Source organism: Microbacterium sp. No. 7 (assembly GCF_001314225.1).
GTDB lineage: Bacteria > Actinomycetota > Actinomycetes > Actinomycetales > Microbacteriaceae > Microbacterium.
Genome location: NZ_CP012697.1, coordinates 849131 through 905534, shown reverse-complemented (window position 1 = coordinate 905534; position 56404 = coordinate 849131). Strand labels below are relative to the sequence as shown.

The window sequence follows — 56404 nt, the reverse complement described above, 5'->3', positions numbered from 1 at the left end:
GAGCGCGCCACCGGGTGGCGTGGCCTGCACTGGGGAGCCGCCGAGTCGAAGAACGCCGCGACGTTCCTGGCATCCCTCACCTCGCAAGGCTGGCCCGCTCACGCCCGCGTCGTCCGCGCCTGACCCGCTCCGCATCGGCCGCCGAGGGTGCCGGTTGTCTCCGCGAGGGTGCCAATTATCCCACCGAGGGTGCTCTCAAAAGCACCCTCGCGAGAACAACCAGCACCCTCGCGAGAACAACCAGCACCCTCGCGAGAACAACCAGCACCCTCGCGAGAACAACTGGCACCCTCGCGAGGGGTTCGCCGCCCCTACTTCTTGTAGTTGGGGGCCTCGACGATGATCTGCACGTCGTGGGGGTGCGACTCCTTGAGGCCGGCGGGGGTGATGCGCACGAACTTGCCGTTGGCCTTGAGCTCCTCGACCGTGCGGGCGCCGACGTAGAACATCGACTGGCGCAGGCCGCCGACGAGCTGGTAGGCGACGGCCGAGACGGGGCCGCGGTAGGCGACCTGGCCCTCGATGCCCTCGGCGATGAGCTTGTCGTCGCTGGGGACGTCGGCCTGGAAGTAGCGGTCCTTCGAGTACGAGGTCTTCTTGCCACGCGTCTGCAGCGCGCCGAGCGAGCCCATGCCGCGGTAGAGCTTGAACTGCTTGCCGCCCTGGAACACGACCTCGCCGGGCGACTCGTCGGTGCCCGCGAGCAGCGAGCCCAGCATGACCGTGTCGGCGCCCGCGACGAGCGCCTTGGCGATGTCGCCCGAGTACTGCAGACCGCCGTCGGCGATGACCGGCACGCCCGCCTCGCGCGCGGCGAGCGACGCCTCGTAGATCGCCGTGACCTGCGGCACGCCCACGCCCGCGACGACGCGCGTCGTGCAGATCGAGCCCGGCCCGACGCCGACCTTGACGGCGTCCACGCCCGCGTCGATGAGCGCCTGCGCGCCCGCGCGCGTGGCGATGTTGCCGCCGACGACGTCGATGTGCGCGAACGACGGGTCGGCCTTCAGCCGGCGCACGATGTCGATGACGCCGGCCGACTGGCCGTTGGCGGTGTCGACGACGAGCACGTCGACGCCCGCGTCGCGGAGCGCCTCGGCGCGCTCCCACGCGTCGCCGAAGAAGCCGATCGCCGCGCCCACGCGCAGGCGCCCCTGCTCGTCCTTGGTCGCGAGCGGGTACTTCTCGCTCTTGTCGAAGTCCTTGATGGTGATGAGACCGGCGAGACGCCCCTCGTCGTCGATGAGCGGCAGCTTCTCGACGCGGTGCTTCGCGAACAGCGCGAGCACGTCGGCGGCGCCGATGCCCACGTGACCCGTGACGAGCCCCTCCGACGTCATCGCGTCGCGCACCTTCGTCGTGTGGCGCTCCATGCCCGTCACGAACCGCATGTCGCGGTTGGTGATGATGCCGACGAGCCGGCCATCGTCGTCGACGACGGGCAGGCCCGAGATGCGGTACTGGCCGCAGAGCGCGTCGACCTCCTCGATCGTCGCGTCGGGCGTCGTCGTGATCGGGTCGGTGATCATGCCCGACTCGCTGCGCTTGACCTGGTCGACCATCGCGGCCTGCTCGGCGATCGCGAGGTTGCGGTGGATGACGCCGAGCCCGCCCTCGCGCGCGATCGCGATCGCCATGCGACCCTCGGTGACGGTGTCCATCGCCGAGGAGACGAGGGGGGTCGCAACGCTGATGCGGCGGGTGAGACGTGACGACGTGTCGACTTCCGACGGGATGACGTCGGTGTGCCCCGGAAGGAGCAGAACGTCGTCATAGGTGAGCCCGGTGAATCCGAACGGGTCGTTGTACTCCATGCTGCTCCTCGCCTCGAACCGTGCCGCACTCCCCTCGATTCTACGTTCCCCGCGGGCACCCCGGGGTGAGGGGACGGCAGCACTCGACGGCACGGACGCCGAGACTGTCATGCCCTACAGCGTTATGTATGTGAGATACAACGACCATAGGCGAAATACTGCGGACACATTACGCTCGTACCGTCGTCTTCACCGTGGAAGCGATCGCTGCCGAACCCGAGGTCGCTCACGACGTGACCGCTTCGACATCGCAGGTGCACCGGACTGGAGGGCCCGTGAAACCCACGACCGTGATAGCGAGACGCCCGTTGAGATGGGTTCTGCTCATACTGGGCACGATCCTCGCGGCCGCGATCCTGCTGGCCGGCAGCCCGCTGACGGCGCACGCCGCCGAGGCCCCCGACACCCCGGGCGGCGACCAGGAGAAGACGAGCTTCTACTTCGCCGGCGTCATCAAGTTCGGCAACGAGCCCGTCCCCGGCGTGAACATGTCGATCGAGGGCAACGGGTTCGACGCGACGACCGTGACGGATGCCGAGGGCCGCTGGCGGCTGTACGTTCCGGAGAAGGAGACGTACACGCTCACCGTCGACGAGGAGACGCTGCCCGAGGGCGTGATCGTGGATGCCGCGCAGCTGCCCGAGGGCACGCAGCCGATCGACGGCACGACGGCGTCGTTCGAGGTCTCGTTCGGCCTCACGGGCTCGAAGGTGATGAACCTGTTCCTCGGCGAGGGCGAACGGATCACGACCTCGTTCGTCGACCAGTTCACGGAGCGCATCGTCAACGGCCTCAACTTCGGTCTGCTGCTCGCGCTCGCCGCGGTCGGCGTCTCGCTCATCTTCGGCACCACGGGCCTCACCAACTTCGCGCACGCCGAGATGCTCACCTTCGGCGCGGTCATCGCGCTCGCGCTCGGCACGGGAGCCCTCTCGCTGCCGATGTGGCTCGTGCTGCCGCTCGTCGCGGTCGCCGGAGCGGCGCTCGGCTGGGGCCTCGACGCGGGACTGTGGCAGCCGCTGCGGCGCAAGGGCCTCGGCCTCGTGCAGCTCATGATCGTGAGCATCGGCCTCTCGCTCGCGGTGCGCTATCTGTTCAACATGATCATCGGCGGCGGCACGTATCAGCTGCCCGGCGCGGGCTCGCCGAAGCTGCCGATCCTCGGCCCCATCCGGCTGTCGGTGATCGACATGGCCTCGATGGGCGTGAGCGTCGTGCTGCTCGTCGCGGTCGCGTTCTGGCTGCTCCGCACCCGCATCGGCAAGGCGACGCGGGCGATCTCCGACAATCCCGGCCTCGCCGCGGCGTCGGGCATCAACGTCGACCGCGTCATCCGTATCGTCTGGATGCTGTCGGCCTCGCTCGCGGGCATCGCCGGCGTGCTGTGGGCCTACTTCCGCCCCGGCGTGAAGTGGGACATGGGCATGCACGTGCTGCTGCTCATCTTCGCCGCCGTCACCCTCGGCGGCCTCGGCACGGCGTTCGGCGCCCTCATCGGCGCGATCATCGTCGGCATCATGGTCGAGGTCTCGACGCTGTGGCTGCCGCCCGACCTCAAGTACGTCGGCGCGCTGGGCATCCTGATCGTCATTCTGCTGGTGAGGCCACAGGGCATCCTGGGGCGCAAGGAAAGGCTCGGATAGCCATGGACTTCGGGCAGATCATCAACCTCAGCCTGGGCTATCTCTTCAGCCCCGTCACGATCGCGTACGCGCTGGCGGCCGTCGGCCTCGCGGTGCACTTCGGATACGCCGGCCTGCTGAACTTCGGCGTCGCCGGGTTCATGGCCATCGGCGCCTACGGCTACGCGATCTCGATCCTCAGCTTCGGCCTGCCGTGGTGGGTCGGCATCCTCGTGGGCATGGCCGGCGCGGCCGTGTTCGCGGTGATCCTCGGCATCCCGACCCTGCGCCTGCGCGCCGACTACCTCGCGATCGTGACGATCGCGGCGGCCGAGATCGTGCGCCTGCTGTTCACGACGCAGGTCTTCGACGAGTGGACGAACTCGGCCGACGGCCTCGGCGGCTATCACGCGGGCTTCCGCTCGGCGAACCCGTTCCCGCCGGGCACCTACGGGTTCGGCCCGTGGGTCTACACCGCCGACCAGCTGTGGGTGCGCGTGTTCGGCCTGATCCTGCTGGCGATCGCGGTCTACCTCGTGTGGGCGCTCATGCGCAGCCCGTGGGGCCGCGTGCTCAAGGGCATCCGCGAGGACGAGGACGCCGTGCGCTCGCTCGGCAAGAACGTCTTCGCCTACAAGATGCAGGCGCTCGTCATCGGCGGCGTCTTCGGCGCACTGGGCGGCGTCGTGCTCTCGCTGCCCTCTGCGGTCGTCCCGTCGGTGTACCAGACGTCGCTGACGTTCTTCATCTGGACGATCCTGCTGCTCGGCGGCGCGGCCACGGTGTTCGGCCCCGTCGTGGGCGCCGTCATCTTCTGGGTGCTCATGGCCTTCCTCGACGCGGTGCTTCCCGCCCTCGCGTCGCAGGGCGTGCTGCCGATCTCGTCCATCCAGGCGGCGAACCTGCGCTACGTGCTCGTGGGGCTCGCGCTGCTGCTGATCGTGATCTTCCGCCCGCAGGGCATCTTCGGCAACAAGAGGGAGCTGACCTTTGTCAAATAACGACGCAAGCACCAGCGTTCCTGAGGATGCCGGCGCCGTGCCGGCGACGACCGGCAGCGTACGGCGGCCGAAGACGACGGGCCTCGCGAAGGGCGACCCGGCCCCCGGCGTGGCCAAGGTCGACCCCATCGTCGTGATCGACGACGTGACGCGCCGCTTCGGCGGTCTCACGGCCGTCGACGTCGACCACCTGGAGATCCCGCGGCACGCCATCACCGCGCTCATCGGACCCAACGGCGCCGGCAAGACGACGCTGTTCAACCTGCTGTGCGGGTTCGACAAGCCGAACAGCGGCACGTGGTCGTTCGACGGCACGCAGCTCTCCGGCATCCCCTCGTTCAAGGTCGCCCGCATGGGCCAGGTGCGCACCTTCCAGCTCACCAAGGCGCTCTCGCTGCTCACGGTGCTGGAGAACATGAAGCTCGGCGCGACGAAGCAGAAGGGCGAGAGCCTGCTGCGCAGCATCTTCCCGTTCATCTGGCGCGCGCAGGACGACGAGATCGAGGAGAAGGCGAAGGAGCTGCTCGTGCGCTTCAAGCTCGACGCGAAGGCCGACGACTACGCCGCCTCCCTGTCGGGCGGTCAGCGCAAGCTGCTGGAGATGGCCCGCGCCCTCATGAGCGACCCGACGCTCGTCATGCTCGACGAGCCGATGGCGGGCGTGAACCCGGCGCTCACGCAGTCGCTGCTCGACCACATCCTCGATCTGAAGGATCTCGGCATGACCGTGCTGTTCGTCGAGCACGACATGCACATGGTGCGCCACATCGCCGACTGGGTCGTCGTGATGGCGGAGGGCCGCGTCGTCGCCGAGGGGCCGCCCGACACGGTCATGAACGAGCAGGCCGTCATCGACGCCTACCTCGGCGCCCACCAGGACGTCGACCTGGGCGTCGTGACGGGCCGCGTGCGGGGCGAGCTCGACACCGCCGCCCTGACTCTGCTCGACGACATCAAGGCCGACGAGGCCGAGGCCATCGCGGCCGCCGAGGAGGAGAACCAGTGAGCACCGCGGCAACGGACGACGTCGTCGTCAACATCACCGACCTGCACGCCGGCTACCTTCCGGGCATCAACATCATCAACGGCGCGAACCTCGTGGCGCGCAAGGGCGAGCTGATCGGCATCATCGGGCCCAACGGCGCCGGCAAGTCGACGCTGCTGAAGTCGATCTTCGGCATGGTCAAGGTGCGCGACGGCGAGATCACGGTGAACGGCGAGAGCGTCGTCGGGCTGAAGAGCGACCAGCTCGTGCGCCGCGGCGTGGGCTTCGTGCCGCAGACCAACAACGTGTTCCCGTCGCTGACGATCGAAGAGAACCTGCAGATGGGGGTCTACCAGAACCCGCAGGGCTACGCCGAGCGGCTGGAGTTCGTGACGGGCATCTTCGCCGAGCTGGGCAAGCGCCTCAAGCAGCGCGCGGGCTCGCTCTCCGGCGGTGAGCGGCAGATGGTCGCGATGAGCCGCGCGCTCATGATGGACCCGTCGGTGCTGCTGCTCGACGAGCCGAGCGCCGGCCTGTCGCCCGTGCGGCAGGACGACGCGTTCATCCGCGTCTCCGACATCAACAAGGCGGGCGTGACGACGATCATGGTCGAGCAGAACGCGCGGCGCTGCCTGCAGATCTGCGACCGCGGCTACGTGCTCGACCAGGGCCGCGACGCGTACACGGGCACGGGCCGGGAGCTGCTGAACGACCCCAAGGTGATCGGCCTCTACCTCGGCACGCTCGGCACCGACTGACGGGCCGCGCGGGCCGCGCGCCGGCCGCGCACGAGAGAGGGGCGGATGCCGTGGCATCCGCCCCTCTCTCGTGCGTCAGGCCTCAGCCGAGGTCGATGCGGGTGAAGGTGTTGTCGGCTCCGTACTCGAAGACGCCGACCACGGCCTCGGTCGGGTCGCCGACCTCGTCGAACGTGATGGGCCCGGAGAAGCCGTCGTAGTCGGCCACGCCGCCGCCGAGGATGATCTCGGCGCACTCCTCGTACGACGTGCACTTCTCGCCGCTGCCCTCGCCGCCCGAGACCTCACGCAGCTTCGTGATGATGTCGGCCGGGTCGGTCGAGTTCGCCGCGAGGGATGCCAGGGCGAGCAGCACGACCGCGTCGTACGACTCGTTGAGGTACGAGTACTCGGTCAGGCCGGTGCCGTTGCCGCCGTTGGCGGCCCACCAGTCGCTGGCCTCCTTCTGGAACGCCTCGTCAGCCGCGGGACCGGCGGGCGTGGTGCCCTTGGCGCCCTCGAGGCTGAGGCCGGCGGGCCAGCTCGCGTCCTCGCCGAACTGCTTCAGGTTGCCGTCGACGAAGTAGAAGTCGCCGCCGTCGAAGCCGGCGTTGATGAGCGCAGGCGCGATCGTGAAGACCTCGTCGAACGTGATGAGCACGATCGCGTCGGGGTTCGAGGCCATGACGGCCGAGATCTGCGCGTCGAACGTCGTGTCACCGGCGTTGTACGACTGCGACGCGACGACCTTGCCGCCCGTCGACTCGAACACCTCGGTGAAGACCTTGTTGAGGCCCGTGCCGTACGAGTCGTTGAGGTAGATGGTCGCGACGTTGGAGTGACCGTCCTCGGCGACGACGTTGCCGAGCACCTCGCCCTGCAGCAGGTCGTTCGGCGCGGTGCGCCAGTAGAGGTCCTTGTCGTCCCACTCGATGAAGTCGACCGACGTGTTGGCCGGCGAGAAGGTGATGATGCCGGCGGCGACCATGTCGTCGAGGAACAGCTTCGTCACACCCGACGACGCGGCGCCGATGACCGCCGAGACGCCCTCCGAGATGAGGCGGGGGGCCGTGGTCTGCCACGCGTTGTTCGCCGGGTCGCCCGAGTCGCCCCAGACCACGTCGGGGATCGTGAGGCCCGTGGTCTCGCTGACGGCGTTGATGTGCTCGACCGCGAGGCCGACGCCCGCCTCCTCGGGCGGTCCGAGGAACGAGAGAGCACCCGACTGCGGCAGGATCGTGCCGATCTTGAGGGTGAGGTCCCGCGCCTCCACCGGTGCCGATGCGCTCTCGCTGGTCTCGCCGCCTCCGGTGGGCTCGCCCCCGGTGCCGCCGCCGCAGCCGGCGAGGACGAGAGTGCCTGCTCCGACGAGCGCAAGGCCCGCGAGGGTCTTGCGCGAACGTGTCATGACGCTCATGTTGCTCCTTGCTCTGAGTGAACGCGGGATGTCCCACTCGGGTGTGCATCTCCCCCGTGCGTTCAAGCTCATCACAGGTGCGCGTACGGCTGTGTTGCGATGTGTTAACGGTCTGTGACGTGACCAGACCGTTACCTCGGGCGTCCGCGCTCAGGTCACCGGCGCGATGTCGACCGCGGCGCGGCGCGTGCGGCGCGCGTGCACGATCGAGTCGGTCATGAGCACGATCAGCGCGACCCACACGAGGCCGAAGCCGACCCACCGCTCGACGGGCATGGGCTCGTGCAGCAGGAACACGCCCGTGAGGAACTGCATGATCGGGCCCACGAACTGCAGCATCCCGATCGTGACGAGCGAGGCGCGTCGTGCGGCCGCGGCGAACAGCAGCAGCGGGGTCGCGGTGACGATGCCGGCGAGCAGCAGCAGGATCGTGTGCGTCGTGCCTGCCTGCCCCAGGGTGATGCCGGTCGTCGCGGCCACCGCGATGAGCTGCACGATGGCGAGGGGCATGAGCCACAGCGACTCGAGCGTGAGCCCGCTCACGGCGTCCACGCTCGGGCCGATCTGCTTCTTGACGAGACCGTAGAGGCCGAACGAGACGGCGAGCGTCAGCGCGATCCAGGGGAACGAGCCGTAGCCGACGATGATGACGACGATCGCGAGCGCGCTGATGCCGATCGCGACCCACTGCGTCGGGCGCATCTTCTCGTGCAGCACGAGCACGCCCAGCAGCACGGTGAGGATCGGGTTGATGAAGTAGCCCAGGCTGCCCTCGACGACGTGGCCCGTGAGCGAGCCGATGAGGAAGACCTGCCAGTTGACGTAGACGAGCAGGCCCGCCACGATCGTCCACACGACGAGGCGCCTGTTGCGCAGGATCGCCAGGAGCTTGGGCCACGTGCGCGTGACGGTGAGCAGCAGGGCGCACACGACGAGCGAGAACACGACGCGCCACGCGACGACCTCCCACGGGCCGCTGGGCACGAGCGAGATGAAGTAGAGGGGGATGAACCCCCAGAGGAAGTAGGCCCCGAAGGCGTAGACGGCGCCCAGCGTGCGCTCGCGCGCGCTCTCCTCTGGTGTCATGGGTCCAAGCCTAGGACGGTCGTGACGCCGAGGGGCGCGGGCCGGCACGCGGATCGTGCCGTTCTGCGTCGGAAGACTGCCATTGCGGGCACGGGGCGATGACGAAGGGCTGGATGCCGCAGCATCCAGCCCTTCGTCATTGTTCGCTGATCGAGTGCCGCCGCGCAGCGGCGGTGTATCGAGATCAGCCGCACGGTGGCAGCCGACCGGGATCAGGTCAGCGGACCACGACCGCCAGCACGTCGCGCGCCGACAGCACGAGGTACTCGTCGGCGCCGAACTTCACCTCGGTGCCGCCGTACTTGCTGTAGATGACACGGTCGCCCACGGCGACGTCGAGCGGAACGCGGTTGCCGTTGTCGTCGATGCGACCCGGACCGACCGCGACGACCTCGCCCTCCTGGGGCTTCTCCTTCGCGGTGTCAGGGATGACCAGGCCACTGGCCGTGGTCTGCTCGGCCTCGACCTGCTGGATGACGATGCGGTCCTCGAGCGGCTTGATGGAAACCGACACGGTCTACCTCTTTCTTGCTTGGGGGTCTTTCCTGAAGACGCGTCTTGCTAGAAGACTGATTAGCACCCGCACACTGCGAGTGCTAATGCCAGTGTAGGGCGCAGGCTGGCACTCACGCAACGCGAGTGCCAATGCCCGTACGCTGGCACGGTGGACACCGACGAGATCACCGTGCTGCTCAGCCCCGAGGCGCTGCGCCTGATCGACGGGCTCGGCGAGATCGACGGCACGGATGCCGCGGCGCGCGCCGTCTCGCGCCTGCGGGCCGCGGGGCACGGCTCCGACCTCGTGGCGGCCGTCGTGGGGCAGGCACGGCTGCGGCACCGCGCGCGGGCGAAGTTCGGCGATCTCGCCGGGCGCATGCTGTTCACGCGCGCGGGACTGGAGCAGGCGACGCGGCTGGAGATCGCGGCACGGCACGCCGCCCGGTTCCGCGACGCGGGCCTGCGCCGCGTCGCCGACCTGGGCTGCGGCATCGGCGGCGACGCCCTCGGCTTCGCCGGGCTGGGCCTGCAGGTGCTCGCGGTCGACGCCGACGAGGCCACGGCCGCCGTCGCGGCGTTCAACCTCGCGCCGCTGCGGGAGACGGCATCCGTGCGCTGCGCGCTCGCGCAGGACGTCGACCTGTCGAACGTGGACGCCGTGTGGCTCGATCCCGCCCGGCGCGCGGGCGACGAGCGGCTGCGCGCCGACGAGTGGTCGCCGCCGCTGAAGTGGGTGTTCGGCCTGATGGAGCGCCTGCCCGCGGGCGTCAAGCTCGGGCCCGGATTCGACCGCGACCGCATTCCCGCGGGCGTCGAAGCGCAGTGGATCTCGGTGGACGGCTCGACGATCGAGCTCGTGCTGTGGAGCGGCGCGCTCGCCCGCGAGGGCGTCGCCCGCGCGGCGCTCGTCGTGCGCGGCGGCCGCGCGGCCGAGCTGACCGCGGCGGGCGACGCCGACGACGCCGAGGTGCGCGAGCCGGGCACCTACGTGCACGAGCCCGAGGGCGCCGTGATCCGCGCACGCCTGATCGGCGAGGTCGCGCGGCGACTGGATGCCGGCATGCTGGCATCCGGCATCGCCTACCTCACGTCGGACGAGCCCACGGACAGCCCGTTCGTGCAGAGCTTCCGGGTGCGCGAGCAGCTGCCGTTCGACGTCAAGGCCCTCGCCCGCGCGCTGCGCGAGCGGGGCATCGGCACGCTGGAGATCAAGAAGCGCGGCGTCGATGTCGACCCCGCGCAGCTGCGCCGCCGCCTCAAGCTGCAGGGCGCCGGCGCCGCGACGCTCATCCTCACACGGTGCGGCGCCCGCCGGACCGCCCTGCTCTGCGACCGCGTATAGCCCGCGCCCTCTTCCCCTCGCGCCCGCCATCTCTCCCCCTCGCCGAGCCAGTCCCCCCTCGCCCGCGCCCTCTTCCCCCCTCGCGAGTCAATACCCCTCGCCCGCGCCCTCTTCCCCCCTCGCGAGTCAATACCCCTCGCCCGCGCCCTCTCCCCTCTCGCGAGTCAATACCCCGTCGCCGAGTCAATCCCCGATTCGCGCCGGGAAGGGATTGACTCGGCGACGGGGGATTGACTCGGCAGGGTAAGCAGGGGCGGGGCGGGCGGGGGTAAGCAGGGAGCAGGGCTCAGCCGCCGAAGAGGGGGCCCTGGGTGGAGGCCCACCAGAGCCAGCCGGCCGAGTAGACGAGCGACAGGATGCCGAGGCAGAGGGCCCAGATCGCGATGCCGCGGCGCTCCCACGGACGGCGCAGCGCCGCGATCGCCAGGCCGACCGCGAGCATGCCGATGAGGAAGCCCCAGCCGACCAGCAGCGACACGAGCAGCGCGAGCACCGCGAACATGAGCGACCACCCGGCCGACCGCGGCGGCGGGGGCGCGGGCGGCGGCGCCCAGCGCACGTCGGGGACGTCCGACGGATCGACGTGCACCGGCACGACGATGTCCACCGGCCCCGTCAGCTCGCGACGGTAGCCGCCGCGGTGGGCGCCCGGCAGCACGGCATCCTGCGCCTGCGACACGACGTCGGGCGAGGGCGGCTCGATGCGCGGATCGCTCATGGCACGGCGACCTGGATCTCGGTGACCGGCAGGGTCGAGTCGGCGCCGAACTCGAGCGTCGACGGCGGGCGGCCGCTCATGACGAGCTCCGCGGCGAGCGCCGCGATCATCGCCCCGTTGTCGGTGCACAGCGACAGCGGCGGGATGCGCACCGCCACGCCCGCGGCCTCCGCCCGGGCGAGCGCGACCTCGCGCAGCCGGCGATTCGCGATGACGCCGCCGCCGAGCAGCAGCCGCGGCACGCCGTGGCGCGCACACGCGTCGAGCGCCTTGGTCACCAGCACGTCGACGACGGCCTCGCGGAAGGATGCCGCGACGTCGGCGACCGGCACGTCGTCGCTCTGCTCCACCCAGCGCGCGACGGCGGTCTTCAGCCCCGAGAAGGAGAAGTCGTAGCGGTGCTCGGCCATGTCGGAGGCGCGCGACAGCCCGCGTGGGAAGCGGATCGCGTGCGGGTCGCCCGCCGCGGCGGCGCGGTCGATCTCGGGACCGCCCGGATAGGGCAGGCCCAGGATGCGGGCGATCTTGTCGAACGCCTCCCCGGCCGCGTCGTCCATCGTCTCGCCGAGCAGCTCGACGTCGCTCACGATGTCGCGCACGAGCAGCAGCGACGTGTGCCCCCCGCTCACCAGCAGTGCGACGGTCGGATACTCCAGCGCACCCCGCTGATCGAGCGCCCGCGCCACAGGCGTGCCCTCACCGCCACGCTGATCGAGCGCCCGCGCCGCCGGCGCGCGCTCACCACCGCGCTGATCTAGCACCCGCGCCGCAGGCGCGGGCGTATCGAGATCCAGCAGGTCCGCGGCGATGTGCCCGACGAGGTGGTTCACGGCGTACAGCGGCGTGCCGAGGCTCACCGCGAGCGCCTTCGCGGCGCCGATGCCGACCATCAGCGCCCCGGCGAGCCCGGGTCCGCTCGTGACGGCCACGGCATCCAGCTCGTCGAGGCGCACGCCGGCCTCGGCGAGCGCCCGCTCGATCGCGGGCTGCAGGGCCTCGAGGTGCGCACGCGCGGCGACCTCGGGCACGACGCCGCCGTAGCGGGCGTGCTCGTCCATCGAGCTGGCGATCGAGTTGCTCAGCAGCTGGCGGCCGCGCACGATGCCGATGCCGGTCTCGTCGCAGCTGGTCTCGATGCCCAGCACGAGCGGTGCGTCGCGGTTCATCGCGCACGCTCCTGCACGGCGGGGGCCGCGATGGCGGCGTCTGCGGCATCCCCAGGCCCACGAAGCTCGGAGAACGTCGCGAAGCTCGAAGGATCCTCACCAGACGCTCCGAGGTTCGTCGGATCCTCCGAGGTCGGCGCGGGGAATGCGGTGGAGGCGGGGGCGGATGCGGCGGCCCAGGCCGCGAGGTCGAGGCGCATGACCACGGCATCCACGTCATCGGGCTGGTAGTAACGGGGGCGGCGGCCGATCTCGGTGAAGCCCACCGAGGCGTACAGCGCCTCGGCGACCGGGTTGTCGGCGCGCACCTCGAGGAACATGTCCCGCGCGCCGCGCTCCCGCGCCGCGGCGAGCAGCGCGGTGAGGAGGGCGCGCCCCCTCCCCCGGCCGCGCGCGGCGGCGGCGATCGCGATGGTCTGGATGTCGGCATCCGCCGCGCCGCGCACGGCGCGCACGCCCCCGTAGCCGACGAGGCCGTGTAGCCCGACGTCGACGAGGTACGTGCCGTGCGGCGACGCGAGCTCCTCGGCCATCATCGCCTCGCTCCACGCGTCGGTCGGAAAGCTCGCGCGCTCCAGCGCCATGATGTCGGCGAGGTCGTCGGGCGTCGCAGTGCGCAGGCTCATGCGCCCACCTTCTTCGGTGCGCCCGGCAGGGTGACGTCGGGGGTGCGCAGATAGAGCGGCTCAGTGCCGGTCAGCTCGCGGCCCGCGGCGACCGCGCGGGCGGCCGCGAGGGCGATCATCGTCGCGGGGATCGTCGTGACGTCGTGCCGGCGGGCGCCGTCGAGGGCGGCGTCGACGTCGTCGCGCGGGGTGAGCGCGGGGCCCGCGACGCGCACGGGCAGGCCGTCGTCGTCGAGCCCGTCGTAGACGCTGTAGGCGAACTCGCGGCGACGCGCGTCGGTGACGACGGCGAAGCGCTCGGGCTCGGCGAACGGGTCGGCAAGCAGTGCCGAGAGCAGGATGCCGAGGGCCGCGGCATCGTGGCTGGGCACGGCGACCACGGGCAGGGAGCGGCCGAGCGCGAACGCGCGCGCCGCCGCGATGCCCACGCGCAGGCCCGTGAACGGCCCGGGACCCATGCCCACGGCGACGTGTGTGAGGACGACGGGCGGCCCGGGGGTCTGCGCGGCCTCGTCGAGCGCCGTCCGCAGCAGTCCGCCGATCGCCTCGGCGTGCCCGAGCGGGTTCGCGCTCGCGGCCTCGGCCCGCACCACGCCGTCGGCCTCGACCACGGCGACGGCCGTGCCGAGCGAGGTGTCGATGCCCAGAATCACGCTCACCAGGGTATCCCGCTCCCCCGCGCCCATCCCATCCGCCCCACGCCCACCCCGCGCCTTCCTCGCCGAGATGGTGGGATTCTCGCCGAGATGGTGGGCACCATGTCGACGAGAATCCCACCCTCTCGGCAGAGAATGCGCCATCTCGGCGCGGAAGGCACCATTTCGGCACGGGGCGCGGGCGAGGCGCCCGGCATGCGGGCGGCGCGGGGCGCGCGGCGCGGGTCAGGACGGGCGGCGGGTGACCGTGACCTCGCGCGGGGCGAGGTCCTCCATCTCGCGGGCGGCGGGGCCGCTCGTGCCGCAGGCGCTGTCGACGCCCGTGCCGCTCCACCCGCGGGCGATCTCGATCTCCCACCAGCTGTCGGCCACGGCATCCACCATCCCGCGTCCCCATTCGACGATCACGACCGACCCGGCGAAGTCGATGTCGAGGTCGTCCAGTTCGGCGGGCGAGCCGAGGCGGTACGCGTCGACGTGCACGAGAGCGGGGCCCCCGACGAGCGACGGATGCGTGCGCGCGATCACGAACGTCGGGCTCTGGATCGGTCCGCGCACGCCGAGACCCGCCGCGATCCCGCGCGTCAGCGTCGTCTTGCCCGCGCCGAGCGGCCCCGTCAGCACGAGCAGGTCGCCCGCGCCTAGCACCTCCCCGACGGAGCGGCCGAACGCCTCCATCTCGGCGACGGAGCCGATCTCGCGCTCGCCCTCGAAAGCCGCCATCCCGCTCATCCACGCCACCCGCATCGCCACCCGCATCCAAACTCCTTCGATCCGGTGCCTCGTTGGCCCATTTCGGCCCGATCCGGCGCGCTCGCCCACAGATCGGAGGAGTTCGGGCAACCACGCCGCCGGAACTCGCCCTCGAAGGCCGCCATCCCGCTCACCGCTCCGCCTCCCGTCGCGGCACGCGGGGTCCGATGCGGGTCACGATCTCGTAGTTGATGGTGTCCGCGGCGCGCGCCCACGCCTCGACCGGCGGCACGCCCAGCAGCGGGTCGCCGAACAGCACGGCCTCGTCGCCGACCGCCACCGGCAGGTCGCCGACGTCGACGACGAACTGGTCCATCGCGATGCGTCCCGCCACGGGAAACGCCTGCCCGCCGATGCGCACCGCGGCGCCGCTCGACGCGTTGCGCGGCACGCCGTCGGCATAGCCGAGCGGGATCAGCGCCAGCGTCGTCTCGGCGCCCGTGCGGTGCAGGTATCCGTATGACACGCCGTGGCCCGCGGGCACGCGCCGTACGGCGGCGACCGCGGCGCGCAGCGTCATCGCGGGCCGCAGTCCCAGCTCGGCGGACGTGCGGTCGTCGAACGGCGACAGCCCGTACATCGCGATGCCGATGCGCACGCAGTCGAACCGCGCCTCGGGCAGGGCGATCGCGGCGTGGGATGCCGCGAGGTGCCGCAGTCGCGGCCGCACGCCCAGCGCCTGCGCCGCCGCGACCCCCTCCTCGAAGACCGCGAGAGCCGCGCGGTCGTCCGCCTCGCTCGTGTTCGACAAGTGGCTGAAGACACCGACGACGCGCAGCTTGCCGATGCGCTCGAGCCGCGCGGCCTCGGCGAACACGACGCCGTAGTCCTCGGGCGGGATGCCGTTGCGCCCCAGCCCCGTCTCGAGTTTGAGGTGCACGCGCACCGGCTGTGAGGCGGATGCCGCGGCCTCGGCCTGTCGCAGCTGCGCGACCGACGAGATGCCCAGCTCGATGCCCAGCGACGCCGCCTCGGCGAACGACGTGCCCGGCGCGTGCAGCCATGCGACGACCGGCGCGTCGATGCCCGCGCGCCGCAGCGCGACGGCCTCGCCGATGTCCGCGACGCCGAGCCGGTCGGCGCCGCCCGCGAGCGCGGCGCGCGCCGTGCGCACGGCGCCGTGCCCGTAACCGTCGGCCTTCACGACCGAGAGCACCTCGGTGCCCGTGACCCGCTTGAGGTGCCGGACGTTGGCCGTGATCGCGTCGGTGTCGATGAGCGCTTCGCGCATCTGCCCCGTCCCCAGCCGACCGACCTCACTCATGATCCCTCTCCCACCCCTCGCCGAGTCAACCTTCATCCGCCGAATCAAGCGACGAAATGCGACGGTCGGCCATTGACTCGGCGAGCGAGGATTGACTCGGCGGAAGGGATGAGGCCGCCTCGGCGATGACGTACGCGGTCGCGAGGCCGGCGTCGTGCGAGAGGGAGAGGTGCAGCGCGGCGATGCCGCGACCGGAGACCGTGGATGCCGTGCCGCCCGACAGCACGAAGACGGGACGTCCCTCGGGCTCCGCGCCGACCTCGATGTCTGTCCAGTGCACGCCGTCGGAACCGCCGAGCGCCTTGATCAGCGCCTCCTTCGCGGCATAGCGGGCCGCGAGCGAGTGCGGCTTGAGCACCTGCTCGGCGGGCGTGAACAGCCGGTCGAGCAGCTTCGGCGTACGCTCCAGGGCGCGCTCGAAGCGCGAGATGTCGACGAGGTCGACGCCGATGCCCACGATCACGCGGTCCTCCTGTACTGGCTGTGCTGCGCGACGTGCCGCGCGCCACGGCATCCGCCAGCCTACCGCCGCCACCCTCGCACCCTGCTCCGGCCGTTGCCTCCCACCCTCACGGCCCTTCCCGGGCCAAGCTCATCTCCGCACGCCGAGATGGTGCCCTTTTCGCCGAGATGGTGGGGTCTGCGCCCACATGGTGCCCACTGTCTCGACGAGAAACCCACCATCTCGGCGAAGGACCCACCGTTTCGGCGAAGGACCCACCACTTCGACGAGAAACCCACCACGTCGACGTGGAGACGTGGAAGGGGTCCGCGCTCACTCCACGGTGACGGACTTGGCGAGGTTGCGGGGCTGGTCGACGTCGAGGCCCTTCGCTGTGGCGAGGCCCATCGCGAAGATGTGCAGCGGCACGACGGCGAGCAGCGGCTCGAAGAACGGCCCCGCGAGGGGAATGCGCAGCACCTCGTCGGCGAACGGCAGCACCGCGACGTCGCCCTCCTCGGCGACGGCGATCACGCGGGCGCCGCGGGCGCGGATCTCCTGGATGTTGGAGACCACCTTCCGGTGCAGCTCCGCCGACGCGCGCGGCGACGGGACGATCACGAACACCGGCTGCCCCGGCTCGATCAGCGCGATCGGGCCGTGCTTGAGCTCGCCCGCGGCGAAGCCCTCGGCGTGGATGTACGAGATCTCCTTGAGCTTGAGGGCACCTTCCAACGCGATCGGATACCCCACGTGCCGCCCGAGGAACAGCACCGACCGCGTGTCGGCCATCCACGAGGCGAACTGCTCGATGTGCGCCTGCTCCGTCTCGAGCACGCGCGCGATGCCCGCGGGCACGGCCTCGAGCTCGGCGACGTGCGCCGTGATCTCCGCGTCGGTGAGCGACCCGCGCACGCGCGCGATGTGCAGCGCCGCGAGGTAGAGCGCGGTGATCTGCGCCACGAACGCCTTGGTGGATGCCACGGCGACCTCCGGGCCCGCGTGCGTGTAGACGATGGCATCCGACTCGCGCGGGATCGTCGCTCCCTGCGTGTTGCAGATCGAGAGCGTCTTGGCGCCGCGCTCGCGCGCGTACTTGACGGCCATGAGGGTGTCCATCGTCTCGCCCGACTGCGAGATCGAGATGACGAGCGTGTCGGGCCCGATGACCGGGTCGCGGTAGCGGAACTCGTGCGCGAGCTCGACGGTGACGGGCACGCGCGTCCACTGCTCGAACGCGTACGCCCCGGTCATGCCCGCGTAGGCGGCCGTGCCGCACGCGATGATGATGACGCGGGAGACCTCGCCGAGCACCTCGTCGAGCCCCTCCAGCTCGGGCACCGCGACGATGCCGTCGCGCACGCGGCCGCGCACCGTGTTGGCGACGGCCTCGGGCTCCTCGGAGACCTCCTTGGCCATGAACGACGGCCAGCCGCCCTTCTCGGCCGCCGACGCGTCCCAGACGACCTCGAACGGCTCGACCTCGACGGCGCTGCCCGCGAAGTCGGTGACCTCGACGGCGTCGGGGCGGATCGCGACGATCTCGTCCTGGCCGATCGCGAGCGCGCTGCGGGTGTGCTCGACGAACGCCGCGACGTCGGAACCGAGGAAGTTCTCGCCCTCGCCCAGGCCGATCACGAGCGGGGAGTTGCGGCGCGCGCCGACGACGAGGCCCGGGTGGTCCTGGTGCATCGCGAGCAGCGTGAACGCGCCCTCGAGGCGCGCGACGACGCTGCGGAACGCTGCGACGAGATCGCCGGATGCCGCGTACTCGCGGCCGAGCAGCACGGCCGCGACCTCGGTGTCGGTCTCGCTGCGGAACGCGTAGCCGTCGGCGAGGAGGTCGGCTTTGAGCGCCGCGAAGTTCTCGATGATGCCGTTGTGGATGACGGCGAGCTTGTCGTCGTCGGCGAGGTGCGGGTGCGCGTTGGCATCCGTCGGTCCGCCGTGCGTCGCCCAGCGGGTGTGGCCGATGCCGGTCGTGCCGTCGGCGAGGGGGTGGGCGGCCAGGTCGTCGCGCAGCACCTGCAGCTTGCCCGCGCGCTTGCGCGACGAGAGCACGCCGTCGCCCGCGATCACCGCGATGCCGGCGGAGTCGTAGCCGCGGTACTCCAGTCGGGCGAGGCCCGAGATGAGGATGTCCGTGCTCGGACGGGGGCCGACGTATCCGACGATTCCACACATGGGCTCCATCGTAAGCGGCGCACCCTGCGCAGCCTGTCAATGCGCCGTGGGCCACGCCGGGCGCGCGAGGCCGGAGCCGTAACTCCTCCGATCCGAGGCGAAAGGCGGCCGAGACGCCGGGAATCCGCCGTTCGCCGGCCGGCGTGGAGGAGTTCGGACGCACACGCCCCGCACCCGCACGCCCGCGGACGCCCGCGCACTCGCGCGGCGGGTCAGAGCTTGCGCAGCAGCACGTTCTCGACGGTGTGGTCGGCGGCCTTGCGCAGGATGAGCGTGGCGCGGTGCCGCGTGGGCGCGACGTTCTCGCGCAGGTTGGGCAGGTTGATGTCGTGCCAGTACCCGAGCGCGAGCGGCCGCGCCTCCTCGTCGGAGATGTCGGCGAACCGCCGGAAGTACGATGAGGGGTTCGTGAACGCGCGCTGCCGCAGCGCGAGGAACCGGTCGACGTACCACTGCTCGATGTGCTCCTCCTCGGCATCCACGTAGATGGAGAAGTCGAACAGGTCGGCGACGGCGATGTCGTTGGGCGTCGGCGGCGGCGAGAGCACGTTGAGGCCCTCGACGATGAGCACGTCGGGGCGCCGCGCCGTGACGTGCGCGTCGGGCACGATGTCGTAGCGCATGTGCGAGTAGAACGGGGCGCGCACCTCGGGCTCGCCCGACTTCACGTCGACGAGGAACTGCACGAGCGAGCGCCGGTCGTACGACTCGGGGAAGCCCTTGCGGTCCATGATGCCGCGGCGCTCGAGCTCCGCGTTCGGGTAGAGGAAGCCGTCGGTGGTCACGAGCTCGACGCGGGGCGTGCCCGGCCAGCGGCTCATCAGCTCGCGCAGCAGACGGGCGACGGTCGACTTGCCGACCGCGACCGACCCGGCCACGCCCAGCACGAACGGCGTCGTGCTGTCGCTCTCGCCCAGGAAGTCCGCGGTCTCGGCGCCGAGCCGCTGGGTGTTCTCGGCATACGTGCTCAGCAGGCGGCTGAGCGGGAGATAGACCTCGCGCACCTCGGTGATGTCGAGTCTGTCGCCGAGGCCGCGCAGCTGCACGATCTCGGTCTCGCTGAGCGGATTCGTGATGCCGGGGGCCAGACGGGCCCACTCCGACCGCGGCACGTCGCGGTACAACGAATCGACGGGAGCGGATGTCTCGTCGTTGACCATATGCGCAACTCTAGCGGTCCGTCCGACGAACGATTGACGCGCCCGGTCACGGCGCCGGGGCGCAGATCACGTGTCCCACGGTCGTCGTCACGAGGGTGGTGGATGCCGGGCACTCCTCCCCCGCGACGAGGCGCAGGAGCCCCTCGATGTTCTCGGGCGGGGCGTCGGCGAGCGCGCCGTGCGCCCCCGACAGCACGACGGGGCTGACGCTGCGGCCCCAGTCGGTGGCGATGCGCTCCTGGTCGAGCGCGGCGATGTCGGCGGCGACGGCGCGCACCGCGTCGAGGTCGGCCGGCGACACCGATGCCGCGGCGACGACCGCGACGACGGCCTGCGCCCCGATCACGCCGGCGACGACGGCCCCGCCGACCGCGGCAACCGCGCGCGCGCGCGCCGCGAGCACGCGCAGGGCCGCCACGACGTACGCCGCCAGCACGGGCGTGAACGCGAGCAGGCCCGGTGCGGGATGCCGCACCCACAGCGGCGTGTGCGACGCCTGCGCCCACCACACGACGTACAGCGCGACGCCGAGCGCGGCGACCGCGAGCGGCGCGAACGCCGCCCGGCCGTCGTCGCCCGTCGCGTTGCGCCGCAGCCGCGGGTCGCGGGCGAGGAGCACGCCCGCCGCGATCAGGGCGGCGGCGCCGACGAGCACGACGGCCACGACGAGCGGCACCGGCAGGCGCCACGACTCGGCGAGCACCGCGAGCTTCTCGCCGAACGTCGAGTGGTAGCCCTGCTGGCCGCCGGTCTCGACGAAGTCCCGGGTCGCGAACCACAGCCCCGTGAGGCCGCCGGGCGGCGACGCGAGCTTGACCCACAGGGCGTACAGCACGCTCGGCAGGAGGACACCGCCGACCGCCGTGACCGCCTCGACGATGCGTCGGCGCCACGGCTTTCCGCCCCACGTCAGCAGCAGCCCGACCGCGAACGCGGGGGCCGCGAGCAGCGCGATGTACTTGGACTGCACGGCGAGGCCGACGAGCAGTCCCGCAAGCCACGGATGCCGCTGCAGCGCGACGAGCGCCCATGCGAGCAGCGCCGCGGCGGCGACCTCGCCGAGCACGTCGGCCGGGCCCTGGATGGGCGATGGCAGCCGCGTCGCGTCGAACGCGAGCGGCACGGCCAGGGCGACCAGCGCCGCCCAGCGGCCGCCGATGCGGCGTCCCAGCATCCACACGGCGACGAGCAGCGCGACGGAGAAGGCGGCGGGCACGAGCCGGCCGCCGACGACGGGGTCGACGCCGGTGGAGAGCACGGCGGCGATCGGCAGCAGCACGACGGGCCCCGTCGAGATGCGCACGTCGAACGGGGTGGGCAGGCTCCCCGAGAGCAGCCCGTCGCTCGTGTAGCCGAGCCCGCGCAGCAGGTTGAGCGGCACGGTGAGGTTGAACGCCTCGTCCTCCCACAGGGTGTTGCGGACGATGCTCACCCACAGCACGATCACGTGTGCGAGCAGCACGACGGCGAGAAGGATGCCGAAGGCGGTCGACCTCAGCCGTGCCATGCGACCTCCCCCGTCGGCCCCATCAGCGCCCGGTCCCCGTCCCGTCGAGAAGCCTCATGGGTGCGCCCGGCCGCAGCGACAGCCGCCACACCTCGCCCAGCGCGTCGCGTGCGAAGCGGCGCAGGCGCGGCGGCGGCAGCTTGGGCTCGCCCTGCGTGCCCCACATGGTGCCGGTCGTCTCCGCGCCGCGGCGCGGAAGGCTGCGCACCGCGACGTAGCGCACGCGCAGGCCGGCGCGCGCCTCGGCGAGCGAGAAGTGCACGTGCGGCACGAGCGCGTCGGGCCCCAGGGCCTCGACGAGGGCGCGCAGCGCCTCGGGCCGGTAGACGCGCAGCGGCGTGTTGATGTCGGGGATCGCGCGGCCCGCGAAGGGGCTCACGAGCAGCCGGAGCGAGGCGCTCAGGGCGCGCCGGTACCAGGGGTCCTCGCGGCCGCGGCGCACGCCGTGCACGACGTCGGCGCCCGTCGTCTCGAACGCGCGCAGCACGCGCGGGAAGTCGGCGCCGTCGAACTGGCCGTCGCCGTCGACGTGCACGATCGCGTCGGCCCCGGTCTGCAGCCCGGCGCGGTAGGCGGCGAGCGCGGTGGGGCCGTGGCCGCGGTTGGCGAGCTGCGTCTGCACGATCACGTTCGGCAGGCCGACCGCGTCGACGACGGATGCCGTGGCATCCGTCGATCGGTCGTCGGCGACGACGACGATGTCGAGCCGCTCCACGAGCGGTGCGACGTGCGCGTGGATCTCGGCGAGAAATCCCGCGATGCCGTCGGCCTCGTTGTAGGCGGGCATGACGACCGCGACGTGAGTGATGGTCACCAGCGGTAGCGTAGTCGAAGATGACTCTTCCGCCCCGTATCAAGCGCCTGGCGGCGCTCGGCAGCCGCTTCCTCACCGTCGGCGCCCTCAGCACCCTCATCGAGATCGCGGTGTTCAACCTGCTGCACTACACGATGGGCGTCGACCTCGTGTCGGCGAAGATCATCGCGTCGCTCGTGGCACTCGTGAACGCCTACTTCGGCAACCGGCAGTGGACGTTCCGCGACCGGGCGCGCCGGCGGCGCTGGGTCGAGCTCACGCTGTTCCTGCTCGTGAACGCGGCGTGCACCGCGCTGGGGGCGCTGCTCATGTGGGTCGGCGTGGAGCTCGCGCAGGCGATCCTCGACCGCACGGTCGGTCCTTTCGTGGTCAACGCGGTCAACATCGTGAGCATCGTCATCGTCGTGTTCGTGCGCTTCGTGCTCTACCACAAGCTGGTGTTCCGGGTCTCCGCCGCCGCGACGACCTGACCCCGGCATCCCGCCCTACCCGATGGGCGCCGACGGCGTTCACAATTCAGGAAGAACGGCCGCCCGACCGCCCCAGGGCCCCCGCACCCCGCAGATCTCCTGAGTTGTGAACAGCGTGGGCACGGGAGCCGCGCGGCGCGGGCCGGCGCGGACGCCGGGGCTACTCGGGCGCGGCGCACCCCGGCGCGTCGATCGTCACGGGGGTCGCGCGCGCCATCGGCGTGTGCCACAGCTCGACGGGGCCGTACTCGCCGTCGGTGCCGGTGAACACCGCCTGTACGGTGCGCGTCGACTCGGGCGTGTTGAGCACCTCGACCTTGACCGCGGGGCGGCCCAGGTGCGCGACCGCGACGCCCTCGACGGGCTCGCCGTCGACCGTCACGCGCTCGAACGTGCCGCCCACGGGCCCGTACAGCACGAGGAACGTGCTGATGTCGCCCTTGGGGAAGAACCGGCCCGACGACACGTACTCGGGCAGGCCCTCGACCTCGTCGGCGCGCACGGTCGAGGTGAGCTGCGCGTTCACGGTGAACGTGGGCAGTCCCTCGGCCTGGCACACGTCGGTCGCGACGCCGGCCGCGACGTCGAGGTAGTAGTCGAGCTTGCTCGCCGTGTTGTCGTTGACGTAGACGCCGACCATCGTGCGCTCGACGTTGTCGGCCGGCAGCCTGCCGTCGAGCCTGCTGCCGGCGATGAGCGCCGCCTCGGCTTCCGACGCGGGCACGTACATGATGCGTCCCTCGTCGACGGCGCGCGAGATCTCGGTGACGAACGTCTTCACGTCGCTCACCGAGGTGAGCGCGTCGAACACGCCCTTGGCCGCCATCGCGAAGTAGGCGTCCTGCATCTCGGGTTCGTCGAACCGGAAGTACACCTCGTTCAGCAGCAGCGGCACGACGTTGTCGGCGGTGAGCTGCTCGCCGGTCTCCAGCGTCACGGGGCCGGTCGCGCGCAGGATGTAGCTGAGCGCGACGGGGTCGATCGAGACGGCCGCGTCGATCGGCGTGCCGAAGCTCTCGTCCCAGAACGCGCGCATGATGCGCGCCGACTCGGCGAAGTCGGGCGTCATGGTGACGTCCTGCATGTAGCGGCCGACCTTGTCGCCGTAGAGCGCCTCGGTCTCGGGGTCGAGGTCGGTGACGGTCCAGGGCCGCCCGTTCTCGAAGTCCTGGCTCGACGCCTGCTCGGCGATCGAGATCGCGCCGTCGTCGGCGTTGATCACGACGAGTGCGGCGGGATTGCCGCCCGTGCCGCGCGACTCGGCGTTGTTCTGCACCATCACGAGGTAGTTGCGCGGGGCGTCGGCGCCGAGCACGCCGGGCAGCACGGCGAGCACCTGCTGCGCGGGCTCGATGAGCGGCTCGAGGTCGGCGATCGCGTCGTCGAGGCGTGTGAGGCCGCCCGAGACCTGGTCGATGAGGCCGTCGCGGTCGACGCCGTCGATCTCCGCGCGCGCGTGCACGACGGCATCCGCGGCCCGATCGACGATGTCGGATGCCGCGGCGAGCGCCGCCGTGTCGATGCGCCCGTCCACGGGCGCGAGCGACGCGATCGAGAGGCCGGTCGCGGGGGTGACGGCGTCGGTGACGAGGTCGTCGACGACCGCGGCGACGGTGCGCACGGCCGTGAGGTTGGTGCCCGCGATCGGCAGCGCCTCGGCGTACGACCACAGGCGGCCGCCCGTCTGCGCGCGCGCCGTCGCGGTGAGGCTCGCGAGCCGCTCGGCCGTCGCCTGCGCGCCCGCCGTGTCGCCGTCGAGGATCTGCTGCTTCGCGACGGATGCCAGGGGGATCGCCTCTTCGAGCGCGTCGCGCGCGGCGTAGGCGCGGTCGAGCAGCGCCTTGCCCGCCACCGCGGCGACGACGGCGCCCGCGATGAGCAGCACGACGATCGTCACCGGGATCCAGAGGCGGAAGCTCTTCAGCAGCGGTCGTCGCGTGCGCGCGGGAGCCGGCACCGGGGCCGGGGCGCGATTGGATCGATCGCGCCGCAAGGGCGCCTCGGTGTTCCCCATCCCCCCAGTCAACCGCATCCCCCTGTGCAACAGCCGAAGCCGCCCCGGTGTCGCCGTGTCGCCATGTCATCGTGTCGCCGTGTCGCCGGGCGCCTCAGCGCGCCCGCACCTCCCGCCGCCCCGCTCAGACCCCGATCCGATGGAGGTAGTGCACGGGCGACGCGACGAAGACGGCGCACGCCGCGACGACGACCACGGTCGCGGCCAGGCAGACACGGGCCATCGCGGCATCCGTCCGCCGGCCCAGTCCCCGCCGCAGGGCGCTCAGCAGCACGAGCCCGACGACGCCGCCCGCCGTGTTCGTGATGACGTCGGTGACGTCGGCGCTGCCGACGGCGAGCACGTACTGCGCGGCCTCCATCGCGAGGCTGGCGCCGGCGATCGCGGCGAGGTGCCGCGCCCACGGCCGCCCCGGCGCGAGCAGGCCGAGGTAGATCCCGAACGGGACGAAGACGAGCACGTTCAGGAGCACCTCCGAGGGCTCGCTCGCGGCGTATCCGCCGCCCGCGACGAACGGCACGAGCTTGAGGCGGCGGAGCACCGCGTCGTCGGCGAACGGCACCTCGAGCTTCCACACCACGAGCCAGACGAGCACGACGAGGTAGGTCGCGAACAGGGCCGCGATGCGGGCACGCAGCGGCCGGGCGGCGGGGAGGCGGCGGGTCAGGAGGTCGTCGGTCATGCCCTCAGTCAACGTCGCGCGATGTTGCGTGAGCGTATCGATATCCGCGCACCCACTACGCTTTTCCTGTGCGCGTGGGAGTTCTGGACATCGGATCCAACACGGTCAATCTTCTCGTCGCCGACGTGCACCCCGGTGGCCGGCCCCTGGCGACCACCAGCCGGCGCACGGTGCTGCGCCTCATGCGCTATCTGCAGCCCGACGGCTCGCTGAGCGAGGTGGCGGTGCGCGGGCTCGAGACGGCCGCCGCCGAGGCCCGCGAGGTCGCCGACGCCGAGAACGTCGAGGAGCTCATCGCGACCGCGACGAGCGCGGTGCGCGAGGCCGCGAACGGCGCGGAGGTGATCGCCCGCATCGAGGCGGCGCTCGGGCAGCCGCTGCAGGTGCTCGGCGGCGAGGACGAGGCGCGCTACACGTTCCTCGCGGTGCGGCGCTGGTTCGGCTGGTCGGCGGGCCAGATCATGCTGTTCGACATCGGCGGCGGCTCGCTCGAGCTGGCCGCGGGCAGCGACGAGCTGCCGGAGGTCGCGGCATCCGCCCCGCTCGGCGCGGGACGCATGACCGTCGAGTTCCTGCCGTCCGACCCGCCCGACGACGCGGCGATCAGCGCGCTGCGCGCCCACGCGCGCACGACGCTCGGGCCGATCGCCGCGCGGTTCGCGGACCAGCCGAGCCCGGATCACGTCGTGGGGTCGTCGAAGGCGATCCGGTCGCTCGCGAAGCTCGCGGGCTATCCCGTGCCGGGCTGGTCGGGCATCGAGCGGATGATCCTCCCCCGCGCGGCGCTGAAGTCGTGGATCCCGCGCCTCGCCCGCATCCCCGCCGAGACGCGGCAGGAGCTGCCGGGCATCACGGCCGACCGCACGTTCCAGATCGTCGCCGCGGCCGTCGTCGTGCACCAGGCGATGAAGGCGTTCGACGTCGACGAGCTCGAGGTCAGCCCGTGGGCCCTGCGCGAGGGCGTGCTGCTGCGCTACATCGAGCAGCTCTCCGGTGTGCCTCTGCCCTGACCACGGCACGAACCTCGGAGAATCTCACGAGGTCCGGTGCGGATGCCAGGAATCGTCCGAACCTCGCGTGATTCTCCGAGGTTCGTGACCGCGCAGCAACGGATGCTGCGGACACCCCGGCCGCTACCCGCGCACGACCTCCGCGAGGCGCTCGGCGATGCGGCGGGCGTCGGCCTCGGTGGATGCCTCGACCATGACGCGCACCATCGGCTCGGTGCCCGACGGACGCAGCAGCACGCGGCCGGTGTCGCCCAGCAGGGCCGACGCCTCCTCGACCGCGGCGAGCACGTCGGCATCCTCCGCGCGCGAGCGCTCGACGCCGCGCACGTTGATCAGCACCTGCGGGAACACCGTCATGACGGATGCCAGCTCAGCGAGCGACTTCCGCTGCCGCACCATCTCGGCGCACAGGTGCAGGCCCGTGAGCAGGCCGTCGCCCGTCGTCGCGTAGGCGCTCATGATGACGTGGCCGCTCTGCTCGCCGCCGAGCGAGTAGCCGCCCTCGGTCATGCGCTCCAGCACGTAGCGGTCGCCGACCGCGGTCGTCTCGACGCGGATGCCGTGCGCCGCCATCGCCCGGTGCAGGCCGAGGTTGCTCATCACGGTCGCGACGAGCGTGTCGTCGTACAGCTTGCCGCGCTGCTTCATCGCGACCGCGAGGATCGCCATGATCTGGTCGCCGTCGACGACGTTGCCGTCCGCGTCGACGGCGAGGCAGCGGTCGGCGTCGCCGTCGTGCGCGATGCCGACGTGGGCGCCGACGCGCACGACCTCGGCCGCGAGCAGTCCGAGATGCGTCGAGCCCACGCCGTCGTTGATGTTGAGGCCGTCGGGGTCGGCGCCGATCACGGTGACCTTCGCGCCCGCGTTGCGGAACGTCTCGGGCGAGACGCCCGCGGCGGCGCCGTGCGCGCAGTCGAGCACGACGTGCAGGCCGTCGAGCCGGTGCGGCAGCGACGCGAGCAGGTGCAGGCTGTAGCGGTCCTCGGCGTCGGAGAAGCGGATGACGCGGCCGACGCCGCCTCCCGTGGGACGCAGCTTGTCCCACTCCAGCGCGCGTTCGATGCGCTGCTCGACGATGTCGGGCAGCTTCACGCCGCCGCGCGCGAAGATCTTGATGCCGTTGTCGGGCGCGGGATTGTGGGATGCCGAGATCATCACGCCGAAGTCGGCGTCGATGTCGTTGACGAGGAACGCGGCGGCCGGCGTGGGCAGCGTGCCCGCGTCGAGCACGTCGACGCCCGACGAGGCGAGCCCCGCCTCGACCGCGGCGCTCAGGAACTGGCCCGAGACACGGGGGTCGCGCGCGACGACGGCCGTCAGGCGCTTGCCGGCGGCCTTGCGCGCCTCCGCGATACGCCCCTGGCCCAGGACGACGGCGGTCGCCTGGGCCAGGGTGAGAGCGAGTTCAGCGGTGAGCACGGGCCCGTTGGCCAGGCCGCGCACACCATCCGTACCGAACAGCGCCATGAAGGATTAGCGCTTCGAGTACTGAGGAGCCTTGCGCGCCTTCTTGAGACCGGCCTTCTTGCGCTCCTTCACGCGAGCGTCGCGCGAGAGGAAGCCGGCCTTCTTGAGGGTCGGACGGTTGTTCTCGGCGTCGATCTCGTTGAGCGCACGGGCGATGCCGAGGCGCAGCGCGCCGGCCTGGCCCGAGGGGCCGCCGCCGTGGATGCGCGCGATGACGTCGTAGGCGCCGGCGAGCTCGAGCACCGTGAACGGGTCGGTGATGAGCTGCTGGTGCAGCTTGTTCGGGAAGTAGTCCTCGAACGTGCGGCCGTTGATGGTGATGGTGCCGGTGCCGGGCACGAGGCGCACGCGGGCGATGGCCTGCTTGCGGCGGCCGACGGCGGCGCCGGGGACCGACAGCACCGGGCGGGGTGCCGCGACGGCCTCGGCGGCCGGGGTCTCGGTGGTGTAGTTCTCGGGGGTCTGGTCGAGGGAGTCAGCGATGTTCGCCATGTTCGTTTCCTATATCTCGGCGGCGCTTACTGGGCGACCTGGTCGAACGTGTAGGGGGTGGGCTGCTGGGCCGCGTGCGGGTGCTCGGCACCGGCGTAGACCTTGAGCTTCGACAGCTGCTGGCGACCCAGGCTGTTCTTGGGGAGCATTCCGCGCACGGCCTTCTCGACGGCGCGCACGGGGTTCTTCTCGAGCAGCTCGGCGTAGCTGACCGACTTGAGGCCGCCCGGGTAGCCCGAGTGGCGGTAGGCCCGCTTCTGCTGCAGCTTCTGGCCCGTGAGCGCGACCTTGTCGGCGTTCACGATGATGACGAAGTCGCCGGTGTCGATGTGGTTGGCGAAGGTCGGCTTGTGCTTGCCGCGGAGCAGGGCGGCCGCGTGCGAGGCCAGGCGGCCGAGCACGACGTCGGTGGCGTCGATGACCAGCCAGTCACGCTGGGTCTGGCCCGCCTTGGGGGTGTAAGTGCGCGTCACAGTAGTGCTGCTTTCTTGATCGAACGGAGTGGTTCGTGAATCCCGCTCCGGGGCTCTTCCGCGGGTCGAGGCCCGCGGAACGCGCCAGTGGAGGGCTCACGTTCGTGGCGGCGGATCAGCGGAGCCGCACACCAAAGATCCATCCTACGACAGATGGATGCCGTTTCCCAAACGCCGCGGTGCACGGACGGCGGTCGCGGGTCAGACCCTGACCAGGATCTCGATCTCGACCAGGGCGTCGACGGCCGCCGACACGAGCGAGAGGGCGTCGCCCCCGTCGAGGACGTCGGGCTCTCCGATGAGCCGGACGACGCGCGCCGCGAGCTCGTCGACGCCGATCCACGAGGCCGCGTTCGCCCAGATCGGCAGGGCGAGCCCGCGCACGGCCCGCACCTCGTACCGGTCGTCGACCAGCGCCAGCACGTCGTCGTCGGCGATCGCCTCGACCATCGCCGCGCGCCGCACGTCTCCCGAACGGGGGACGGCGCCGCTCTCGATCGGCCGGTGCGGCACCGACCGGGCCTCCCCGCGCGGCGTCGCCGGGCTCTCCAGGATCTCGCGCATCAGGCCCGGCAGATCGGACTCGTGCGCGTACCGCGCCGTCGCGAGCACGGGCACCCCCTGGAGCAGCCGTGCGAGCGCGGTGAGCGGCCGCCGCAGGGTCGCGACGACGGGGAACGCCGGCGCCACGAGGGCCACGGCCTCCGGCACCGTCGCGGGCTCCCACCGGGTGCTCCCCTCCGGCACGTGCACGAGGTGCACCGCGGCGGCGATGCCGTGCTCCGCCGCGCTCGGCACGAGGCCGAGCGCGCGCGGGGCGGCGAGCGGCGAGCGGAGGCCCGGCTCCGCTCGCACGGGCGCGGGGAGCCCGCGCACGGTGCCGCGCTCGGCGTCGAGCGCGACGACGTCGGCCCCGAGGTACTGCGGCGACCCGCCTCCTGCGGCGAGTCCGCGGGCGACCGCGTGCCGATCGGCCGTGAAGAAGACGGCCGCGCCGCTCCCGTCGCTCGCCCCGCCGAGCGGGGCGAGGGCGGCCGCCCGCGCCGTCAGCAGCGTCGGCGACGCCGCGGGGTCCTCGACGGGCGGCGCGGCGGAGACCGACGCGATGCTGGCGAGGGCGTCGGCCACGCTGCGCGCGAGCTCCGCCGCCGTCTCGCCCCGCGCGAACGGCGCCGCGGCCATCGGCCGGCGCACGTCCATCGACGCGGCGAGGCGCACGGTCGGCGTCGCATCCGACGCCGCGTGCTCCCATTGCGCGCGGACGGCCAGGAGAGCGTCCTCCGATACCGTCTCGTCGAAATCGATCGCGATAACGTCGTCATACACGCTCAGCACAAAGGGATTCACGTCGCGTGACTTTACCCGATCCGGCGGGCGACACCGCCGGATGTCCGATTCACTTCACCGTGTCGGCACACTACGCGCCAGCCGTCGGCAGAGTATGCGCCACGGTTGGACTTCGTCCGACGCGCATGTGCACGATGAAAAAGCCTTGCGGCACTTTCATCGAAGGCCGCGGGGGAATACTCAGCAAAGCGCCGGGAGTAAAGCTCCCCAGGCCATTGGAGGGCCCAAAACATATGAGCAACGAATTCGAAGAGGCGAAGGGCGTCGATCGCCGCACCATCGTGAAGGGTGCCGCCTGGTCGCTGCCCGTCATCGTCGCGGCCGCCAGCGCGCCGCTCGCGGCCGCCACCACGACCCCTCAGGGCAACCTGAAGGCGGAGGCCGTCGACTGCAACCTCATCAGTCTGAACATCGCCGGCAGCGGCGCCCCGGGCTTCCGCTACCTCGTCACCGAGGGCACGGTGAAGGCCGGCACGGAGATCGACGTCGAGGCCGGCGGTCTCGCCAACATCGACATCGGCAGCTGGCAGGTCAGCGACAGCACGGGCGGCACGTCGACGAGCGGCACGCCCAGCGGCATCAGCCTGCTGTTCCTCGGCGGCAAGACCGCCCGCATCCGCCTGCTGCGCGACTACGCCGTCGGCGAGTGGATCCGGGTCGGCATCACGGGCATCAACGCGAGCATCGTCGGCCGCTACACGACCAGCATCCTCACGCCGGACAGCGACCTCAACGACCAGAACGCCGGGTTCACCGCCGGCGGCGTGGGCCTGCTGAACGCCCTCGGCGCGTTCATCTGCTTCTCCGACGCGACGCAGCACGTGGAGCCCGCCGTGCTCCCGACCGTGGACGTGAAGGTCACCCCCAAGTGCCCGACGATCATCGGCGGCGCGCCGCGCTTCGAGATCGGCGTGAACGGCAGCGGCACGATCCCCGCCGGCACGAAGTTCCTGCTGTACAGCAACGCCGTCGCGAACATCAACTTCGGCGAGTGGCGGTGGAGCGGCGGCGGCAGCTCCGGCGCGGCCAACATGATCGACCTGCTCGGCCTGGGCGGGTCGGCGAAGATCGTCGAGCTTCCGCGCAACGTCACCGCGGGTACGCCCATCGAGCTCATCGCCGAGGGTCTCGGCGCGAACGTGGGCGTCAACGCGCGCCTCGCGTTCATCGGCTCCGACGTCAACTCGGCGAACAACACGGCCGGCGTCAACTTCACGGGCATCACCGTCGGCGGCCTGTTCGCGGGCAGCTGCCAGACCGTCTGATCCGACGATCGAGCGCGAAGTGTAACCCATGCCACCGATGGGGCGAGCGATTCCGTGAATTCTCGCCCCATCGGCGGCACTAATTCCACTCTTTCATCGACGCATGTTCTTGAGTGCCCCTGTCTATATACTGGCGATCCTGTCTTTGGCGACGGTCTTTCTCATCAGCGGCCTGTTGAAGCTCCTTTCCCCCTCCAGCACCCGCGCGGGATTGTCCGCTCTTCGCCTGCCCTCGCCTTTCTCGCAGCCATGGTTCGCGGTCGCGTGGCCGGCGACGGAGATCGTCCTCGCCATCGCACTGATCGTGTGCCCGTCGCCGCTGCATCTTCTCGCTCTCGCGGCCGCCGCGGCGGCGAACATCGCATTCCTCGTCGTGATCGTCCGCGCATCGCGTTTCGCCGAGGAGATCCATTGCCATTGCTTCGGGGCGATCGACAGCGCCCCCGTCTCGGCGGCGACCGTGCTGCGCAACGCGAGCCTCGTGGTCCTCTCGGCCGTCGCCCTGCTCGGCGCCCCTCGCGGCTCCTTCCTCGGGGCCGTGTCGCACCTCGGCGCCGACGCCGCCCTCTTCCAGCTGGGGCTCTTCCTGTGGGCGGGCCTCGCGGTCGCGGTCGCCCTGCAGTCGCTGACGCCGCGCGCTCCGCACGCTCCGCGTGCGGCGGCGGAGGCCTCCGCCGCCGAGCTCTCACGGCATCTGCTGCGGGACATCTTCGGCACCGAGCACGACGTGCGCCGCTTCGTCGACGCGGAGCAGTCGGTGCTCTTCTTCGTGAGCACGACGTGCGCCGCCTGCCGCGGGCTCACGCCTCAGATCGCCGAATGGATCCCGCAGCTGTCCGCGCGCGGCGTGCGCGTGCGGCTCGTCCTCGACTCCCCGCCCGAGGAGGCGATCAGCGCGTTCCCCGCCTTCGGGGCGCTCCTGCTGCACGACAGGGAGGGGCGACTCGCCCGGGAGCTCGGGCTCTCCACGGTGCCCAGCGCCGTGCACCTGGGCCGTGACGGCGTCGCCGGGGTCTCGACGGGGCCCGCGGCCGGAAGCATCGCGATCGAGACGCTGGTCGAGAACGTGCTCTTCGACGCGACGACGGTGCCCCGATGAGCACGAAGGACGCCTTCGCCCCCAAGATCGCGACCTACGCGTCGTTCACGGGCCGCGTCGGGGGCCGCCTTCACGGCGACGCCCACGGGGGCATCGCATCCTCGTCGTTCGTGGGGCTCGCGATCGGCGACATCGACGTCTTCCGGTTCACGGCCCAGGACGAGACGCTGCGGCTCAGTCAGTCGTTCTCGGCCGACACCCATTTGCTCCTCATCCGCTCGGAGGACGAGCGGATGATCGTCAGCCGCGAGGGCCGCGCGTCGCTGCACGTTCCCGATGGCGACGTCGCCCAGGTGCTCGTCTCCGACGGGATCGCGGTGCACCTGCCGCCCGCCGGCACGGCGACGGGGGTCGTGATCCCCGCCGACGCGATCAGCGAGTTCCGGCGTCTCACCTCGAACCCCGTGCGCAAGGTCGTGTCGAACCACGAGCTGGTCAAGCCCATCTGGGGCTTCCTCGACACCCTGCTGCTCGTCAGCCCGCCGTGGCCGAACCTCAGCGGCTACTTCATCGAGAACCTGCTGAACGCGATGCTCACCTCGATCATCGTGACCGGCGCGACCCACGGCCTGCCGACCGACGAGACGAACCGCATCGCCGCGCCCCGCCAGCTCGTGCAGCAGGCCCGCAACCACCTGGTCGCATACTCGCGCGACCCGCGGCTCACCTCGCAGAGCATCGCCGACGATCTCGGGGTCTCGCTGCGGTCGCTGCAGCGCGCGTTCTCCAGCACCGGGAGCACCCTCGCCAAGGAGATCCGTCTCGCGCGGGGCATGGCGGCGGTGTCGCTGCTGCAGTCGCCCGAGGGGCAGCTGCTGTCGCTCGACGAGATCGCCCGCCTCTCCGGCTACCCCGATGCGATCGCGCTGCGACGAGCGTTCCACAAGCTGGGTTTCGCGCAGCCGAGCAGCTACCGCTTCTCCACCCCGGCCGCACACGCCGGCCGTCACGAGGTCGCGGTCTGACCCCGCGCGGCCGCGGGCGTCACCCCTCCGTGGGCGGCGTCTCGCCGGTGGGCTCGAGGGTGGGGGTCGGCTCCGGAGTCGGCTCGGGCGTGGGCTCCGGAGTGGGCTCGGGCGTCGGCTCCGGAGTGACCTCCTCGGGGGTCGGCACGGTCTCGCCGCCGCCCTGCTCCTGCTCCTGCTCCTGCCGCTCGGCCTCCTCGGCCTCGCGCTCGGCGCGCACGCGCTCCTGATCGTCGCGCAGGGCGGCGACGGTCGCGCCGTACGCCTCCCACGTGGCGAAGCCGCCCTCGGCGAACGGATCCCCCGCGGCGACAGACGCGGCACTCTCGAGCACGGCCGCGCGGAACGGCTCGTCGGCATCCGGGTTCTGCTCGACGATCGCCGCGGCCGACGCGGGCAGCGTCGCGGTGAAGGTCGTGATCGCGGTGCGGAAGGCCGCGTCGGCCTGCTCGAGCGCCGTGCGCGCCGCGGCGACCTGCTCCGCCACGCCGTCGAGCTGGGTCGCCCGCTCGGCGAGCGCCGCGCGGGCGGCGTCGACCGCCTCGGGCGACTCGGTGTCGAACTCCGCGCGCACGTAGTCGTCGACCCTGGCCGGCAGCGTCACCGCCGCCAGCGCGCTCATGTAGGTCTGGCGCGCCTGCTCGGCGGCGGCGCGGGCGGGCTCGTCGCTCACGTCGGCCATGCCCGCGAGCGGCTGCGCGAACGTCTCGGCGCCGGCGGTGCCCGCGGCGCGGGCGGCGGATGCCGCGTCGATCTCGCCGTTGAGCTGCGCGATCTGCGCGGTGAGCCTCTGCTCGTCGGCCTCGAGGGCCTCCATCGCCTCGGCGGTCGAGGGCGGCGTGGCGAAGAGCAGGCCCAGCACGATCGCGGCCACGATCGCCAGCAGGGCGACGACGCCCGCGCCGATGCCGATCCAGAGCCGGCGGTTGCCCCGCGGCGGCTCGTCGGCCGCGAGCGCGGTGCGCGCGGGCACCGGCCCGGCGGGGGCAGGGACGGCGCCGGTGTCAGGGCGCTCGGGCGACACCTGCTCGAACACGAGCTCGGTCTGCGGCGCGTCCGCAAGGTCGTGCACCGGCAGGGCCTGCGTGTCGAGCTCGGCGATCGCGACGCGGTCGACGTCGTCGACCGCGAGCACGGCCGTCGCGATGGCGGCCTCGTCGTCCGGCTCCACGGGCGTCTCGCCGGCGGCATCGGCCTCGTCGACGGGCTCGGCCGGAGGCAGGAGCTCCGGCCCCGTCGTTCCGGGCCCCGTCACCGCGGGCTCGGCCACCGGAGGCTCGGTCACCGGCGGCTCGGTCAGCGGAGGCTCTGCCGCCGCGGGCACGGGGATGAGCGGCGGCAACGCCGGCGGCGCGACCGGGGACGTCACGGCAGCGGGCGGCACAACCGGGGGCACGTCGCCGCGCAGCAGCTCGTCGAAGGTCGGGCGCCGCACCTCGCGCACCGGCGGCGCGACCGGGGGCGTCACGGACGGCGGCGCGGCTGCGGCATCCGGCATCCACGCGGGTCCCGGCGCGTCCGCGGGCTCCGGGACGTCCTCGAGCGCCGATGCGTCCTCGAGCGCGGGCACGTCAGAGGAGTCGGGTCCGTCGGAGGGCTCGGGCCCGTCGAAGGACTCGGGCCCGTCATGGGACTGAGGCGCCCCGAAGGACCCGGGCGCCTCAAAAGAGTCCGGCGCGTCGAAAGACTCGGGCCCGTCGAAGGGCTCCGGCGCATCGAAGGACCCCCGCGCATCGGCGGCTGCGAGTGCCGCGCCATCCGCGAGCAGCGCCCCGACGCTCCCCGACACGCCGCTCCCGGCCTCGGCGCTCTCAGGCACAGGGCTCTCAGGCACAGCGCTCTCAGGCACAGGGCTCTCAGGCACGGCGCTCTCAGACTCAGAGATCTCAACCACAGGGCTCTCAGCCACGGCACCGCTCTCAGCCACAGGGCTCTCAGCCACGGCACCGCTCTCCGCCGCACCCTCGTCCTCGGACGCCGCGCTCCCGGGCATCCCCGCGTCGCCCCTGCTCGCGGCGCTGAGGGCCGAGACCGGCGCGATGCCGCCCGCCGGCCCGTCGCCGTCGTCGACCGGGGCGGGGTCGTCGACCGCCTCATCGTCGTAGTCGTCGGTGTCGTAGACGGGCACGTCGCGGTTCCGCTGCCACGCGGCCGCCGATCGCGGAGCCGGCGCGGCAGCGCCGTCGCCCATCAGATCGGCCGCGCGCGCCGCGACCTCGGCCGCCCAGGCCGAGACCGCGTCCGCCGTCGCATCGTCGGCCGGCGCCGGCGGCGTCAGGGCGAGCCCGGCATCCACGTCGCCGCGCTGCTCCCCCGCCTCGTCGAAGAGCCCGTCGTCGTCGAAGAGCCCGAACCCGTCGTCGCGGGCGGCATCGGGGCCGGCGGCCGCCGACCCGCCGAACAGCTCCGCGACGCCCGAGACGTCGATCGGCGGCAGGCCGCCGTCGGCGCCGTCGCCTCCGGCAGGCGTGCGTGCTGCCTCCCTGTCGAGGGGATCGTCGGTGCCGCCCATAGCCGTGGTTCCTTCGTTCGGCACGGGCGTGCCGCCCGCGAGACCTTGCTGATCAGACGGGAAGTCTAACGCCGCCGCGTGGCAGGGCACTGGACGCCGCCGCGCACCGTGACCATGCCGATACGTGCGACCGGCCGCTGCGCGCGCCGGCGCCTACCAGTCGGCGCGGTCGAGCTGGTCGGGGCTCGCGGCCTCGACACGGGCGTGCGAGATCTTGGGGTGGAACGGGCGCTCGAGGTGCTCGGTGCGCCCGACGAGCTCCTCGTGCATCTTCTCGCCCTCGCGCAGCCCCGTGAAGACGATGTCGACGTCCTTCCCCGACAGCTCGATCATGCGGCGTGCGACGTCGAGGATGCGCACGGGCTCCCCCATGTCGAGGATGAGCACCTCGCCCCCGCGGCCGATGCCGCCGGCCTGCACGACGAGCTGGCACGCCTCGGGGATGGTCATGAAGTAGCGCGTGACGTCGGGGTGGGTCACCGTCACGGGCCTGCCTGCCTCGATGAGGGCACGGAACGTCGGCAGCATCGATCCCCGGCTGCCGATGACGTTGCCGAACCGCACCGACAGGTAGCGCTTGCCGGGCTCGTTCTCGGCGACCCAGGCCGTGAGCCGCTCGGCGGCGCGCTTGGAGTGGCCGAGCACGCTGGCGGGGTTCGCGGCCTTGTCGGTCGAGATGTTCACGAAGGTGCCGACGCCCACGGCGCGGGCGGCCTGCAGCACGTTGAGCGTGCCGAGCACGTTGGTCTTCCAGGCCTCGTCGGGGTACTGCTCGAGCATCGGCAGGTGCTTGAGCGCCGCGGCGTGGAACACGACCTCCGGCCGCCGGTCGGCGAAGATCCGCTGCAGCGCATCGGCGTCGCGGATGTCGGCGAGCACGACGTCGCGGGTGTTCAGCAGGCCGTGGCCGAAGGTGCCGATCTGCGTCTGCTGCAGCCCGGTCTCGTCGCGATCGAGCATGATCAGCTCCGACGGGCCGAACCGCGCGAGCTGACGGCACAGCTCCGATCCGATCGACCCGCCCGCGCCCGTGACGAGGACGCGCCTGCCCGTGACGTAGCCGGCGATCGACTCCACGTTCGTGTCGACCGGCTGGCGGCCGATGAGGTCTTCGATCGAGATGTCGCGCAGGTCGGCGACGCGGTTCTTGTTGCTCAGGATCTCGCCGAACGGGGGCATGACCTTCACGCGCACGCCGGCCTCGCCCGCGACGTCGTGCACGCGGCGCATGAGCTCGGCGGTCGCCTGGCCGATGGCGACGATCACGGCCTCGGCGTCGGTGTCGGCGACGACCTGCGGCAGGTCGTCGAGCGTGCCGAGCACGCGCACCGAGCGCACCTGCGCGTTCCGCCGCGCGGGATCGTCGTCGAGCATGCCGACGATGCGGAACGGCGACTCCGCGTCGCCCGCGAGCGCCTTGACGAGGCGCGATCCGGCATCCCCCGCTCCGAAGATGACGACGGGCGTCGCCGACGTCGTCGGCCGGCGGTCGCGCTCCCAGGCGAGGCGCCGCACGTAGCGGGTCGCGAGCATGAGCACGAAGGCGATGGGCGCGGCGATGAGGACGACGCTGCGCGACACGTGCAGGGATGCCGGGAGCACGAGCAGCGGAACGGCGACGAGCGCCGTCGTGAGGCCGACGGCGCCCATGAGCGCCCGCACCTCCTCGAAGCTGCCGTCCGTGTAGCGACCGCGATAGAGATGCGTCGCCCACCCCGCGGCGAGCTGCACGAGCACGGCCGCGACGATCACGACGGCCAGCGGCGCCCACGCGACGCGGGCGAGGTCGAACTCGTGGCGCAGGGCCTCGGCCGCGACGAGCGAGAGGGCCCAGGCGAGCGCGTCGGTGGCGAACTGCACCCCGTGGCGTGCGCGGGGCGCAGAGCTCGCCGTCTGCTGGTTCACGATCCGTCTCCCGCGCGTGCTGCCATGCCGATCGTGCGGGACCGGCCTCGGTCGATCGTCCATTCTCGCACAGCGGCCGTGCAGCATTCCCCCCGGCGGCTCGTGCGAAGCTGGAGTCTGCTGCACGCCCCTGGCCGGCCGACGCGGACGCCCCGTCTGCAGATTGTGACCCACATGACCCAGCCGCTCCCCGAGATTCCGCCGCGGCCCGCGCCGCCGTCGGAATGGGTCGCGGCGCCGGTCCCGCCCCGGCCCCCGCTGCCGGCCGCGGCCGCGGGCAGGCGTCCCGGCATCCGCCTGCCGGGGGCGCCGATCGTGCTCGCCTGCTACGTGCTGGCGCTGGCGCTGATCGCCTTCTGGCCGACGCCCGTGGATGCCGGGGCGGGCCGTCTGCTGCGGTTCATCACGCGGGTGCTCCCCGTGCTGACCTACGAGCGCATCGAGTTCCTCGCGAACGTGGGGCTGTTCGTGCCGCTCGGGGTGCTGCTGGCCCTCGTGTTCGCGAGGGCGCGCCATCTGGTGCTGCCGACCGTGTTCCTCACGACGTTCACGATCGAGTGCATCCAGGCGCTGCTGCTGCCGGAACGCACGCCGAGCGTCATGGACATGGTCGCCAACACGGCCGGCGGATGCATCGGGCTGCTGCTCGTCGCGGGCCTGGAGGCGCTGCGGCCGCGACGCTGAGCGGCCCCGCGCACCGTGCGCCGCTTCGTAACGCGGCCGTCACCTCGGCGTCGATCACGCCGCGTATGGTCGCGCCATGAACAAGCATCGTCTCCGCGACTACCGCCGCGATCCGTGGTGGCTCCGCGAGTACGGCGGCATGCCCGGGTGGGCGATCGTCGCGATCTGCGTGCTGATCCTGGGCGTGCTGGCGGTCGCGCTCGTGATGCAGGCGACGGCCTGAGCCGCCGCGTGCGTCAGCGCCTCGTGGGCGACGTCGTCAGGCGACGAGAACCGCGGATCCGGGCTCGCTCAGGCTCGACCACGTCGCCGAGCCGCCGTTGATGAGGCTCATGGTCGGCGTCGCGGTGACCGGGCCCGCGACGGTGCCGGTGAAGTTGAAGCTCAGCGCGCCGCCGAAGCCGGCGGGCGTGCGCTGGAAGACGAACGTCTGCCCCGTCGCGGAGCCGACGAGCGTCCAGCCGGCGGGCGGCACGATCGTGACGTCCTGCGTGAACGTCACGATGACCTGCAGGGTCGCGTCGGCGGGCGGGTTCGTCCACGGGTTCGCCCGGTAGGAGATCTGCGTCGAGAACGTGCCGGACAGGCCGCTCTGCGCAGCCTCCACCTTCGTGTAGGTGCCCACGGACTCCGCGTCCCAGTAGTAGTTGGCCTCGTCGTTCGGCACCGTGCCGGTCGCGGCGGCGACGGGGGCGGCGGCCACGACGGCGATGGCGGGCAGCGTCCAGGCGACGCCCTTCAGCAGGGCGCGACGCGGCAGACCCCCCGAATGCTCGGTTCCCGTGGTCCCTCGTGTGCGCGACATGCCGTTGGCTCCTCTTCTGCGTCGTCTCCGTCCCCGGGAGTGTACGCGCCGGTGCCTGGGCAACCGCTCGGTGCCCGCAACGCGCGGTCACGCGGTCGAGGGCGTCACGCGGTGGCGGTGACCGCCCCGGAGAGCGGGTCGGCCTGGAAGCCCTCGCCCGCCGCGTTGTAGGCGACCGCGGCCACGACGGAGAGCTCGACGCGATATGCGCGGCCCCGCACGAGATAGGGAGCGGCGCCGGGCACATTCTGCCGAAAGGCGAACTGATTCGTCGATCCCGTCTGGGTGAGCACCGCGTCGCCCGACAGTGAGATCACCGCGGCATTCGTCGTCGTGTCGATCACGTTCAGCGTCCAGCTCGTCATGATCTGCGCCGGCACATTCGAGGGGTAGTTTCCGCCCGGAAAGTTTCCGTACTGGTAGTAGTAGTCGAAATTCACGGCGAGATAGGGCGTATCCCAACTCTGATACCCATAGACGCCCAGCGCCGTCAGCACGAGGGCCTTGCCCGTCTGCGGCGGCGACGTGGTCGTCGCCGCCGCGAGAGGCGCCGCGACCGCCGCGGCCACGATCGGCGCGGCCCACGCGCCCGCCTTCACGACCGCGCGACGCGATGCCGTGCCGTCGCCGGAATTGCGCTCGCCCGTGCCCATGAAAAGGCCTCCACAAGTGATATCAATAAACGAGTGTCCTCGCAGACATCCGGCAGGCCGGGGGGATGACGCAGGTGTGAAGCGAGAGCGAAATTCTACGCCTCCCCCGGCTCCCGTGCAAAACGGCAACACAGAACACGTCATACGACAGCACGGAATGCGCCATCGCGGTAAAACGCAAAAAGCATACGTAATACTGGACAACCCGGGAGGGCCGGAAGAGCCGGCTCGCACAGCACCCGGGACAAGATCTCAAGAGGCTTCGTGGAACTTCGCGACTATCTCGCCCTGCTCAGGTCGCACTGGCTGGCTCTGGTCGCCACGACCGTGCTCGGCGCAGCCCTGGCCTTCGGCTGGACGGCGCTGCAGCCGCGCGTCTACACGGCCGACGCCTCGGGGTTCATCTCCACCGGATCGAGCAGCAGCCTCGCCGAGGCGTCGATCGGCGACTCGTACGCGAAGGCGCGCGCCGCGTCGTACGTGGACATCGCGAAGAGCCGCGCCGTCGCCGAGTTCGTGATCGCCGACCTCGGTCTCGACACGACCCCCACCGAGCTCGTGCGCGACATCACGGTGACCAACCCGATGCAGTCGGTGACGATCAAGGTCAGCGCCGACGCGGGATCGCCCGAGGAGGCGAGCGCGCTCGCGAACGCGTGGCTGCTGGGGATCGTGCACCAGGTGACGATGATCGAGAACGAGGGCAGCGTCGATGACATCGGCGCCTCCGGCGAGGGCGACTCCATCGTGCGGCTCGTGCCGATCGACTCCGCCGAGCTGCCGACGTCGCCGAGCTCCCCCAACGTGCGGCTCGCCCTCGCGATCGGCGCGCTCCTCGGCCTCGTGATCGGCCTGGCCTACGCGCTCGTGCGCCGGGTGGTCGACCGTCGCGTGCGCACCGTCGACGGCATCGAGCGCGAGCTCGGCGTGCCGGTGCTCGGCGCGGTGCCGACCAACAAGCGGCTCTCGTCGGGCGACCGTCTCGGCGCTGCGCAGTTCGACGCCTTCCTCGGCCGCGGGCCGGCGGGCGAGGCGGGCGTGACCGAGTCGTTCCGCCAGCTGCGCACGAACCTGCGCTACATGAACGTCGACGACCCGCCCCGCGTGATCGTCGTGACCTCTCCCCTGCCCGGCGACGGCAAGTCGACCGTCGCGGGCAACCTCGCGATCGCGATGGCGGCGAGCGGCCAGCGCGTCATCCTCATCGACGGCGACCTGCGCCGCCCGACCGTCGCGACCACGTTCGGCCTGCCCGAGGGCGCGGGCCTCACCGACGTGCTCATCGGCACCGCGACCGCGCGCGACGTGGCGCACCCCGTGGGCGTCGACCGCAACCTGCTCGTCATCGGCGCGGGCAACACCCCGCCGAACCCGACGGAGCTGCTCGGCTCGCAGCGCATGCACCGCCTGCTCGAGGCGCTGTCGGAGCAGGCGACCGTGCTCGTCGACGCCCCGCCGCTGCTGCCCGTGACCGACGGCGCCGTGCTCGCCGCGGGCGCCGACGGGGCGCTCGTGGTCGCCGCCTCGAACAGGACGACCTATGAGCAGCTCGCCAGGGCGCTCGGCGACCTCGAGCGGGTCTCGGCCCGCTCGCTCGGCGTGATCCTCAATCGCGTCTCGACGCGCACCGGCGAGTCGATGGGCTACTACCGCTACGACGACGCCGCACGCGAGACGAGCGCCGCGAAGCGCTGAATCGCGGCCGATGATCGGGCGGTCGCCACGACGGTCGCGTCGGTGTTGCGGGAGCGTGCTCTCGGCTCAGCTGCGGCCGAGGCGCTTCGCGGCGCGGAGGTAGACGTCGAGCTGGCTGCGCAGCCCCACGGCGACCGCTTCGAGCGCGACCGCTTGGACCTCGTCGGGCGTGTAGCGGTAGACGAGGCGGAAGCGGGGCTTGCTGCTGCCGTCGGGGTCGAAGTAGAGCTTGTAGCAGTCGGAGAGGTCGCCGGTCTGGACGTGCTCGCCCAGTGCGACGCCGCGGACCTTCCCGTCTCGCACGAGCACCAGCATGTCCAATGCCATCTTCCGCGCCTCAGGGCTCGGAAGCGCGTAGACGTCGGTGTCGAATCCCGGCAGGCTGGTCAGCCTGAGCCTGGCTCGCGCGGCCACTACGAGTAGTCAGCCGGGTTCAGACCGATCTGCTCGGCGAGCTCGCTCAGCGGCCGAGCCTCACCCGCGGCGGAGCGTTCGCGCACGAGCTTCGCGATCTCGATCTCTTCGATCGCCGGCAGCAGCTGCGAGTACAGCTCGAACGGGATGACCACGGCCTCCGGTTTGCGGTGGGCACCGAAGATCAGAGGTGCGGCGGACTCGCCCTCGGCACGGAAGCGCCGCAGTGCCTTGGGCAACTCGTCACGAGCCGCGTGACTGGGGAGGATCTCTGCGATGGCCATGGGATCATCTTATCAAAGATGAACACAAACAGGTACATATTTCGGTGCATGACTCACCAAGCGCGCAAACGGCGTGCAAACGGGAGGCGCCGCGAAGCGCTGAATCGCGGCCGATCCCGCCGACCGCGTACGATCGATGCGGGGACGTCGATGGCCGCGAGGGGATGCCATGTTCGAGATCATGACCGTATGCACGGGCAACATCTGCCGTTCACCGCTCGCCGAGGTGCTGCTGCGCGCCCGGCTGGCCGATCTCGACGTACGGGTGCACAGCGCCGGGACGCAGGGTCTCGACGCCGCCCCGATGACCTCTGAGGCGCAGCGCCTCGCGGTCGAGTTCGGCGCGCGCGTCGAGGATGCCGGCGACCACCGCTCGCGATTCCTGACCGAGCGCGACCTCGTCTCCCCCGACCTGATCCTCGCGCTCAGCCGCGAGCACCGGCGCCGCATCATCGACATGGCGCCGGCGCGCATGCGCCGCACGTTCACGGCCCGCGAGTTCGCGCGGCTCGCCGTGGAGCTGAGCGACGCCGAGATCCGCGACGCCGCGACCGAGGGCGGCGACGACCAGCCCGCGCGCCTGCGCGCGGCCGTCGCCGCGGTCGCGGGCCTGCGCGGCATGATCCCCCCGCCGGCCGACGCCGCCGACGACGACGTGATCGACCCGTACCGCCGCTCGTGGGAGACCTATCAGCTCTCCGCCTCGCAGCTGCTGCCCGGCGTCGACCAGGTCGTCCGCGTGCTCGGCCTCGCGGCCGCACGCTGAGCGACGCGCGGCCCCGCAGGGGCGAGCCCCGGCGCACCCCGTGGGCGTCACCCCTGCGAAACCCCCTCTTAATGCACGATCAGTAAGGTCACACTCATGGCGAACCCCATCAAGGCTGTCATTCCCGCTGCGGGCCTCGGCACGCGCTTCCTTCCCGCGACGAAGGCGATGCCGAAGGAGATGCTCCCGGTCGTCGACAAGCCGGCCATCCAGTACGTGGTCGAGGAGGCGGTCGCGGCGGGCATCGACGACATCCTCGTGATCATCGGCCGCAACAAGAACGCACTGGCCAACCACTTCGACCGCGTGACAGAGCTCGAGCACACCCTCGAGCAGAAGGGCGACCACTCGAAGCTCTCCCGGGTCACCGCCACGTCGTCGCTCGCCGACATCCACTTCGTGCGGCAGGGCGACCCGCGCGGACTCGGCCACGCCGTGCTGCGCGCCCGCAAGCACGTCGGCAACGAGACGTTCGCCGTGATGCTCGGCGACGACCTCATCGACGCGCGCGACCCGCTGCTGTCGCGGATGATCGACGTCTCCACGCAGCGCGCGGCGACGGTCGTCGCGCTCATGGAGGTCGACCCGTCACAGATCCACCTCTACGGCTGCGCCGACGTCGACGCCACCGACGAGACGGACGTCGTCACGATCAAGGGCCTCGTCGAGAAGCCGTCGGCCGAGGAGGCGCCGAGCAACCTCGCCATCATCGGGCGGTACGTGCTGCGGCCCGAGATCTTCGACGTGCTGGAGACCACTCCTCCCGGCAAGGGCGGCGAGATCCAGCTGACCGACGCGCTCGAGGTGCTCGCGGCCGACGCCGAGATCGCGGGCCCCGTGCTGGGCGTCGTCTTCTCGGGCCGCCGCTACGACACGGGCGACCGGCTCGACTACCTGAAGTCGAGCATCCAGCTCGCGCTCGACCGCGAGGACCTCGGTCCCGATCTGGCCGCCTGGATCAAGGAGATCGCTCCGACCATCTGACGGCGGAGCCGGCCGGCATCCACCACCGTCGTACCGGCACGACCCGGCACACGGGTGAGACGGCGTGCTCGGCGCATCGCGCCCTGGCACGCTGTCTCACCCGTGTGATACTGTGTGCCGCAGCGCGGAGCACTTCTCCGCATGGACGCGTTCTCTCTCAGCTCGAGGAGGAGTTGTGATGGTCGCCACTGTGATCCTCGGTCTCATCGCCGGATGGGCCGTCGTCGCGCTCGTCGTCGGCGCGCTCATGGCGCGCATCATCCGCCGCGCCGAGCGCGAGGAGCGCATCGTGCGCGAGCCCGCGCTCAACCGCGTCGCCCACTTCGCCGAGACGGCCGCCACCGCCGATCGGTGACGGCCGCCGTACAGGCCGGAGCGGTCAGTAGGCGCCGTCGCTCGCCACGACGGCGCGCACCGTCTTGAGCAGGATGACGAGGTCGCCCGTCATCGTCCAGTTCTCGACGTAGAAGAGGTCGAGGCGCACGGTCTCGTCCCAGTCGAGGTTCGAGCGCCCGCTCACCTGCCAGAGGCCCGTGATGCCGGGCTTCACCAGGAACCGGCGATGCACGAACTGCGAGTACTGCTCGACCTCGCGCGGCAGCGGCGGCCGCGGCCCCACGAGCGACATCGAGCCGAAGAGCACGTTGAACAGCTGCGGCAGCTCGTCGAGGCTGAAACGGCGCAGCACCTTGCCGATGGGGGTGACCCGCGGGTCGTCCTTCATCTTGAACATGACGGCGTTGCCCTTGTCCCGCTCGGCGTCCTCCAGCTCGGCGAGGCGCTCCTCGGCGTCCATGTACATGGAGCGGAACTTCAGCATGTGGAAGCGCCGGCCCTTCAGCCCGATGCGCTCCTGGCGGAACAGCACCGTGCCGGGCGTGCTCAGCCGCACGATCATCGCGATCGCGACGAGCAGCGGCGCGAGCAGGATGATGAGCGCGCCGGACGAGACGATGTCGAAGAGCCGCTTGGCGTAGAGCTTGCCGCCGTCGTAGCGCGGGGTCTCGACGTGGATGAGGGGCACCCCGGCGACGGGCCGGGTGTGGATGCGCGGGCCGCCGATGTCGGTGAGGCTGGGCGCGACGATGAGGTGCTGCCGGCCCGGCTCAAGCTTCCAGCTCAGCTCGCGCACGGCGTCGGCCGAGAGCTCGTTCGCGCTCGTGATGACGACCGTGTCGGCACCGGTCACCTCGAGCGCCTCGATGAGCCGGTCGAGCGAGCCCGAGACGGGGATCCCCTCCAGGCCCGGGATCTCGCCCGCGACCTGCCCACTGGACGTGCAGGCGCCCACGACGCGCAGGCCCGCCGAGGGCGACCGGCGCAGGTCGCTCGCGGTCTTCGCGATGGACTTCTCCGACCCCACCAACACGACCCGGTGCGACATCTCCCCGGCCCGCCGCTTGGCCGCGAGCCACTGCCGCGCCATCCAGCGGCTGAGCACGAGGCCGATCACGCCCGTCGGGAAGGCGACGAAGAGGAAGCCCCGCAGCCCGTCGACGGGCACGACGTAGGCGACGAGCGCCAGCGCGCCGAACACCACGAACGTCGAGCGCAGCACGCGACGGTACTCGGTGACCCCCGTGCCGACGACGCGCGGCGAACGGCTGCCCGAGATCGTGAGCATGAGCATCCACACGACGACGCAGCCGATGCCCAGCGCGACGCCCGCGGGCCCGTGCGCGATCGACCTCGTCGCGGAGCTCGCCCCGAACAGGCCCGCCGCGAACACCGCCAGGGTCATGACCATCGTCATGACCAGCAGGTCGGACGCGACGAGGATGCGACCGTACACCTGCGGCCACGCGGCCGGCTTCGGGCGCCGCGCATCGCGAACGGCGTGGACGTGCGGCAGCGCCTCAGCCACCGTGTCTCCTATCATCTGCATACGAACCTCCACCTTCGTGAAGACGACTCGTGGTCAGAGCCAGGACTGGAACGTTGTGATCATGTCGCCGTTGACCCAATCGGGCACATAGTGGCCGTTCACCCCCACGCCCGCGGGGGTGACGAACGTGCGCGAGGACACCTCCGCCGCGACCGGGTTGGCCCGTGCGATGAGCGCGAGCCCGTGCTTGTCGGCGGGCACGACGAGGTCGTTCGTCGCGGCGGCGACGCGGATGCGGGCGCCCGTCCACGCCGACTGCGGCAGGCGCGCGGCGTTCTGCGGGGCCAGCGCCCACAGGTCGCCGCCCGCCGCGGCGAGGTCGGGGGCGTACACGGGCTCGAAGCGGGCCCGGTCGCGGATCGCGAGATCCTCCATGTCGTAGGTCGCGCTCGCGAGGTACATCCCGCGCTGGGCGGGGAGCCAGCGGTTGCCGTAGGCCAGCGTCATGAGCGAGCCGCCGCCCGAGTTCGCCCGCAGCAGGCTGACCGACACCCGGCCGAGACCGTTCACGTAGGCGATGGCGTTCTTCTGCGCGCGGATGGCGATGCTGCTCGTCCACGCGCTCGCGCCGCCGTAGTCGGGGCAGATGCAGACCGCGCCGAGCTCGACGAGACGCTCGGCGGGCCACTGGAAGGCGCTGCTGAGCGCCGTGTAGCGGCTGCCGTTCGCGTGGTAGAACCACACGACCGGCACGCCGGTCGACAGCCGCGGCAGCACGGAGTGGGGGATGAAGAGGCGCGCGAGATCGCCCTGGATGCTCACGTCGATCGCCTCGTAGGCGGTGCCGTTCGCCGTCACGTGCGTGTCGTCGCGCCGCGTCTCCCCCGCGAGCAGGGGGATCACCGAGTAGTTGGGCGCCGCAGCCGCCGTCGAGATCGGCACGAGCGCGGCGAGGGTCCCCGCCACGGCACCCGTGAGGACCGTGCGGCGGGAGACGGAAGGCGTGCGTGAGGGTTCCATTGCGTCCTTTCGCGGTGCCGCCCTCGACAAGCGGCGGCACCCCTTAACACCTGACCCCCGGATGCCAGAGTAGGGGGCGGTCGCGCGGCGTCCAGGACCTCCGGAGGACATTTCACACGGAATTAACGCGGGTTTACCTCACCGGCCGAATTGACATCCGAGGGATTCGGCGATGTAACCGACTCGTCGTGTGGCGGCCCTACCGTGGGTCGCGTCGCGCCGCGCGAGCGGCGGCCGGAGAGACGCGGGAGAGACCCATGACGCAGCTCGATGCGACCATCGTCATCCCGGTGCGCAACGGCGCCGAGCACCTCGTGGCCGCGATCGACCAGGCGCTCGCGGCGGCGACGGCGGACACCGAGATCGTCGTCGTCGACGACGCGTCGAACGACGCGACGCTGTCGATCGCGCGGGCGCTGCAGCGCCGGCATCCGTCGGTGCGCGTCGTGCGCACCCCCGCGTCGGCCGGCGTCGCCGCGGCGCGGGAGCTCGGCGCCGCGCACGCGCGCGGGCGCTTCGTGTGGTTCGTCGACGTGGACGACCGCTGGCCCGCCGACGCCCTGCGCACGCTGCTCGCCGCGGCCCACAACGCCGACGCCGCGATCGTCGTCGCGCAGGCCGAGTACCTGACGCCGGCCGGGCGCATCAAGCCCGTCGAGGGGTTCCGCGCCCCGACGGTGCTCGACGGCCGTGCGGCGTTCTCGCGGTTCCTGCGCGACGACATCACGGGCTTCCTGTGGAACAAGCTCATCGCGCGCGAGCTGCTCGCCTCGGTGACGTTCGCCCGCACGACCGTGCACTCCGACCAGGCGCTCGTCGCCCAGCTGCTCGGCCGCGCCGCGTCGGTCGCGCTGGTGCCGGCCGTCGTCTACCGCTACGTGCAGCGTCCGGGGTCGCTCGTGCGGGCGGGGCGCCCCAAGCACGCGTCGCTGCGCGCGGTGCAGGAGATCACGCACGAGGTCGCGGCCGAGGTCGATCGCGACGGCGCGCTGCGCGACGGGCTCGACCACTACGACCTGCGCAGCATCGTGCTGCCGAGCGCCGAGGACCTGCTGTCGCCCGGGCTCGACGCCCGCGGCCGCGCGGAGATCCGGCGGCGCACCCGCGACGAGGCGCACCCGGAGCGCATCGCCGCGGCCCGGCGCCGGGGCGACCGGCGCACGTGGGCGCTCGGGCTCGCCGCCCGGCACGCTCCCCCGCTCTACGAGCTGTACCTGCGCCTGCAGCGCCGCCGCGCGCGGATCGGGCGCGCCTGACGGCACGGTGCGGACGGCCGTCGCGACGTCGCGGCTACCCGCGGAGGTGCTGCTCGAAGAAGGCGAAGACGCGGGCGACGTTGTCGGGCGTGAGGAGCTGCTGGCCGTGCGAGGCGCCGGGCTCGACCACGAGCTCCGCGGCGACGCCGGCGGACTCGAGCCGCGCGCGGAGCGCGTCGGGCTGCTGCCACGGCACGATCTCCGACTCGCCGGCCAGCAGCAGCATCGGCGCGTCGCTCGCGTCGACGTGCGTGACGGGGGATGCCGGCACCGAGGCGGGGCACGCCGTGGTGCCCGCCCGCTCGCATCCGAGGTAGGCGAGGATGGTCGCCGCCGCCTCGGGCGCGGCCGTGCCGAGCGTGAGCCCCGTGTCGGTCATGTCGGCGACGGGCGACAGCGCGGCCACCGCGGCGACCCGCGCTCCCTCCGTGAGCGGGCCCTCGCCGTCGACGCCCAGGGATGCCGCGATGATCGCGCCCGCGGAGCTTCCCAGCACCCCGATGTGATCGGGGTCGACGCCGTACCGGTCGAGCTGCGCGGGCTGCCGCAGCCATTCCACGGCGGCCGCGGCGTCCTCGACCTGGGCGGGGTACGTGGACTCCGGGACGAGGCGGTACTCGATCGCGAAGGCGGCGTAGCCCTGCGCCGCGGCATCCTCGCACAGCGCGTACATCGCCGAGGGCGAGCCGGCGACGAAGCCGCCGCCGTGGATGAGCAGGAGCGTGGGGCGGGGCGACGGCGCGTCCGGCGCGAAGCAGGCGCGGGCGCTCAGCTCGACGTCGCCGATCGTGCGGTAGACGACGTCCTCCTTCTCGACGACGAGCCGGGTCGGGGCGGGCGTCACGACGGGCGGCGTGATCGACGGCGCGGGCGGCGGCGCGGTGTAGGCGCAGCCGCCGCACGCGAGCAGGGCGGCGGCGAGCGCGAGCGCGGCGCCGGCACGGGGAAGGCGGGCGAGGGGGCCGTGGGTCATCGCATCACTCCGGATCGGTTGCGGCGGGGCGGGCGGCGGCGGTGCGCCGGCGGCTCGACAGCCACGAGGGCGGCGGGATGTAGAGCCACTTCCACCGTCCCGTGAGCCGGATGAGCTGCCGCGTCGCGACGACAACGATCGCGGTGCCCGCGAACAGCGTGGCCGACTGGACGAGCACGGGCCAGCCGGGCGCGGCGAAGAGGCCGAGCACGAACGTCAGCACGGCCACGACGTAGAGGTGCAGCACGTAGATCTGCATGCTCGTGTCGCCGAGGTCGGACACGAACCCGAGCGGCCGCAGCCGGACGAGCTGCTTGGACGCCAGCAGGCCGGCGACGACCGCGGCCGCCTGGGCGACCAGCGCCGCGAACGGCACCTGCGCGACGAACGGCACGTACAGCGCGCCGCCCGTCACGGCGAACGCGCCGACGGCGAGGAGCAGCTGCCGCGTGTTCGACCGGATGACGAACGAGCTGAGGCGGGACGCGTAGTGCAGCCCGACGAGATAGAACACGAAGAGCCCGCCCACGCGGTCCCACACCACGGTGCCGCTCGTGATCCAGCCGCTCGTGATGAGCGCCGCCAGCACGGCCGCCGGGATGATCTGCACGAGCGGCGGCACGCGGCGCAGCAGCCACGCCGCGACGATGAAGAGGAGCATCGCGTAGAGGAACCAGTAGATGCTCGACGGGCCTGTGACGATCTCCACGAGGCCCCACGGGTCGCGGGACCTCTCGTGCCCGATGTGCGCGTTCAGGTCGGGGAACGCGAAGAAGAACGCGAACCGGAAGAGCGACCACAGCACGTACAGGTAGGCGATGGGGAGGATGCGGCGGCGCCAGAGGTCGGCGAACGACCACGTGAGCGATCGCGGCGCGAACAGGCCCGCGAGCAGCATGAAGACGGGCATGGGGAACAGGTCGAGGATCACCTTGAGCCGGCCCGGCAGCCCCCAGACGCCCTCGCTGCTGAAGTAGATCATCGTGTGGTAGAGCACGACGAGCAGGATCGCGAGGCCCTTCGCGAACGCGACCCACGCCTTCGTCCCGACATCGCGGCGCACCCATCGGGCAAGCGGTGGCGATGGCGTGGTCACTGCGACCTCCCGAGGTGCGGGGTCTTCCGGGGTGTGGGACTTCCCGAGGCGGTCGCCTCCCGGGGCGGCCTGGCGGACGCGCGGATGCGTCCGGACGATCGTGCGATCAGGCTAGGCGCCGCACGTTAACGCGCTGTGTCGCGAACGCTACGGCTCCCTCAACCCTTCGGTGTTGCGCCGGGAGAGCGCGCGCACGTGCGGCAGGCGCTCGTCCACGGCCTGCCGCAGGGGGCCCGGCGGCGACAGCTCGCGTCGCGCCGAGGCGATCGCCGCGACGGCGAAGCCGCGCTGCGGCGCGAGGCACAGCTCGGGCCGGCCGAACATGTCGGCGAGCCCGTCGACCTTGCCCTGCGTGTTCAGCACGATCGCCGGCACGCCCTGCGAGAGGGCGATGACGGCCAGGTGCATGCGGCCGGTCACGACGACCTGCGCGCCGCGGGCGAGCGCGCGCACGTCCGCGGGGGCGAGCAGCTCGTCGACGAGCCTGACGCGCGCGTCGCCGGCCCGCGCGTGGATGCGCCGGCACACGTCGATGTCGTCGTCGTTCGGGCGCGACACGTGCGGCACGAGCACGACGTCGACCTCGTCGGCGAGCGCGCGGACGAGGTCGACGTAGTCGTCGACGAGGTCGAGCCGGCGCGCGACGAGGGCGCTCGCGTTGACGAGGGCGTACGGCCGGCCCGCGGCGACGATCCCGGCCGGCACGGCGCCGACCGCGTCGGCCGCGAACACGAGGTCGGCGACGGTGCGCACGCGCGACACGCGGTCATCCATGAGCCGCTGCGCGGAACGCGGGTCGCGCGCGAGCAGTCGCACGCCGCGCGCTCCCGCGTGCGCGACGGCGCGGCGCGCGGCGCGGCGCGCCCGGCCGTTCCAGCTGAACCCGAGCACGCGGGCATCGACGCCGGCGCGCGCGGCGGCCTCGGCGAGCACGGCGCGCGCCACCGATGCGCGGGTGTTGTAGTGCCCGTCCATGATGTCGGCGCCGACGACCGAGAACGACCGCGCCGCCGCGAGCACGCGGGCGAACGCGGCGAGCGCGCCGCGCCGGGCGGCCCCCGTGCCGTAGACGAGCGCGGGCATCGGCACGACGGTGACGCGGTCGCGATGGTCGTCCCTCACCCGCACGTCGTCGACGCCGCGCACGAGGGCGACGACGGGCCCGTCGACCCCGTCGACGAACGCCTCGAACATCGCCTGGTCGCCGATGTTCCCGCCGCCCGGGGCGCAGAGGAGCACGTGCGCGCGCGGCGCGCGCGGATCGGCGGGCGCGAGCCCGGCGGCGACCGCGGCGAGGGCGCGGCGGCGCGGGATGCCGGTGCCGAGCCACGCGTCCTCGGCGAGCCGCCGCGCGCGCCAGAGGATGCCGCCGATCATCGTGCGCCCCGCCGCTGCGCCGCCGCCTCGACGACCTCGCCGAGCGCGCGGCTGCTCGCCTCCGCCGTGAAGCGCTCGAGCCATCGGGGCACCTCGGTCATCGGCAGCGTCGCCGCCTCGGCGACGGCGTCCGCGAGGCTGCGCGCGTCGCCCGCGGCCGCGAGCACGCCCGTGACACCGGGCACGACGGCATCCGCCACGCCGAGCGCGGTCGAGGGGGCGACGCTGGGCACACCGCGCGCGGCCGCCTCGACGAGCACGTTGCCGAGCCCCTCGCGGGCCGATGCGAGCAGCAGCACGGAGTGCGGGGTCAGCGCGGCGGGCCAGTCGGCGAGCCAGCCGTGGTCGACGACGGGGATGCCGGCGGCCCGCGCCGCGGCGCGCACGTCGGCGCCGAGCGGGCCCGCGCCGATCAGCACGAGCCGCGCGTCGCGGCCCTCCTCGCGCAGCGCGGCGACGACGTCGACGGCGACGAGCGGGCGCTTCTGCGCGACGAGCCGTCCCGCGAGCACGACGTCGATGCGGTCGCCGCCGGGCTGCCGGGCGACCCGCGCGCCGGCCGGCTCCGCGAGCGCGGGGTTGAGCACGACCGAGCAGCGGCCGGCCCGCGCGCCGAAGGCCGCGACGAGCTCGGCCGCGACGGGGTGCGAGCAGGCCACGACGTGGTCGGCGAACCGGTACGACAGCTTCGCGAGGCGGATCTTGACGCGGTGCGGGAGCGACGACCCGGCGAGGCCCAGCGAGATGAGGTTGTGCTCGGTCACGACGACGGCCCACGGCGTGCGACGCCGGCCGAGCCGCGCGGCGAGCGCCACGAGGTCGGGGTAGGTCTGCAGGGCCACGACGGCCGCGGCGCCGAGATCGTCGGCCTCGCGGGCGACGCGTCGCGCCCGGCCGCCGTGCGGGTGCGCGCTCGCGTCGACGAGCTCGACGGCGGGGTCGAGCCGCTCGGCGCCCTCGGTGTCGGAGAGGGCGACGACCCGCACGCGCCAGCCGGCCGCGGCCAGCCCGTTCGCCCATGCCACGCCGACCGCCTCGGCTCCGCCGCCGCGCAGCGATGTGACCGCGAAGACCACCCGATGTCGCTGCATGTCGCGTCCGCCTCTCCCACCGACCGATTCGAGTCACCTCTCGCCGACGCCGGTGTGGCCGAGCGGTAGCAGACAATATCACCCGATAGAAAACTCCTCGTAACGAAACCGATCACCTCCCTGGATAACGTGAGTGCGGCAGAGGGGAGGTCCGGTGACCTCGGAAACGACAGTGAGCGTGAGCATGCCTCGACGCACGCTGTTCGTCGCTTCGTCGGGGGGTCACGTCAGCGAGCTGCTGCGCCTGCTCCCGCACATCGAGCCCACGGACGACTCGCTGTGGGTCACCTTCGACACGCCCCAGACGAGGTCGCTGCTGTCGGGACGCCGGGTGGAGTTCGTGCGCTACGTGCGCCCGCGGGATCCCGTCGGCGTGCTGCGCGCGATCCCGCAGTTCACGCGCATCCTGCGCCGCGAGCGGTTCGACCTCGTTGTCAGCACGGGGGCGGGCATCGCCCTCGCGGCGCTCCCCCAGGCACGCCTGCGCGGCATGCGCGCGCTCTACATCGAGAGCGTCGCGCGCGTGTCGGGCCCGTCGCTCACGGGGTCGATCCTGTCGGTGCTGCACGCGTGCGAGCTGCGCACGCAGCATCCGGCGTGGGCGCGCGGACGGTGGCAGGTGCATCCCGGCGTGCTCGGCAACTATCAGCGCGTGCCCGACCCGGGACGGGCGACCGACCGGCCTCGCATCCTCGTCACGCTCGGCACGATCGAGGGCTACCGGTTCGACAGTGCCGTCGACGCCGTGCTCGCGACCGGCCTCGCCGACGAGCGCACGATCTGGCAGCTCGGCGCCACGACGCGGCACGATCTGCCGGGCGAGGCGCACACGACGGTGAGCCCTGAGGAGATGAGCGCCTTCATCGCGCGCAGCGACATCGTGGTCTGCCACGCGGGCGTCGGCACGCTCATGATGCTGTTCGACGCGGGCCACCACCCCGTCGTGCTCGTGCGCCGGTCGAGCCGCGGCGAGCACGCCGACGACCATCAGGCGCAGCTCGGCGCGCTGCTCGCCGAGCGCGGGCTGGCCGTCGTGCGCGAGACGACGGAGCTGGATGCCGCGACGATCACGGACGCGACGGCGTTCCGCATCGACGCGCTCGTCGAGCCGCCCGCTTGGGAGCCGGGGTGACGCGCGCGCCCACGATCTGGCACGTCGGCCAGGTCGAGCCGGCGCCGGGCGGCATGAGCCAGGTCATCCGCGCCTATCTCGGCTGGCCGTCGTTCGCGACGACCCAGCGCGGCGTCGCGAGCCACGGCGACGGGTCGTGGCCGCGGCGCCTCGCCCTCTTCGCCCGCGCCCTGGCGACGGTCGCGACGCGGCCGAGCCGCCGGCACGACGTCGTCGTGTGCCACCTCTCGGAGGGCGGCTCGTTCGTGCGCGAGGGGGCGGTCCTGCTGCTCGCGCGCCTGCGCGGCGTCGCGACGGTCGCCCAGCTGCACGGCAGCCGTTTCGTCGAGTTCGCGGAGCGGCATCCCGCGCTCGTCGGCGCCGTGCTGCGCCGCGCCCGCCGCGCGCTCGCGCTGAACGCCGAGACCGCCGCGATGGCCCGGGCCGTCGCCCCCGGCCTCGTCGTCACGCTGCTGCCGAACGCCGTCGACCCGGCGCCCCGGCGCGACACGGAGGCCCTCGTCGTGTTCGGCGGCGAGGTGGGGCCGCGCAAGGGCGCCGACCTGCTCGTGCGGGCATGGCGGGACCTCGACGACCGCCGCGGCCACCGCCTCGTGTTCGCCGGCCCTATCGTCGACGAGGCCGTCGTCGACCGCGCGGCGCCCGACGTCGACTACCTCGGCGCGATCCCGCACGACGAGCTGCTGGCCCTGCTCGACCGCGCGCGCGTCGCGTGCCTGCCGTCGTACCGCGAGGGCCTGCCGATGTTCGTGCTCGAGGCGATGGCGCGGTGGACGTGCGTCGTCGCGACGCGCGTCGGCGGCACCCCGCAGGCCCTCGCCGACGGCGCGGGGATGCTCGTCGACGCCGGCGACCTGGCCGCCCTGACGCGCGCGCTGTCGGCGGCGACGACGGACGGCGCCTGGGAGGAGCACGCGGTCCGCGCGCACGCGCGCGTGACGTCGACGTACGCCGCCGACGTCGTGTTCCCGCGCGTCGAACGGGAATGGCTCGCGGCGCGCGACGGCGCGGCGCGCTGAGCCGCGACCCGCGGTCGCACACAGATCGACCGCTGCCCGCAACCCCTGCGTAACGGCGCAACCCGATACTGAGGCCTATGACTGCGCCGCCCCCGACCGCGACGCCCCGGCTCGACTCCCTGACCGGCGTGCGGTTCCTCGCCGCCCTCCTGGTGTTCGGCTACCACGGCATCCACTATCTGGGCGAGGGCGGGCTCGGCCTCTTCGCCGCGGGCATGGCGGGCGTCTCGCTCTTCTTCCTGCTCAGCGGCTTCGTGATGGCGTGGTCGGCGGGCCCCGCCGACCGTGCGGCGCTGTACTACCGGCGGCGCTTCGCGCGCATCTACCCGGCGTTCCTCGCCGCGTGGCTGGTCTCGCTCGCGGTCGGCACCGTGGGCGGGACGGTGTCGCTCTGGGACGTGCTGCTCCCGCCGACGCTGCTGCAGGCGTGGGTGCCGCTGCGGATCGCCTACTTCGCCGGCAGCGCCGTGTTCTGGAGCCTGTCGTGCGAGGCGTTCTTCTACCTGCTCTTCCCGTGGATCCACCGGCTCCTGGCGCATCGCACGGCGCCGACGCTCGTGCTCGTCGGGTCGGGCGCCGCCCTCGCGAGCCTCGGCACGGCGCTGGCCCTCTCGGGCGCGCCGGCGACGGACCTCACGCGGTGGCTCCTCGTGCTCTTCCCGCCGCTGCGCCTCATGGAGTTCGTGATCGGCGTGGTGCTCGGCATCGCCTTCCGGCGCGGGCTGCGGATGCCGGTGCCGCTGTGGTGCGCGTTCGCGCTGGCCGCCGCGGGCTGCGGCGTCGCCGCGCTCGCGCCGTACGCGCTCAGCCGCTACGCCGTGACGCTCCTCCCCTTCGTCGTGCTCATCGGCGCGCTCGCCACGGCCGATCTGCGAGGGTCGCCCAGCCTCCTCCGCCGGCGGCCGTTCGTCGAGCTGGGCGTCTGGTCGTACTGCTTCTACCTGCTGCACGCGATGGTGCTCATCGCGGTGTTCTCCGTCGCCGGCGGGCTCGACTGGGTCGACCAGGCGGAGGCCTCGCCCGGGGCACCCGTGCCCGCCGTGCGCTGGGCGCTGCTCGCGGCGGCGCTCGGCGCATCGGTCGTCGCCGCATGGATGCTGCATCGCATCGTCGAGCGACCGCTCGAGCGGTTGTTGCGGCCGACCCCGCTTTCGCGACTCGACGCGACGTGTTCTACTGGTTCCTCCACGAGGAGGTCAGGATGAGCAGAGCGGGCGACAAGGACGACGAGAACGACAGAGGCGTCAGGGTCACGCGACGGACGTTCCTCGCGCTGAGCGCGACCGCCGTCCCCGTCGCGAGCCTGCTCGCGTCGTCGTACGCCGCGCTCCCGGCGGCGGCCGCGACGACCGCGACCGTCGACCCGCGCGACCATCTCGCACCGGGCGAGACGTGGACCGGCGTCTCGGACATCCGCCCCGCCTTCCAGGCCGCGCTCGACGCCGCGCACGCGCTCGCCGCCGACGGCGAGGACGTCGAGTTCGTGATCCCGCCGGGCGTCGGGCGCATCGGCAGCACGCAGGCCTGGGAGCGCGTCCCCATCGTGCGCGAGTCCGACCGCACGCCCAAGGCGCTCTATCCCAAGGAGATGGGATTCGGGCTGCGGGTCAACCTCATGGGCAGCATCCACTTCCGCGGCGCGGGCGGCTGGAACCGTGCGTCGGTGATCCGGCTGCAGGACAACGCGGCGAGGAACCTGTTCTACATCGACACCGACACGGGCGTCGAATGGGTCGACCTCGGCATGAGCTACTCACCCGCGGGCACGACCGCCACGGTGCGCGCCGAACGGCCCGCCGAGCCCGCGATCTTCCGCAACTTCACGTTCACGGGC

Annotated in this window: 55 protein-coding genes (2 of these 55 cut by a window edge); 22 read left to right on the top strand and 33 right to left on the bottom strand. The window is 72.3% G+C overall.

The features are described from left to right. A protein-coding gene (locus tag AOA12_RS04050; protein WP_156366389.1) for a hypothetical protein crosses the window boundary here: on the top strand, positions 1-123 show its 3' portion. The gene continues 816 nt to the left of window position 1, outside the view; only the last 123 of its 939 coding nucleotides appear in the window; the start codon falls outside the window, past its left edge; the stop codon is at positions 121-123. 188 nt (positions 124-311) lie between these two features. Here AOA12_RS04050 and guaB read toward each other — a convergent pair whose 3' ends face one another. Continuing rightward, positions 312-1814: an IMP dehydrogenase gene (gene guaB / locus AOA12_RS04045; protein ID WP_054680516.1), complete on the bottom strand. Its 1503-nt coding sequence runs from the start codon at positions 1812-1814 to the stop codon at positions 312-314. 308 nt (positions 1815-2122) lie between these two features. Here guaB and AOA12_RS04040 point away from each other — a divergent pair, with 308 nt between their 5' ends. From AOA12_RS04040 to AOA12_RS04025, 4 genes are read left to right on the top strand one after another with little or no spacing between them, the layout of a single operon-like run. Continuing rightward, on the top strand, positions 2123-3457 hold the full coding sequence (locus tag AOA12_RS04040; RefSeq protein ID WP_231637174.1) for a branched-chain amino acid ABC transporter permease: 1335 nt from the start codon (positions 2123-2125) through the stop codon (positions 3455-3457). A 2-nt stretch (positions 3458-3459) separates the two neighbouring features. Continuing rightward, positions 3460-4437, top strand: a complete 978-nt coding sequence (locus tag AOA12_RS04035; protein ID WP_054680510.1) for a branched-chain amino acid ABC transporter permease — start codon at positions 3460-3462, stop codon at positions 4435-4437. Positions 4438-4474: 37 nt separating this feature from the next. Then, positions 4475-5443: an ABC transporter ATP-binding protein gene (locus AOA12_RS04030; protein WP_054680508.1), complete on the top strand. Its 969-nt coding sequence runs from the start codon at positions 4475-4477 to the stop codon at positions 5441-5443. Beyond that, positions 5440-6180, top strand: coding sequence for an ABC transporter ATP-binding protein (locus AOA12_RS04025; RefSeq protein WP_054680506.1), 741 nt, complete (start codon positions 5440-5442; stop codon positions 6178-6180). The genes AOA12_RS04030 and AOA12_RS04025 overlap by 4 nt, the downstream gene beginning before the upstream one ends. An 82-nt stretch (positions 6181-6262) precedes the next feature. Here AOA12_RS04025 and AOA12_RS04020 read toward each other — a convergent pair whose 3' ends face one another. The 3 genes from AOA12_RS04020 to groES form a co-directional block, all read right to left on the bottom strand. Further along, complete coding sequence (locus AOA12_RS04020) at positions 6263-7576, bottom strand: ABC transporter substrate-binding protein (protein WP_054680502.1); 1314 nt, start codon at positions 7574-7576, stop codon at positions 6263-6265. A 150-nt stretch (positions 7577-7726) separates the two neighbouring features. Beyond that, on the bottom strand, positions 7727-8662 hold the full coding sequence (rarD, locus tag AOA12_RS04015) for an EamA family transporter RarD (RefSeq protein WP_054680499.1): 936 nt from the start codon (positions 8660-8662) through the stop codon (positions 7727-7729). 217 nt (positions 8663-8879) lie between these two features. Beyond that, a complete protein-coding gene (gene groES / locus AOA12_RS04010; protein WP_047543013.1) occupies positions 8880-9176 on the bottom strand; it encodes a co-chaperone GroES in 297 nt (98 codons plus the stop codon). A 150-nt stretch (positions 9177-9326) separates the two neighbouring features. Here groES and AOA12_RS04005 point away from each other — a divergent pair, with 150 nt between their 5' ends. After that, positions 9327-10502, top strand: coding sequence for a class I SAM-dependent methyltransferase (locus tag AOA12_RS04005; RefSeq protein WP_054680496.1), 1176 nt, complete (start codon positions 9327-9329; stop codon positions 10500-10502). A gap of 286 nt (positions 10503-10788) precedes the next feature. On the opposite strand, the gene AOA12_RS04000 is transcribed toward AOA12_RS04005, so the two are convergent. The 11 genes from AOA12_RS04000 to AOA12_RS03950 all read right to left on the bottom strand — a co-directional run bounded on the left by AOA12_RS04000 (position 10789) and on the right by AOA12_RS03950 (position 21792). Beyond that, complete coding sequence (locus tag AOA12_RS04000; RefSeq protein ID WP_054680495.1) at positions 10789-11220, bottom strand: hypothetical protein; 432 nt, start codon at positions 11218-11220, stop codon at positions 10789-10791. Then, complete coding sequence (locus AOA12_RS03995; RefSeq protein ID WP_054680492.1) at positions 11217-12386, bottom strand: tRNA (adenosine(37)-N6)-threonylcarbamoyltransferase complex transferase subunit TsaD; 1170 nt, start codon at positions 12384-12386, stop codon at positions 11217-11219. The genes AOA12_RS04000 and AOA12_RS03995 overlap by 4 nt, the downstream gene beginning before the upstream one ends. After that, positions 12383-13012, bottom strand: coding sequence for a ribosomal protein S18-alanine N-acetyltransferase (gene rimI / locus AOA12_RS03990; RefSeq protein WP_082405913.1), 630 nt, complete (start codon positions 13010-13012; stop codon positions 12383-12385). Before rimI ends, AOA12_RS03995 begins: the two co-directional genes overlap by 4 nt. Continuing rightward, positions 13009-13665: a tRNA (adenosine(37)-N6)-threonylcarbamoyltransferase complex dimerization subunit type 1 TsaB gene (tsaB, locus tag AOA12_RS03985; RefSeq protein WP_054686777.1), complete on the bottom strand. Its 657-nt coding sequence runs from the start codon at positions 13663-13665 to the stop codon at positions 13009-13011. The genes rimI and tsaB overlap by 4 nt, the downstream gene beginning before the upstream one ends. Before the next feature lie 228 nt (positions 13666-13893). Further along, complete coding sequence (gene tsaE / locus AOA12_RS03980) at positions 13894-14400, bottom strand: tRNA (adenosine(37)-N6)-threonylcarbamoyltransferase complex ATPase subunit type 1 TsaE (RefSeq protein ID WP_054686776.1); 507 nt, start codon at positions 14398-14400, stop codon at positions 13894-13896. Positions 14401-14551: 151 nt separating this feature from the next. After that, on the bottom strand, positions 14552-15685 hold the full coding sequence (alr, locus tag AOA12_RS03975; protein WP_197281053.1) for an alanine racemase: 1134 nt from the start codon (positions 15683-15685) through the stop codon (positions 14552-14554). Positions 15686-15710: 25 nt separating this feature from the next. Next, entirely contained in the window at positions 15711-16148 is a 438-nt protein-coding gene (locus tag AOA12_RS03970) for a holo-ACP synthase (protein WP_054680487.1), read from the bottom strand. Positions 16149-16460: 312 nt separating this feature from the next. Further along, on the bottom strand, positions 16461-18311 hold the full coding sequence (gene glmS / locus AOA12_RS03965) for a glutamine--fructose-6-phosphate transaminase (isomerizing) (RefSeq protein ID WP_054680484.1): 1851 nt from the start codon (positions 18309-18311) through the stop codon (positions 16461-16463). 212 nt (positions 18312-18523) lie between these two features. Further along, positions 18524-19471 carry a type I pantothenate kinase gene (coaA, locus tag AOA12_RS03960; protein WP_054680481.1) on the bottom strand — a complete coding sequence of 316 codons (948 nt, stop codon included), beginning with the start codon at positions 19469-19471 and terminating at the stop codon, positions 18524-18526. A gap of 46 nt (positions 19472-19517) precedes the next feature. Beyond that, positions 19518-20978 (bottom strand): glycosyltransferase family 39 protein, encoded by a 1461-nt coding sequence (locus AOA12_RS03955; protein ID WP_054680477.1) that lies wholly within the window; start codon positions 20976-20978, stop codon positions 19518-19520. Between the two features lie 22 nt (positions 20979-21000). Beyond that, positions 21001-21792, bottom strand: a complete 792-nt coding sequence (locus tag AOA12_RS03950) for a glycosyltransferase family 2 protein (protein WP_054680474.1) — start codon at positions 21790-21792, stop codon at positions 21001-21003. Positions 21793-21812: 20 nt separating this feature from the next. On the opposite strand from AOA12_RS03950, the gene AOA12_RS03945 reads away from it, so the two are divergent. Next, on the top strand, positions 21813-22262 hold the full coding sequence (locus tag AOA12_RS03945; protein WP_054680471.1) for a GtrA family protein: 450 nt from the start codon (positions 21813-21815) through the stop codon (positions 22260-22262). Positions 22263-22422: 160 nt separating this feature from the next. Here the strand turns inward: AOA12_RS03945 and AOA12_RS03940 are convergent, their stop codons facing one another. Next, entirely contained in the window at positions 22423-24276 is a 1854-nt protein-coding gene (locus AOA12_RS03940) for a DUF4012 domain-containing protein (protein WP_197281052.1), read from the bottom strand. Positions 24277-24400: 124 nt separating this feature from the next. After that, entirely contained in the window at positions 24401-24958 is a 558-nt protein-coding gene (locus tag AOA12_RS03935) for a VanZ family protein (protein ID WP_054680464.1), read from the bottom strand. 68 nt (positions 24959-25026) lie between these two features. Here AOA12_RS03935 and AOA12_RS03930 point away from each other — a divergent pair, with 68 nt between their 5' ends. Next, positions 25027-25968, top strand: a complete 942-nt coding sequence (locus tag AOA12_RS03930; RefSeq protein WP_054680461.1) for a Ppx/GppA phosphatase family protein — start codon at positions 25027-25029, stop codon at positions 25966-25968. A gap of 123 nt (positions 25969-26091) precedes the next feature. On the opposite strand, the gene glmM is transcribed toward AOA12_RS03930, so the two are convergent. From glmM to AOA12_RS03910, 4 genes are all read right to left on the bottom strand, one after another. Then, positions 26092-27438 carry a phosphoglucosamine mutase gene (glmM, locus tag AOA12_RS03925; RefSeq protein WP_054680458.1) on the bottom strand — a complete coding sequence of 449 codons (1347 nt, stop codon included), beginning with the start codon at positions 27436-27438 and terminating at the stop codon, positions 26092-26094. Between the two features lie 6 nt (positions 27439-27444). Next, positions 27445-27930, bottom strand: coding sequence for a 30S ribosomal protein S9 (rpsI, locus tag AOA12_RS03920; protein WP_054680456.1), 486 nt, complete (start codon positions 27928-27930; stop codon positions 27445-27447). Between the two features lie 26 nt (positions 27931-27956). Beyond that, positions 27957-28403, bottom strand: a complete 447-nt coding sequence (gene rplM / locus AOA12_RS03915; protein WP_054680453.1) for a 50S ribosomal protein L13 — start codon at positions 28401-28403, stop codon at positions 27957-27959. 201 nt (positions 28404-28604) lie between these two features. Next, positions 28605-29750: a hypothetical protein gene (locus AOA12_RS03910; RefSeq protein WP_156366388.1), complete on the bottom strand. Its 1146-nt coding sequence runs from the start codon at positions 29748-29750 to the stop codon at positions 28605-28607. Positions 29751-29983: 233 nt separating this feature from the next. Between AOA12_RS03910 and AOA12_RS03905 the strand changes: the two genes are divergently transcribed. The 3 genes from AOA12_RS03905 to AOA12_RS03895 all read left to right on the top strand — a co-directional run bounded on the left by AOA12_RS03905 (position 29984) and on the right by AOA12_RS03895 (position 33079). After that, positions 29984-31015, top strand: coding sequence for a hypothetical protein (locus AOA12_RS03905; protein WP_054680447.1), 1032 nt, complete (start codon positions 29984-29986; stop codon positions 31013-31015). A gap of 103 nt (positions 31016-31118) precedes the next feature. Beyond that, a complete protein-coding gene (locus AOA12_RS03900) occupies positions 31119-32114 on the top strand; it encodes a TlpA family protein disulfide reductase (protein ID WP_335337367.1) in 996 nt (331 codons plus the stop codon). Then, a complete protein-coding gene (locus AOA12_RS03895) occupies positions 32111-33079 on the top strand; it encodes an AraC family transcriptional regulator (protein WP_054680439.1) in 969 nt (322 codons plus the stop codon). The genes AOA12_RS03900 and AOA12_RS03895 overlap by 4 nt, the downstream gene beginning before the upstream one ends. Positions 33080-33098: 19 nt before the next feature. On the opposite strand, the gene AOA12_RS03890 is transcribed toward AOA12_RS03895, so the two are convergent. Both AOA12_RS03890 and AOA12_RS03885 read right to left on the bottom strand, forming a co-directional pair. Further along, on the bottom strand, positions 33099-35591 hold the full coding sequence (locus AOA12_RS03890; protein WP_054680436.1) for a hypothetical protein: 2493 nt from the start codon (positions 35589-35591) through the stop codon (positions 33099-33101). Between the two features lie 153 nt (positions 35592-35744). Next, positions 35745-37496, bottom strand: coding sequence for a polysaccharide biosynthesis protein (locus tag AOA12_RS03885; protein WP_231637172.1), 1752 nt, complete (start codon positions 37494-37496; stop codon positions 35745-35747). 174 nt (positions 37497-37670) lie between these two features. Between AOA12_RS03885 and AOA12_RS03880 the strand changes: the two genes are divergently transcribed. Together AOA12_RS03880 and AOA12_RS22970 are read left to right on the top strand one after the other, a co-directional pair. Then, positions 37671-38180, top strand: a complete 510-nt coding sequence (locus tag AOA12_RS03880; protein WP_082405910.1) for a VanZ family protein — start codon at positions 37671-37673, stop codon at positions 38178-38180. 76 nt (positions 38181-38256) lie between these two features. Continuing rightward, complete coding sequence (locus tag AOA12_RS22970) at positions 38257-38403, top strand: hypothetical protein (RefSeq protein WP_156366387.1); 147 nt, start codon at positions 38257-38259, stop codon at positions 38401-38403. A 36-nt stretch (positions 38404-38439) separates the two neighbouring features. Here AOA12_RS22970 and AOA12_RS03875 read toward each other — a convergent pair whose 3' ends face one another. Continuing rightward, a complete protein-coding gene (locus AOA12_RS03875; protein WP_054680433.1) occupies positions 38440-38985 on the bottom strand; it encodes a hypothetical protein in 546 nt (181 codons plus the stop codon). A gap of 104 nt (positions 38986-39089) precedes the next feature. Next, positions 39090-39638, bottom strand: coding sequence for a hypothetical protein (locus AOA12_RS03870; protein ID WP_054680430.1), 549 nt, complete (start codon positions 39636-39638; stop codon positions 39090-39092). Positions 39639-39902: 264 nt separating this feature from the next. On the opposite strand from AOA12_RS03870, the gene AOA12_RS03865 reads away from it, so the two are divergent. Continuing rightward, entirely contained in the window at positions 39903-41333 is a 1431-nt protein-coding gene (locus tag AOA12_RS03865) for a polysaccharide biosynthesis tyrosine autokinase (RefSeq protein ID WP_054680428.1), read from the top strand. A 66-nt stretch (positions 41334-41399) separates the two neighbouring features. Here the strand turns inward: AOA12_RS03865 and AOA12_RS03860 are convergent, their stop codons facing one another. Further along, positions 41400-41660, bottom strand: a complete 261-nt coding sequence (locus tag AOA12_RS03860) for a hypothetical protein (protein ID WP_054686773.1) — start codon at positions 41658-41660, stop codon at positions 41400-41402. Positions 41661-41746: 86 nt separating this feature from the next. Beyond that, positions 41747-42031 (bottom strand): hypothetical protein, encoded by a 285-nt coding sequence (locus AOA12_RS03855; RefSeq protein ID WP_054680425.1) that lies wholly within the window; start codon positions 42029-42031, stop codon positions 41747-41749. Between the two features lie 169 nt (positions 42032-42200). Here AOA12_RS03855 and AOA12_RS03850 point away from each other — a divergent pair, with 169 nt between their 5' ends. The 3 genes from AOA12_RS03850 (at position 42201) to AOA12_RS22965 (ending at position 44136) form a co-directional block, all read left to right on the top strand. Then, positions 42201-42797: an arsenate reductase/protein-tyrosine-phosphatase family protein gene (locus tag AOA12_RS03850; RefSeq protein WP_082405909.1), complete on the top strand. Its 597-nt coding sequence runs from the start codon at positions 42201-42203 to the stop codon at positions 42795-42797. Between the two features lie 96 nt (positions 42798-42893). Next, complete coding sequence (gene galU / locus AOA12_RS03845; protein ID WP_054680419.1) at positions 42894-43781, top strand: UTP--glucose-1-phosphate uridylyltransferase GalU; 888 nt, start codon at positions 42894-42896, stop codon at positions 43779-43781. A gap of 178 nt (positions 43782-43959) precedes the next feature. Continuing rightward, complete coding sequence (locus tag AOA12_RS22965; RefSeq protein WP_156366386.1) at positions 43960-44136, top strand: hypothetical protein; 177 nt, start codon at positions 43960-43962, stop codon at positions 44134-44136. A gap of 24 nt (positions 44137-44160) precedes the next feature. On the opposite strand, the gene AOA12_RS03840 is transcribed toward AOA12_RS22965, so the two are convergent. Together AOA12_RS03840 and AOA12_RS03835 are read right to left on the bottom strand one after the other, a co-directional pair. After that, positions 44161-45645 carry a sugar transferase gene (locus tag AOA12_RS03840; RefSeq protein WP_231637171.1) on the bottom strand — a complete coding sequence of 495 codons (1485 nt, stop codon included), beginning with the start codon at positions 45643-45645 and terminating at the stop codon, positions 44161-44163. A 54-nt stretch (positions 45646-45699) separates the two neighbouring features. After that, complete coding sequence (locus AOA12_RS03835) at positions 45700-46626, bottom strand: hypothetical protein (RefSeq protein WP_054680415.1); 927 nt, start codon at positions 46624-46626, stop codon at positions 45700-45702. A gap of 257 nt (positions 46627-46883) precedes the next feature. Here AOA12_RS03835 and AOA12_RS03830 point away from each other — a divergent pair, with 257 nt between their 5' ends. Further along, on the top strand, positions 46884-47882 hold the full coding sequence (locus AOA12_RS03830; RefSeq protein ID WP_054680411.1) for a glycosyltransferase family 2 protein: 999 nt from the start codon (positions 46884-46886) through the stop codon (positions 47880-47882). A 34-nt stretch (positions 47883-47916) separates the two neighbouring features. Here the strand turns inward: AOA12_RS03830 and AOA12_RS03825 are convergent, their stop codons facing one another. From AOA12_RS03825 to AOA12_RS03810, 4 genes are all read right to left on the bottom strand, one after another. Continuing rightward, positions 47917-48855: an alpha/beta hydrolase gene (locus AOA12_RS03825; protein WP_054680408.1), complete on the bottom strand. Its 939-nt coding sequence runs from the start codon at positions 48853-48855 to the stop codon at positions 47917-47919. Between the two features lie 4 nt (positions 48856-48859). After that, a complete protein-coding gene (locus tag AOA12_RS03820) occupies positions 48860-49951 on the bottom strand; it encodes an acyltransferase family protein (protein ID WP_197281048.1) in 1092 nt (363 codons plus the stop codon). Positions 49952-50098: 147 nt separating this feature from the next. Further along, on the bottom strand, positions 50099-51328 hold the full coding sequence (locus tag AOA12_RS03815; RefSeq protein WP_054680402.1) for a polysaccharide pyruvyl transferase family protein: 1230 nt from the start codon (positions 51326-51328) through the stop codon (positions 50099-50101). Then, positions 51325-52419, bottom strand: coding sequence for a glycosyltransferase (locus tag AOA12_RS03810; RefSeq protein WP_082405907.1), 1095 nt, complete (start codon positions 52417-52419; stop codon positions 51325-51327). Before AOA12_RS03810 ends, AOA12_RS03815 begins: the two co-directional genes overlap by 4 nt. 184 nt (positions 52420-52603) lie before the next feature. On the opposite strand from AOA12_RS03810, the gene AOA12_RS03805 reads away from it, so the two are divergent. From AOA12_RS03805 to AOA12_RS03790, 4 genes are all read left to right on the top strand, one after another. Continuing rightward, complete coding sequence (locus AOA12_RS03805; RefSeq protein ID WP_054680395.1) at positions 52604-53551, top strand: glycosyltransferase; 948 nt, start codon at positions 52604-52606, stop codon at positions 53549-53551. After that, on the top strand, positions 53548-54570 hold the full coding sequence (locus tag AOA12_RS03800) for a glycosyltransferase family 4 protein (RefSeq protein ID WP_054680392.1): 1023 nt from the start codon (positions 53548-53550) through the stop codon (positions 54568-54570). The genes AOA12_RS03805 and AOA12_RS03800 overlap by 4 nt, the downstream gene beginning before the upstream one ends. Positions 54571-54647: 77 nt before the next feature. After that, positions 54648-55775: an acyltransferase family protein gene (locus AOA12_RS03795; protein WP_054680389.1), complete on the top strand. Its 1128-nt coding sequence runs from the start codon at positions 54648-54650 to the stop codon at positions 55773-55775. After that, positions 55772-56404, top strand: the 5' portion of a protein-coding gene (locus AOA12_RS03790) for a hypothetical protein (RefSeq protein ID WP_054680385.1). 1485 nt of this gene lie beyond the right edge of the window; only the first 633 of its 2118 coding nucleotides appear in the window; the start codon lies at positions 55772-55774; the stop codon falls past the right edge of the window. Before AOA12_RS03795 ends, AOA12_RS03790 begins: the two co-directional genes overlap by 4 nt.

Bases quoted from the DNA above. Each gene is read 5' to 3' on its own strand.
- glmM (WP_054680458.1), bottom strand. From the start codon at position 27,438: ATGGCGCTGTTCGGTACGGATGGTGTGCGCGGCCTGGCCAACGGGCCC.
- AOA12_RS03855 (WP_054680425.1), bottom strand. From the start codon at position 42,031: ATGGCCATCGCAGAGATCCTCCCCAGTCACGCGGCTCGTGACGAGTTG.
- AOA12_RS03825 (WP_054680408.1), bottom strand. From the start codon at position 48,855: ATGACCCACGGCCCCCTCGCCCGCCTTCCCCGTGCCGGCGCCGCGCTC.
- AOA12_RS22965 (WP_156366386.1), top strand. From the start codon at position 43,960: ATGGTCGCCACTGTGATCCTCGGTCTCATCGCCGGATGGGCCGTCGTC.
- AOA12_RS03835 (WP_054680415.1), bottom strand. From the start codon at position 46,626: ATGGAACCCTCACGCACGCCTTCCGTCTCCCGCCGCACGGTCCTCACG.
- AOA12_RS03995 (WP_054680492.1), bottom strand. From the start codon at position 12,386: ATGAACCGCGACGCACCGCTCGTGCTGGGCATCGAGACCAGCTGCGAC.
- AOA12_RS03830 (WP_054680411.1), top strand. From the start codon at position 46,884: ATGACGCAGCTCGATGCGACCATCGTCATCCCGGTGCGCAACGGCGCC.
- AOA12_RS04000 (WP_054680495.1), bottom strand. From the start codon at position 11,220: ATGAGCGATCCGCGCATCGAGCCGCCCTCGCCCGACGTCGTGTCGCAG.
- rarD (WP_054680499.1), bottom strand. From the start codon at position 8,662: ATGACACCAGAGGAGAGCGCGCGCGAGCGCACGCTGGGCGCCGTCTAC.
- AOA12_RS03870 (WP_054680430.1), bottom strand. From the start codon at position 39,638: ATGGGCACGGGCGAGCGCAATTCCGGCGACGGCACGGCATCGCGTCGC.
- AOA12_RS03905 (WP_054680447.1), top strand. From the start codon at position 29,984: ATGAGCAACGAATTCGAAGAGGCGAAGGGCGTCGATCGCCGCACCATC.
- AOA12_RS03895 (WP_054680439.1), top strand. From the start codon at position 32,111: ATGAGCACGAAGGACGCCTTCGCCCCCAAGATCGCGACCTACGCGTCG.
- AOA12_RS03880 (WP_082405910.1), top strand. From the start codon at position 37,671: ATGACCCAGCCGCTCCCCGAGATTCCGCCGCGGCCCGCGCCGCCGTCG.
- glmS (WP_054680484.1), bottom strand. From the start codon at position 18,311: ATGTGTGGAATCGTCGGATACGTCGGCCCCCGTCCGAGCACGGACATC.
- AOA12_RS03850 (WP_082405909.1), top strand. From the start codon at position 42,201: ATGTTCGAGATCATGACCGTATGCACGGGCAACATCTGCCGTTCACCG.
- AOA12_RS03860 (WP_054686773.1), bottom strand. From the start codon at position 41,660: ATGGCATTGGACATGCTGGTGCTCGTGCGAGACGGGAAGGTCCGCGGC.
- AOA12_RS03875 (WP_054680433.1), bottom strand. From the start codon at position 38,985: ATGTCGCGCACACGAGGGACCACGGGAACCGAGCATTCGGGGGGTCTG.
- AOA12_RS03955 (WP_054680477.1), bottom strand. From the start codon at position 20,978: ATGGCACGGCTGAGGTCGACCGCCTTCGGCATCCTTCTCGCCGTCGTG.
- coaA (WP_054680481.1), bottom strand. From the start codon at position 19,471: ATGGTCAACGACGAGACATCCGCTCCCGTCGATTCGTTGTACCGCGAC.
- AOA12_RS03810 (WP_082405907.1), bottom strand. From the start codon at position 52,419: ATGCAGCGACATCGGGTGGTCTTCGCGGTCACATCGCTGCGCGGCGGC.
- alr (WP_197281053.1), bottom strand. From the start codon at position 15,685: ATGAGTGAGGTCGGTCGGCTGGGGACGGGGCAGATGCGCGAAGCGCTC.
- AOA12_RS04035 (WP_054680510.1), top strand. From the start codon at position 3,460: ATGGACTTCGGGCAGATCATCAACCTCAGCCTGGGCTATCTCTTCAGC.
- AOA12_RS03890 (WP_054680436.1), bottom strand. From the start codon at position 35,591: ATGGGCGGCACCGACGATCCCCTCGACAGGGAGGCAGCACGCACGCCT.
- AOA12_RS03795 (WP_054680389.1), top strand. From the start codon at position 54,648: ATGACTGCGCCGCCCCCGACCGCGACGCCCCGGCTCGACTCCCTGACC.
- AOA12_RS22970 (WP_156366387.1), top strand. From the start codon at position 38,257: ATGAACAAGCATCGTCTCCGCGACTACCGCCGCGATCCGTGGTGGCTC.
- tsaE (WP_054686776.1), bottom strand. From the start codon at position 14,400: ATGAGCGGGATGGCGGCTTTCGAGGGCGAGCGCGAGATCGGCTCCGTC.
- AOA12_RS03900 (WP_335337367.1), top strand. From the start codon at position 31,119: ATGTTCTTGAGTGCCCCTGTCTATATACTGGCGATCCTGTCTTTGGCG.
- guaB (WP_054680516.1), bottom strand. From the start codon at position 1,814: ATGGAGTACAACGACCCGTTCGGATTCACCGGGCTCACCTATGACGAC.
- rimI (WP_082405913.1), bottom strand. From the start codon at position 13,012: ATGAGCCTGCGCACTGCGACGCCCGACGACCTCGCCGACATCATGGCG.
- AOA12_RS03935 (WP_054680464.1), bottom strand. From the start codon at position 24,958: ATGACCGACGACCTCCTGACCCGCCGCCTCCCCGCCGCCCGGCCGCTG.
- rpsI (WP_054680456.1), bottom strand. From the start codon at position 27,930: ATGGCGAACATCGCTGACTCCCTCGACCAGACCCCCGAGAACTACACC.
- galU (WP_054680419.1), top strand. From the start codon at position 42,894: ATGGCGAACCCCATCAAGGCTGTCATTCCCGCTGCGGGCCTCGGCACG.
- AOA12_RS04020 (WP_054680502.1), bottom strand. From the start codon at position 7,576: ATGAGCGTCATGACACGTTCGCGCAAGACCCTCGCGGGCCTTGCGCTC.
- AOA12_RS03945 (WP_054680471.1), top strand. From the start codon at position 21,813: ATGACTCTTCCGCCCCGTATCAAGCGCCTGGCGGCGCTCGGCAGCCGC.
- AOA12_RS03940 (WP_197281052.1), bottom strand. From the start codon at position 24,276: ATGGGGAACACCGAGGCGCCCTTGCGGCGCGATCGATCCAATCGCGCC.
- AOA12_RS03805 (WP_054680395.1), top strand. From the start codon at position 52,604: ATGCCTCGACGCACGCTGTTCGTCGCTTCGTCGGGGGGTCACGTCAGC.
- AOA12_RS03815 (WP_054680402.1), bottom strand. From the start codon at position 51,328: ATGATCGGCGGCATCCTCTGGCGCGCGCGGCGGCTCGCCGAGGACGCG.